General features: G+C 49.5%; 51 protein-coding genes, 5 tRNA genes and 2 riboswitches (1 of these 58 only partly in view). Of the genes, 14 read left to right on the top strand and 42 right to left on the bottom strand.

All coding sequences use genetic code 11. The annotated features are described in order from the left end of the window. Positions 1-12 precede the first annotated feature (12 nt). Positions 13-95, bottom strand: a riboswitch (cyclic di-GMP riboswitch). A gap of 208 nt (positions 96-303) precedes the next feature. Then, a complete protein-coding gene (locus tag ACTHRH_RS06850) occupies positions 304-486 on the top strand; it encodes a hypothetical protein (protein ID WP_144936295.1) in 183 nt (60 codons plus the stop codon). A gap of 77 nt (positions 487-563) precedes the next feature. On the opposite strand, the gene ACTHRH_RS06845 is transcribed toward ACTHRH_RS06850, so the two are convergent. From ACTHRH_RS06845 to ACTHRH_RS06815, 7 genes are all read right to left on the bottom strand, one after another. After that, positions 564-2,975 carry a putative bifunctional diguanylate cyclase/phosphodiesterase gene (locus ACTHRH_RS06845; protein ID WP_186328335.1) on the bottom strand — a complete coding sequence of 804 codons (2,412 nt, stop codon included), beginning with the start codon at positions 2,973-2,975 and terminating at the stop codon, positions 564-566. A 4-nt stretch (positions 2,976-2,979) separates the two neighbouring features. Continuing rightward, positions 2,980-4,173 (bottom strand): beta-ketoacyl-[acyl-carrier-protein] synthase family protein, encoded by a 1,194-nt coding sequence (locus ACTHRH_RS06840; RefSeq protein ID WP_186328334.1) that lies wholly within the window; start codon positions 4,171-4,173, stop codon positions 2,980-2,982. A gap of 476 nt (positions 4,174-4,649) precedes the next feature. Beyond that, positions 4,650-4,871: a hypothetical protein gene (locus ACTHRH_RS06835; RefSeq protein ID WP_144936288.1), complete on the bottom strand. Its 222-nt coding sequence runs from the start codon at positions 4,869-4,871 to the stop codon at positions 4,650-4,652. Between the two features lie 84 nt (positions 4,872-4,955). Further along, a riboswitch (cyclic di-GMP riboswitch) is annotated at positions 4,956-5,039 on the bottom strand. 409 nt (positions 5,040-5,448) lie between these two features. Then, the gene (locus tag ACTHRH_RS06830; RefSeq protein WP_440414731.1) at positions 5,449-5,952 is read right to left on the bottom strand and encodes a hypothetical protein; all 504 of its coding nucleotides are present in this window, start codon (positions 5,950-5,952) and stop codon (positions 5,449-5,451) included. A 313-nt stretch (positions 5,953-6,265) separates the two neighbouring features. After that, on the bottom strand, positions 6,266-7,564 hold the full coding sequence (locus ACTHRH_RS06825; protein WP_379286816.1) for an HAD-IIIC family phosphatase: 1,299 nt from the start codon (positions 7,562-7,564) through the stop codon (positions 6,266-6,268). Further along, positions 7,561-8,046: a GNAT family N-acetyltransferase gene (locus ACTHRH_RS06820; RefSeq protein ID WP_379286818.1), complete on the bottom strand. Its 486-nt coding sequence runs from the start codon at positions 8,044-8,046 to the stop codon at positions 7,561-7,563. Before ACTHRH_RS06820 ends, ACTHRH_RS06825 begins: the two co-directional genes overlap by 4 nt. 33 nt (positions 8,047-8,079) lie before the next feature. After that, positions 8,080-9,246 (bottom strand): bis-aminopropyl spermidine synthase family protein, encoded by a 1,167-nt coding sequence (locus ACTHRH_RS06815; protein WP_440414728.1) that lies wholly within the window; start codon positions 9,244-9,246, stop codon positions 8,080-8,082. Between the two features lie 1,173 nt (positions 9,247-10,419). Between ACTHRH_RS06815 and ACTHRH_RS06810 the strand changes: the two genes are divergently transcribed. Next, positions 10,420-11,976, top strand: coding sequence for a DUF4127 family protein (locus tag ACTHRH_RS06810; protein ID WP_379286822.1), 1,557 nt, complete (start codon positions 10,420-10,422; stop codon positions 11,974-11,976). Positions 11,977-12,445: 469 nt separating this feature from the next. Here ACTHRH_RS06810 and ACTHRH_RS06805 read toward each other — a convergent pair whose 3' ends face one another. Both ACTHRH_RS06805 and ACTHRH_RS06800 read right to left on the bottom strand, forming a co-directional pair. After that, the gene (locus ACTHRH_RS06805) at positions 12,446-13,012 is read right to left on the bottom strand and encodes a GNAT family N-acetyltransferase (protein ID WP_225312569.1); all 567 of its coding nucleotides are present in this window, start codon (positions 13,010-13,012) and stop codon (positions 12,446-12,448) included. An 11-nt stretch (positions 13,013-13,023) separates the two neighbouring features. Further along, on the bottom strand, positions 13,024-13,290 hold the full coding sequence (locus ACTHRH_RS06800; RefSeq protein ID WP_144938039.1) for a hypothetical protein: 267 nt from the start codon (positions 13,288-13,290) through the stop codon (positions 13,024-13,026). A 433-nt stretch (positions 13,291-13,723) separates the two neighbouring features. On the opposite strand from ACTHRH_RS06800, the gene ACTHRH_RS06795 reads away from it, so the two are divergent. The 4 genes from ACTHRH_RS06795 (at position 13,724) to ACTHRH_RS06780 (ending at position 18,766) form a co-directional block, all read left to right on the top strand. Beyond that, entirely contained in the window at positions 13,724-15,112 is a 1,389-nt protein-coding gene (locus ACTHRH_RS06795) for an ABC transporter substrate-binding protein (RefSeq protein WP_379286827.1), read from the top strand. A 124-nt stretch (positions 15,113-15,236) separates the two neighbouring features. Further along, positions 15,237-16,163 (top strand): carbohydrate ABC transporter permease, encoded by a 927-nt coding sequence (locus ACTHRH_RS06790; protein WP_144938035.1) that lies wholly within the window; start codon positions 15,237-15,239, stop codon positions 16,161-16,163. After that, complete coding sequence (locus tag ACTHRH_RS06785; RefSeq protein WP_144938033.1) at positions 16,163-17,002, top strand: carbohydrate ABC transporter permease; 840 nt, start codon at positions 16,163-16,165, stop codon at positions 17,000-17,002. Before ACTHRH_RS06790 ends, ACTHRH_RS06785 begins: the two co-directional genes overlap by 1 nt. 63 nt (positions 17,003-17,065) lie before the next feature. After that, positions 17,066-18,766: a DUF4855 domain-containing protein gene (locus tag ACTHRH_RS06780; protein ID WP_440414724.1), complete on the top strand. Its 1,701-nt coding sequence runs from the start codon at positions 17,066-17,068 to the stop codon at positions 18,764-18,766. Between the two features lie 76 nt (positions 18,767-18,842). On the opposite strand, the gene ACTHRH_RS06775 is transcribed toward ACTHRH_RS06780, so the two are convergent. The 10 genes from ACTHRH_RS06775 to ACTHRH_RS06730 all read right to left on the bottom strand — a co-directional run bounded on the left by ACTHRH_RS06775 (position 18,843) and on the right by ACTHRH_RS06730 (position 30,268). Continuing rightward, positions 18,843-19,415, bottom strand: coding sequence for a class I SAM-dependent methyltransferase (locus tag ACTHRH_RS06775; protein WP_440414722.1), 573 nt, complete (start codon positions 19,413-19,415; stop codon positions 18,843-18,845). Positions 19,416-19,431: 16 nt separating this feature from the next. After that, positions 19,432-20,670 carry a cytochrome P450 gene (locus ACTHRH_RS06770; protein WP_440414720.1) on the bottom strand — a complete coding sequence of 413 codons (1,239 nt, stop codon included), beginning with the start codon at positions 20,668-20,670 and terminating at the stop codon, positions 19,432-19,434. A gap of 191 nt (positions 20,671-20,861) precedes the next feature. After that, positions 20,862-21,638: a sugar phosphate isomerase/epimerase family protein gene (locus tag ACTHRH_RS06765; RefSeq protein ID WP_144938025.1), complete on the bottom strand. Its 777-nt coding sequence runs from the start codon at positions 21,636-21,638 to the stop codon at positions 20,862-20,864. 264 nt (positions 21,639-21,902) lie between these two features. After that, positions 21,903-23,006: an alcohol dehydrogenase catalytic domain-containing protein gene (locus ACTHRH_RS06760; protein WP_370451735.1), complete on the bottom strand. Its 1,104-nt coding sequence runs from the start codon at positions 23,004-23,006 to the stop codon at positions 21,903-21,905. A 159-nt stretch (positions 23,007-23,165) separates the two neighbouring features. Next, positions 23,166-23,927 carry a DeoR/GlpR family DNA-binding transcription regulator gene (locus tag ACTHRH_RS06755; protein WP_144938023.1) on the bottom strand — a complete coding sequence of 254 codons (762 nt, stop codon included), beginning with the start codon at positions 23,925-23,927 and terminating at the stop codon, positions 23,166-23,168. Positions 23,928-24,254: 327 nt separating this feature from the next. Then, positions 24,255-24,635, bottom strand: a complete 381-nt coding sequence (locus ACTHRH_RS06750) for a hypothetical protein (protein WP_440414718.1) — start codon at positions 24,633-24,635, stop codon at positions 24,255-24,257. A 482-nt stretch (positions 24,636-25,117) separates the two neighbouring features. Beyond that, positions 25,118-27,067, bottom strand: coding sequence for a heavy metal translocating P-type ATPase (locus ACTHRH_RS06745; RefSeq protein ID WP_440414769.1), 1,950 nt, complete (start codon positions 27,065-27,067; stop codon positions 25,118-25,120). A gap of 193 nt (positions 27,068-27,260) precedes the next feature. Then, positions 27,261-27,740, bottom strand: coding sequence for a hypothetical protein (locus ACTHRH_RS06740; RefSeq protein WP_150959470.1), 480 nt, complete (start codon positions 27,738-27,740; stop codon positions 27,261-27,263). 217 nt (positions 27,741-27,957) lie between these two features. Beyond that, the gene (locus ACTHRH_RS06735; protein ID WP_379290225.1) at positions 27,958-29,247 is read right to left on the bottom strand and encodes an MFS transporter; all 1,290 of its coding nucleotides are present in this window, start codon (positions 29,245-29,247) and stop codon (positions 27,958-27,960) included. Between the two features lie 307 nt (positions 29,248-29,554). Continuing rightward, positions 29,555-30,268 carry a stalk domain-containing protein gene (locus ACTHRH_RS06730; protein ID WP_440414715.1) on the bottom strand — a complete coding sequence of 238 codons (714 nt, stop codon included), beginning with the start codon at positions 30,266-30,268 and terminating at the stop codon, positions 29,555-29,557. Between the two features lie 352 nt (positions 30,269-30,620). Between ACTHRH_RS06730 and ACTHRH_RS06725 the strand changes: the two genes are divergently transcribed. Continuing rightward, on the top strand, positions 30,621-31,511 hold the full coding sequence (locus ACTHRH_RS06725; protein ID WP_144938006.1) for a cation diffusion facilitator family transporter: 891 nt from the start codon (positions 30,621-30,623) through the stop codon (positions 31,509-31,511). A gap of 107 nt (positions 31,512-31,618) precedes the next feature. On the opposite strand, the gene ACTHRH_RS06720 is transcribed toward ACTHRH_RS06725, so the two are convergent. From ACTHRH_RS06720 to ACTHRH_RS06700, 5 genes are all read right to left on the bottom strand, one after another. Then, the gene (locus ACTHRH_RS06720; protein WP_150959467.1) at positions 31,619-32,806 is read right to left on the bottom strand and encodes a response regulator; all 1,188 of its coding nucleotides are present in this window, start codon (positions 32,804-32,806) and stop codon (positions 31,619-31,621) included. Then, positions 32,781-34,697 (bottom strand): cache domain-containing sensor histidine kinase, encoded by a 1,917-nt coding sequence (locus ACTHRH_RS06715; RefSeq protein WP_144937999.1) that lies wholly within the window; start codon positions 34,695-34,697, stop codon positions 32,781-32,783. Before ACTHRH_RS06715 ends, ACTHRH_RS06720 begins: the two co-directional genes overlap by 26 nt. 183 nt (positions 34,698-34,880) lie before the next feature. Next, positions 34,881-35,762, bottom strand: coding sequence for a carbohydrate ABC transporter permease (locus ACTHRH_RS06710; RefSeq protein WP_144937996.1), 882 nt, complete (start codon positions 35,760-35,762; stop codon positions 34,881-34,883). Positions 35,763-35,776: 14 nt separating this feature from the next. After that, positions 35,777-36,667, bottom strand: a complete 891-nt coding sequence (locus ACTHRH_RS06705; RefSeq protein WP_144937993.1) for a carbohydrate ABC transporter permease — start codon at positions 36,665-36,667, stop codon at positions 35,777-35,779. 158 nt (positions 36,668-36,825) lie between these two features. Next, positions 36,826-38,175, bottom strand: a complete 1,350-nt coding sequence (locus ACTHRH_RS06700; RefSeq protein WP_225312565.1) for an extracellular solute-binding protein — start codon at positions 38,173-38,175, stop codon at positions 36,826-36,828. A 231-nt stretch (positions 38,176-38,406) separates the two neighbouring features. Between ACTHRH_RS06700 and ACTHRH_RS06695 the strand changes: the two genes are divergently transcribed. Then, complete coding sequence (locus ACTHRH_RS06695; RefSeq protein ID WP_186328373.1) at positions 38,407-38,568, top strand: hypothetical protein; 162 nt, start codon at positions 38,407-38,409, stop codon at positions 38,566-38,568. Between the two features lie 161 nt (positions 38,569-38,729). Beyond that, complete coding sequence (locus ACTHRH_RS06690) at positions 38,730-38,927, top strand: hypothetical protein (RefSeq protein WP_144937989.1); 198 nt, start codon at positions 38,730-38,732, stop codon at positions 38,925-38,927. Positions 38,928-39,043: 116 nt separating this feature from the next. Here the strand turns inward: ACTHRH_RS06690 and ACTHRH_RS06685 are convergent, their stop codons facing one another. The 7 genes from ACTHRH_RS06685 to ACTHRH_RS06655 form a co-directional block, all read right to left on the bottom strand. Next, a complete protein-coding gene (locus ACTHRH_RS06685; RefSeq protein WP_313960589.1) occupies positions 39,044-39,706 on the bottom strand; it encodes a helix-turn-helix transcriptional regulator in 663 nt (220 codons plus the stop codon). A gap of 187 nt (positions 39,707-39,893) precedes the next feature. Then, a complete protein-coding gene (locus tag ACTHRH_RS06680) occupies positions 39,894-40,355 on the bottom strand; it encodes a RidA family protein (protein WP_144937982.1) in 462 nt (153 codons plus the stop codon). A gap of 49 nt (positions 40,356-40,404) precedes the next feature. Next, positions 40,405-41,163, bottom strand: a complete 759-nt coding sequence (locus ACTHRH_RS06675; RefSeq protein WP_379290236.1) for an SDR family NAD(P)-dependent oxidoreductase — start codon at positions 41,161-41,163, stop codon at positions 40,405-40,407. Then, positions 41,160-42,077 (bottom strand): NAD-dependent epimerase/dehydratase family protein, encoded by a 918-nt coding sequence (locus ACTHRH_RS06670; RefSeq protein WP_440414709.1) that lies wholly within the window; start codon positions 42,075-42,077, stop codon positions 41,160-41,162. The genes ACTHRH_RS06675 and ACTHRH_RS06670 overlap by 4 nt, the downstream gene beginning before the upstream one ends. After that, positions 42,074-43,474: a dihydropyrimidinase gene (hydA, locus tag ACTHRH_RS06665; RefSeq protein WP_440414707.1), complete on the bottom strand. Its 1,401-nt coding sequence runs from the start codon at positions 43,472-43,474 to the stop codon at positions 42,074-42,076. Before hydA ends, ACTHRH_RS06670 begins: the two co-directional genes overlap by 4 nt. 2 nt (positions 43,475-43,476) lie before the next feature. Next, positions 43,477-44,718: a M20 family metallo-hydrolase gene (locus tag ACTHRH_RS06660; protein ID WP_440414705.1), complete on the bottom strand. Its 1,242-nt coding sequence runs from the start codon at positions 44,716-44,718 to the stop codon at positions 43,477-43,479. Positions 44,719-44,802: 84 nt separating this feature from the next. Next, entirely contained in the window at positions 44,803-46,266 is a 1,464-nt protein-coding gene (locus ACTHRH_RS06655) for an NCS1 family nucleobase:cation symporter-1 (RefSeq protein ID WP_440414703.1), read from the bottom strand. A 387-nt stretch (positions 46,267-46,653) separates the two neighbouring features. On the opposite strand from ACTHRH_RS06655, the gene ACTHRH_RS06650 reads away from it, so the two are divergent. The 3 genes from ACTHRH_RS06650 to ACTHRH_RS06640 all read left to right on the top strand — a co-directional run bounded on the left by ACTHRH_RS06650 (position 46,654) and on the right by ACTHRH_RS06640 (position 48,797). Next, complete coding sequence (locus ACTHRH_RS06650; protein ID WP_144937976.1) at positions 46,654-47,106, top strand: MarR family winged helix-turn-helix transcriptional regulator; 453 nt, start codon at positions 46,654-46,656, stop codon at positions 47,104-47,106. Positions 47,107-47,131: 25 nt separating this feature from the next. Continuing rightward, entirely contained in the window at positions 47,132-47,650 is a 519-nt protein-coding gene (locus ACTHRH_RS06645) for a GNAT family N-acetyltransferase (RefSeq protein WP_379290246.1), read from the top strand. A gap of 718 nt (positions 47,651-48,368) precedes the next feature. Next, entirely contained in the window at positions 48,369-48,797 is a 429-nt protein-coding gene (locus ACTHRH_RS06640; RefSeq protein WP_144937964.1) for a DUF6892 domain-containing protein, read from the top strand. Between the two features lie 482 nt (positions 48,798-49,279). On the opposite strand, the gene ACTHRH_RS06635 is transcribed toward ACTHRH_RS06640, so the two are convergent. From ACTHRH_RS06635 to ACTHRH_RS06610, 6 genes are all read right to left on the bottom strand, one after another. Continuing rightward, positions 49,280-49,362 (bottom strand) — tRNA-Leu (locus ACTHRH_RS06635). Between the two features lie 40 nt (positions 49,363-49,402). After that, positions 49,403-49,478, bottom strand: a tRNA-Lys gene (locus ACTHRH_RS06630). Between the two features lie 64 nt (positions 49,479-49,542). Continuing rightward, positions 49,543-49,617, bottom strand: a tRNA-Glu gene (locus ACTHRH_RS06625). Positions 49,618-49,779: 162 nt separating this feature from the next. Further along, positions 49,780-49,871, bottom strand: a tRNA-Ser gene (locus ACTHRH_RS06620). 1 nt (position 49,872) lies between these two features. Next, a tRNA-Asn gene (locus ACTHRH_RS06615) sits at positions 49,873-49,948 on the bottom strand. A gap of 110 nt (positions 49,949-50,058) precedes the next feature. Then, positions 50,059-50,535, bottom strand: coding sequence for a SprT family protein (locus ACTHRH_RS06610; protein WP_144938047.1), 477 nt, complete (start codon positions 50,533-50,535; stop codon positions 50,059-50,061). Between the two features lie 414 nt (positions 50,536-50,949). On the opposite strand from ACTHRH_RS06610, the gene ACTHRH_RS06605 reads away from it, so the two are divergent. After that, the gene (locus tag ACTHRH_RS06605) at positions 50,950-51,303 is read left to right on the top strand and encodes a hydrolase/acyltransferase (protein ID WP_440414767.1); all 354 of its coding nucleotides are present in this window, start codon (positions 50,950-50,952) and stop codon (positions 51,301-51,303) included. 113 nt (positions 51,304-51,416) lie between these two features. Beyond that, the gene (gene cmpA / locus ACTHRH_RS06600) at positions 51,417-51,545 is read left to right on the top strand and encodes a cortex morphogenetic protein CmpA (RefSeq protein ID WP_144937961.1); all 129 of its coding nucleotides are present in this window, start codon (positions 51,417-51,419) and stop codon (positions 51,543-51,545) included. A gap of 95 nt (positions 51,546-51,640) precedes the next feature. Here the strand turns inward: cmpA and ACTHRH_RS06595 are convergent, their stop codons facing one another. From ACTHRH_RS06595 to ACTHRH_RS06575, 5 genes are all read right to left on the bottom strand, one after another. Continuing rightward, complete coding sequence (locus ACTHRH_RS06595; protein WP_144937958.1) at positions 51,641-53,866, bottom strand: Tex family protein; 2,226 nt, start codon at positions 53,864-53,866, stop codon at positions 51,641-51,643. A gap of 655 nt (positions 53,867-54,521) precedes the next feature. After that, the gene (locus tag ACTHRH_RS06590; RefSeq protein WP_010276580.1) at positions 54,522-54,872 is read right to left on the bottom strand and encodes a type II toxin-antitoxin system PemK/MazF family toxin; all 351 of its coding nucleotides are present in this window, start codon (positions 54,870-54,872) and stop codon (positions 54,522-54,524) included. 3 nt (positions 54,873-54,875) lie between these two features. After that, positions 54,876-55,175, bottom strand: a complete 300-nt coding sequence (locus ACTHRH_RS06585; protein ID WP_144937955.1) for a CopG family ribbon-helix-helix protein — start codon at positions 55,173-55,175, stop codon at positions 54,876-54,878. 126 nt (positions 55,176-55,301) lie between these two features. Beyond that, the gene (gene alr, locus ACTHRH_RS06580) at positions 55,302-56,474 is read right to left on the bottom strand and encodes an alanine racemase (RefSeq protein WP_144937951.1); all 1,173 of its coding nucleotides are present in this window, start codon (positions 56,472-56,474) and stop codon (positions 55,302-55,304) included. A gap of 140 nt (positions 56,475-56,614) precedes the next feature. Continuing rightward, positions 56,615-57,671 carry the 3' portion of an outer membrane lipoprotein-sorting protein gene (locus ACTHRH_RS06575; protein ID WP_379290252.1) on the bottom strand. It continues 218 nt past the right edge of the window, so 1,057 of the gene's 1,275 nt are visible here — the last part of the coding sequence; its start codon lies beyond the right edge, outside the window; its stop codon occupies positions 56,615-56,617.

The following is a 57,671-nucleotide window of genomic DNA, read 5'->3' as shown; positions in this document are numbered from 1 at the left end:
TCATGATATATGACAAAAGATGGTCGGTTGCACTACTAGCTCCATCTATTCCAAGTGCCCAGATACAGAATAGACTTCAAAACTCCCAATCAGGTAAAGGATATTAAGTTATACATTATTTTAACAGTTGTCTCCATTATATAGCAAATCGGAAACAATTTTTGTCGAATTATGAGGAATTTAATTAAAAATTTTAACTTTTTTTGCGTGACATACTCTTCTATCAAGCTGTCATATACTTAGGATGGTCAAGGCATTATCATTACAGAGATGGAGCGGTGATCCAAAGTGAAGAGATATGTATTGCAAAAGCTAACAGTGGGCCATACCAACCGTGGAATGTGGATCACGATGATGGAAAGCAATCACAAAAAGGCGCTTCTCAACTTCCTGGGCTGGAATTACCGGGTTGTGGACCGAATCACCAGGGAGGAAGTGGCCAGCTCCGATACGTATCAGCATTCTTCCGACCAAGCAGTCATCTGATCCGGCTCCTTATATAGGACCAGACGACTGCATCTGCATTGCTTTCCTTATGGAAACTCGGCAAGGGGATGGCGCGCTCAGCGCCTTAACATCCCCTTCCGTTCCAGCTGGGCGGCCTGCAAAGGCCGGCTGATCAGAAATCCCTGGATTTCGTCACAGCCATTCCCCGCCAGCCAATTCAACTGCTCTTCGGTTTCCACACCTTCGGCTATTACCTTAAGGTTCAATTTATGGGCCATGGATATGATGCTGGTAATGATTTCAGCATTCTCAACACTTGTGTTCAGATCCCGGATGAACGACCGGTCAATCTTAAGCTTATGCACAGGCAGCTTATTAAGATAGCTGAGGGACGAATAGCCTGTCCCGAAATCATCAATGGAAAGCTGCACCCCGAGACTTCTCAGCTCCGCCAGTTTGCGCACGAAGTAGTCGGCACCCTGCACCGCCATATTTTCCGTTATTTCCAGCTCGAGGCACGCAGGATCCATACCTGTCTCCTCCAGCACCTCTTCAATCATCCCCATCAATCGTTCATCCCGGAATTGGCGGGGGGACAAATTAACGGATACCCGAACAGGCAGGTAACCGGCTTTCCGCCAGGCTACATTTTGCAAACAAGCCATTCGCAGCGCCCACTTCCCTAACGGAACAATCAGCCCGCTTTCCTCCGCGATCGGGATGAATTCAGAAGGAGAAATAATTCCTAATTCCCGATGATCCCACCGCAGAAGTGCTTCCACTCCCGTCAGTAAACCGGTGGCGACATTTACCTGCGGCTGATAGACCACCATACACGACTCGAATCCCCCTTTCTCCAATGCTTTATGCATTTCCTTCTCGAGCAGCACTCTCCTCATGTTCGTTTCGTTCATATCCGGCGTATAGAACTGATAATGATTTTTCCCCTTTTCCTTAGCGCGGTACATCGCGGTATCCGCATTTCGAATCAGCGTTTCGACATCATCCCCGTCCTCCGGGTATATGCTTATCCCTATGCTGGTTGAGACATAAAGCTCAAGACCGTCCAGCCAATAAGGCTTATCGAATACATTTAGAATGGCATTGGCAATTTGTATAGCATCCTCCCGGGTGGCATCCTTCAATATAATATTGAATTCATCCCCTCCACGCCGCGATACGGTATCCGATGGCCGCAGACACTTCTGCAGCCGTTCGGCTACAAGCTTAAGGAGCAGGTCCCCCGTAGTATGGTTGAACGTATCGTTGATCAGCTTGAACCGGTCCAGATCGAGGAACATCACCGCGAGCCGCCCCGGCTCCGAGGTGGTGATCGCTTCTGCCAACCGATTGTTATACAGCAGCCGGTTAGGCAGCCCGGTCAATGAATCATGATACGCCAGATTTATAATTTGCTCTTGGTATCTCTTGTAGTCTGTTATATCCGTTGCGATACAGAGAAGCTGCTTGCCCCCGCTGGTATGGATCGGCATCTTGGAGACCCGGACCCATTTCAAATGACCTTGCGCGTCTACAAACTTCTCCTCCAGGCCGACGGTTTCCTCCATTCCTTCCAGAAGCCGGCGGTCGCGATCCCAGATACCGAAAGAGGAAGAGCCGCTAATGGCGGACAACTCCCTCTCATTGCAGCCGATCAGTTCGTCCGGACTTTTGCCATACAAGCGGGCCATGGCCAGATTAGCCAGGGAGAAATTTCCCTGCGAATCCTTCGCATAAATATAGTTGGGATTCATATCGATCATCTTGCGCAGAAATTCCTTCTGCCCTAGTAATTCCGTATTCATATCCTGTATCGTATTTGCGTTCATCCGGTTATAGACGGCGAAGATCGTAATGGAGAATATCATCACCGCAATCCCGCTCGGATACAATCCCTTGTCCTCTGCCAGGTTAAAGACTCCTACTATTCCTGCCAGGAAGGAGACAACGCAGAAGACCAGGAAGAAAAAGCGCATATGACGATTGATTACGGAACGGCTGATAACGAGACAAAGGATCAAGCTGCACAAAAAGATTACAAGAACTACCGCGATCAGAAATTGGAACTCACCGTAGATCGGGTATAAATATTTGGCATTTTGCGGATGCTCCACATAATAAAGCTTCTCGATTCCCTTGGAACTCCAGCCCAGCAGATAGACAATAAAAGAAAACGCATAATAGATCAATATAAACCGGATGCTTACCAAATGTTCGACTAATCTGCCGAAACGGCGTTTGACAGTCTTGGGCCCTTCCAGATCATGATAAACAATGTGGGCTATATATAAGGAAGCCGGCCCCAGCATAATAAAACCAAAGCGAAAAAACCGGAACAACCTGTCGATTTGTTCCGGGGTCCACCATTCATATCCATATAGAATGGCCACATCCAACTGCCAGACGCTGATAAACAGCATAAAAATGAAGAACCCTCTGGCTAATCGGGTTTTCCTGAATGTAAATACTGTAGCCACACCGAGAAATAGCGGTACGACAGCAAAAGCGATCATTGTAATAAAAAGCATCCGCTTAATTCGCTCCTTGAGAATTAGACAGTAGAAGACATGTGTTGTTCCCGCCGTACCCATGAGTTGTTATCGCTACATGATTCACTGTTTCATACCGGACCGACTTCACGATGGGAAGGTCTTCGTAGCCATCCCCCTCTGTCTTGATCGTTGGCGGTATAAATCCGTACTCCATGGATAGAAGAGCCGATATGACTTGCAGGCTGCCGATCGAGGCGAAGGAGTGTCCGATATTTCCTTTAATAGAAGTAATCGGAACCGATGAGCCGAACAGAGCGCGATGCGTAATGGCCTCCACCTGGTCGTTAACTTTCATTCCCAGAGCTTGACTATTCACATAGGTCGGTTGAATACCTCCAACGGCTCCCTTCATCGCAGCGATCATATTCTGTCCTGTCGTATCCGACTCGAAGATGGATAGGCCATCATTGTTGCTATGAATTCCCGTCAGCACTCCGTATATTCGGGCTCCCCGCCTCTTGGCGCGGCTCTCCAGCTCCATAACCAGAACCGCCGCTGCTTCAGAGACGACAAAACCGTCGCTCCTCAGGGAGAAGGGCACTCCGGCACTGGAAATATCGGTCTCTCGTGACATAGCGCCTAATCTCATGAAACTGTATACGCTGCCAACCGTAATTGGCGCGTCCGATCCGCCGACAATGCAGATTTCGCACTGCCCGCTCTCCAGAAGCAGCTTCCCCATCATCATCGCATCGACTCCGGCGGTACAGCCAGTGCTCAGGGTGAAGGCTTGGCCCTTTATACCCAAGTGCTGGGAGATCGCAGCCGTAATGCTGTGCGGGTTGCCGGCTCCGGCGCCGGAGATCGGAAACTTCCGGTACTGCCGACTGCCGCTGATAAGCGCGTATTCCTCAATCTCCTTCAATCCCCCGACGGATGTTCCCATGATAATGCCCGCTTGCTGCTCGTCTCCCTTGAGTCCGGCCATTTCGGCAGCCTCCTCCGAGGCGGCAATGGCCATTCGGGCCACACGTGGATAATATCGATATTTGCGATCGGGAAGTGAAATCAGCTCATCATCAATTCTGCCGCAAATGATGTCAGATCCATTAGGTCCCAAGCCGGAAACGATCTGTTGTGTACAAACCCCGTTCTCTAATATATCCCTGAAATGAATTTTATTACCAATACCAGGAGCTTTTAATCCATAGCCCGTTATAACAACTCGATCCAATGCCATTAACCTCCGCGTTTAATTGAAGTGCTGCTGCGAATAAACTATTGATTATTAGGGCTTATATCCTGATATAAGAGCTGTACACCGGATTAGGCTCTTTCTCTATATACCGGAAACTTTGATTACGGAAGTAAACCTATTCAGTTAACACAATCATCGGATCAAAGCTTGCAGCGTCCATCTGGTCCGTATCGGAATCTTCCCTATTGCTCCCCGCCTGATGATTTCTGTCAGAGCATGTCAATCCGCCAGCCATTCATTGCTCGCAACCCGTTACATTGTTCCGGCGGAATTGGCTTCATAGTTCCTCCAGGCTATGTAAAGGTCTTCAAAGAAAGGAATATGGAAGCAGATCGTCAACCCCGAAGCCATACGGATTCGCATAACCGATGATGACCATCCTGATTTACTGCAGTTATTAGATAATATAGATGAAGCAGCTATTACATAATATAGAAGATATTCTACATAACTTATAATAATCCTTTTTTATCCTGCGAACATTTTGAAAAATCCAGTCGAAATTGATAGAACTCTCTAGGATATGCCCGGCTGTTAATTTTCACGGTATTGGCCGTCACCCACTCCACCTCGCCTCCGGAATCGATCAGATGATCCTTATCCCAGATAGAGACACGCTGTTTGGTTATGAGCGCCAGTACAAAATCACTATCGTTCTTAATGTACCGATTCAAAAAATCACCTTCCGAATAGTCATATTTTCAGCCTCACGGTTTTGATAGGGGCCAAAAAAAACACAAAACCACCTCTCAATTAAAATGAAAGATGGTCGGTTGCACTACTAGCTCCATCTATCCCAAGTGCCCACATAAGGAATAGACTTCAACGCTCCCCTATACAATTTTTCAGGTCGGTAATCCTTGATGATGTTAATATTTTTAATAATCTACCTCTATTATATAATGATTTCCAGTTTTGAAAACCCAAAATATTATTGCGCTTTCATAGGATTTGACAAAGTTTTTTTATCAGCGTCAAAAGTCTCTTGTTTTGGCGAAAAACGTAAATTAATCGCTTGGAAATTACGACTTAAGGCTGTCTGTTCCGGTGATGTCCGTTTAGTCCAAAAGTGGTCTTTAAGTTCTTCAGAACTAGAATTTGGCCGCTATTTATTTTGCTAAAATATGGCCTGTTTCCTATTTTTCGGATTCACTGCGGCTGCCCTTGCCCGAAAATATTAAAGCGGCTTACTCAGGGAAGCCGCATGAATAATGCATAGATGGCAAGCCACAACGGAACGGGCCGGGCGGCCTATATGCTTTCCGCGTTTTTCTTCTGGTCATACGAAAGCACATAGGGAAGGTGATAGACGTAAGTCCCATTCTCGGCGATCTTCAAATGAGCGAATCCCTGCTCTCTTAAAGACTCCAAATATTGCTTCGCTACTTCCAGCGAGAACTCGGATCCCAAGGCAATATCTGCAGGAGTGACGAGACCGTCCTGGGATACGGCAATGGCCAGCACGATTTTCTCCAATTGCTGATCCTTGGAGGGGTCATAATCCGGCTCCGGCAGGTCATATTTTGTTTTCTTCAGATGACCGAGAATATAGAGGGCAACGCCGAGCGGAAGAATCCCGAACAGAAGAATCATAATGAGAAATAACCCGATTTCATCCACTCCGTTCGTCAGCATAACAATAAAGCAAAGAATACTCCAAATAATCATTAATACAGCGGCAGTTTTTAATAGAGCCCGTTTTGTCTTGAACCACAATCTTCTGACCAACAGATTGCTGTCTCTGTCTTTCTTCATGACCGTAAACCTCACTCAGTTTTTATTAGCCACGCGAAACGCGGCAAATGGAAATATTTGGACCCGCCCCAAATTAGGCCAAAATTCCTTGTCTCCGTGAATGACCTACTCTCCTTTTCATTTAATCATGTTACGCCGCCAATTGAAACCATTTCTTTGTCTTTTTTCGATAAATAGACGGAGATACAGATGAAGCACCCCGGCATCCGAACTGAACGACCGCGTAAAATCTTTCCGCTCGGGCCGGACTTATAGTTTGCTTCCCGTAAAGGGAGGAAAGGGAATCAAAGGTGAAATCGCCGTTTTGAAGTCCCTAGTTGAGCTTCGCTTCAATAAAGCGGACCACGTTTCCGACAGTTGACAAGGACTCCAGCAGCAGATCGTCTTCATCGAAAACGACCCGGAATTCATTCTCCAGCTCCGCAATCAGTTGAACGGCCGTCACCGAATCCAGAATCCCGCGGCCGCCCAGCAGCACGGTCTCCGGTCCGACCTCCGGCCGCCCCCATAGCTTGGCTACCAAGCTGATCACTCTTCGCTCCACCTCATCGCCGTTCCTCTCTTCCACTGGTTCTGTCGCTTTGCGCGGGCTGTGAACATGGATCCAATCCGGCGTCAGATAAGAAACAGGCAGCGGCAATCCGTACACGGAAAAGTCATCCTTCCTCTCCTGGAGGGTGAATCCAAGCAGCTTCAGCAGCATTAAGGCCGGGCGGTTCCGGCTTTCCGATTTATACCCGCAGCGCACCTCCCGCAGCTCAGGATGATCGAGCTGAAGAAGTTCCAGCACGGTCCCCAGGAAGGCATTTCCAATCCCGCGCCCTTCTATCCGGCAGGAAATGCAGAACAAGCGAATTTCCGCCAGCCCCTCCTCCAGCAGATCCAGCATAGCTACCGCGACAATGCCGTGGTCACCGAATCGGTCCTTGAGCTCCGCCACATATAGCCTCTTATCTCCCATTTCCATATAATTACGCACAACGTCCTGCGAGACCCTTTCGAGCCCATTGTTCCATTGATTCGTTCGTGCGGCCAATTCATAGACCCTGGCCAAATCCTGCTGGCGGGCCGGGCGTACCATCAATTCCATGGAGCAGGAACGCAGGAACTCTTCCCGCATACCGGGAAACTGTCTCTCTGCGTCCTCCCGCTCAGCCCGGATCAGCATCAGCTCCCTTCGTCTCCCGGCTTCACCCGTTATGGCCGGAGCTTGAAACTCCGGAAAATCAGGAAGCTGCCCATAGACACCGGCTTCATACACGGCCAACCCCGGCAAGCAGGCCCGGGCTTCCTCCCGCTCGAAAGGATTATCATCGATGAAGGCGGCGGCATCCATCCCAATGTTCAACCGGCTCACGATTCGGCGTATTCCTTCCGCTTTGGGCGCCCATCCTATTTGCGGATAGATGAAATAATGGGCGAGCCCCAGCTCCTTCAGCTTCTCCATCGCGTCCTCATGATCATTGCGGCTGGCAATGCTGAGCAGCACGCCGCGCTCATCCAAGCTCCGGAGCACTTCAATGATCCCCGGCCGCAAGGTCACCCTGCGATCCTCGGACAGAGTTCCCTCCCATAACGTATCGTCCAAATCCCAGATCAGGCATTTGATCATTCCGACATCCCCCCATCCTCCGCAGGATTGGGCGGATTATCCATTACATATTCCATCGTCAGATGAGTAGGCTCGAACCCATAATTTTTGTACAGCACCCTCATCGGAAGATTGCTTACATGGACATGCCCGACAATACGCTTCGCCCCTTGCTCTCTGCAGAGCCGCATCCCTGCATCCAACAAAGCCTCGGCACAGGCGGATCCCCGGTAAGGCTCGGCAATATAGAAGCTTTTGAACATAATATATTTCTCCTTGGTGACGAAATTAACCTTGGGGGTCATCCAGAGCCAGCCGGCCGACTGTCCCTCCATCTCTGCCACCAGCATCCCCTGCTGTTCCTGGGGAATGGCCTTGGCCAGCTTGCGGCGGTGGAATTCCAGATCCGTTACCGCCTCACTGCCGAAGGAAATCACCGAAATCTCTTTCTCGTATTCTGCTATAATCTCTAGATCGCTCTCTTGTATGGTACGTATTTTCATATTCTGTTTTTCCTCCCCGGAGTATCCAATCCGTTATATTGACTTCTTTTCCTTAAGCTCGAACGTTGCATGGCTGCAGCGGGGGCAGCCTTTGTTTTTCAACTCTTCAATCGTCTTATAGCTCCCTTGAATCCCGACCAGGATCGGTTCCCCGCACTGCTTGCACCCGTAAGTGCGCATAGTCCTCCTGACCTCTCCGGTATAGATCGCATCCTCGAAACGACCGCTAATATCGGGGCGAGTATGCTCCGTTGACTTCAGAATGAACATTTGTCCGCGGTTTCCGATCATCTCGGCTCCCTCGTATTCATTAAAGGAGGGAATTGTTTCACTGACGGTCAAGCCCATCTGAATGAATTCACGCTGCATGGCCAGCATGAAGTCGGGTGACTTATGAGCGAAAGAGAAGAACACAGGCAGCCCCTTCCCCGGCTTCAATGCGCTAATTCCCCGCGAGAGAAAAAGAACCATTCCCTGCAAAGTATAAGACGGATCGGTGAAGAAGCAATCGTATTGCCCGTACAGCTTCTCCGGCAGAGGCTCGCGCAAATCAGCGTGATGACAGGTGATCGGCAGATTTTCCCTCTCTGCTATATCACTAATATAACTTAAAAATCGCTCGTCAATATCAACAACATCGATCATACCCTTCGGCCCGGAGGCTGACGGAAACAGTCTTTTGAGCAAAAAGCCAAGCGACACGCTGACAAGATCGTCATCGCCTACGCATAATATTTTTTTACCTATGAGAGTATGGTTTCTCAAGCATAGAACCGCCCGGCTCAAGCTGGTCTCCAAGGTGCATTTGGATTGATCGATCTGCACATTAACCTGCGGACGGCCATGGAAGCATTCCTGCAGCATCGCCAGAAGCTCGGCCAATTCCGATTTCCAATCGAATTCCTTCTCCATGAGCCTCAGATACAGCCGCTTATCGATTCCCTCGTACTTCCGTTCTCGCTCAATATAAGCTTGGCCTGCCGGAGTACAATGAACTCCGCGCTCCTGCTGCAAGGCTCCCGCACGGATCAATTCCTTCTTGATGGCGGCCGCAACGGGAAGCGGAAGCAAAGTTTTTCTCGCCAACTCCTTCGTAGAAATTCCCGGTCTTAAATAGCATTCCAGGAAAAGCTGCTCGATCACCCGGATTCCTTCCTGCAATTGTACATGGGCACTGGCTTCATTTATATAATCCTTCATGGTTATAACCTCTCTTACTTTCAAAATAGGTAGAACTACCTGCAAAGTGACATATGGCCTCCGAAGCGTATCCGTCCGCAACCTGAAAGGGCGGCGTCTAAATCTTCCTCTAACGCGGTCGCTCTTCTTGCTTACTTTGCGGGGAGCCTCGAACATTCCCCACAAAGTGACGCTCGGCCTTCGAAGCGTATCCGTCCGACACCCTGAAAGGGTCGGCTTCTAAACCTTCCTCTAAACGCGGTCGCTCTTCTTGCTTTGCTTCGATAATGGTTTATACATTGCTTTGAGGGGAGCCCCGAAACATAAAAAAACAGAGGATGAACATAAGCGTTCACCCTCTGCCCGAATCGGCTTATCGCGAAAGAAAAGGATGGAAATCCTTACACTTCTCCCGCAAAATAAGCAACAGTAAAGCCGTGCTCAAGAAGCACGGCTCTCCGTTATCCGTTAGGTATGGTAGATGACCGTTGTTCTTAACTAATGGGTCCTCCCACGAATCCATACGGAAATAAACCACCTCAAATGCGCGAATTTCACCCGTCAAACGAACAGACAGTAAAAAGACGTCGCACAGAAATATCAGAACGGAAAAGAACCAGCCTGTCTTGCCCTGATATTGTGGTATCCCTCATGGAAATGGAAGAGACCTTATGAAATTGATTAGTTAAGAACAACCGCCGACATCAAGACATCCCCTATATTTTGAAAGTTGCTCTAATTATAGTTCAAAGAAAGCGGGAAAGCAAGCGCTGTTAACGACCTCAGCGGCGGCCCTTTGTTCCGGACTGCCATTGTTTTTGCGCTGCACCTTCTGTCCGCCTGTTCTCATCTCCACCGCCATTTGAAGAAATATTCCACCGCAAATGTCAAAATCAAATAAAATTGTTCGGCTGTAACCGAGTCAATCATGCTATAATGTGGGCAAACGCTCATAGGATGACCCCACAAAGTGACGCATAGCTTTCGCAGCTTATTCCGTCTGCACTCCAACGGAGTCGGCGTCTATACCTTCCTCTAATCGCGGTCGTTCTTCATGATTTGCTTCGATAAAGGTTTATACAGTACTTTGCGGGGAGCCCCAAACATTCCCCACAAAGTGACGCGTGGCCTACGAAGCGTATTCCGGGTACTTTGCGGGGAGCCCCAGAACTTACAGCTTAAGGAGGATTTATTTTGAATCGTATTGTTTTACTGCCGCTGGATGAAAGACCGTGCAATGTAGATTATCCCGAGCAGCTTGCCCGTTTGGGCGGCCTGCCTCTTTCCGTACCGCCGTTTTCCATGTTGGGGGATAAGAAACGCCCGGCGGATTGTGATCAACTCGCCCAATGGCTGAAGCAAGAGGCCGAACAGGCAGACAGCCTTATCCTTTCGATCGATATGCTCGTGTATGGCGGCATCGTCCCCTCTCGGCTGCACCATTACAGCCCCGAGCAATGCCAAGAAAGAATCGATCTGCTTCGGGAATTAAAGCTGAGTCGTCCGAATTTGAAAATTTATGCCTTTAATTTGATCATGAGGACGCCGGCCGCGAGCAGCAACGATGAAGAGCCGGATTATTACGCGGAGTACGGAAGCTCCATCTTCCGCTATTCCTGGCTTAAGGACAAGCAGGAACGCGAGGAGCTCGATGCTGAAGAACAGCAGGAATGGGAAGAACTGCTACGCAAGATTCCGGAGGAAGTGCTGACAGAGCATCTGCATCGCAGGAGCGTTAATTCCTATGTCAATGAATATTCCATCCGGCTGGCCGAGGAAGGAATTATAGACTTCCTGATCATTCCTCTGGATGATAATGCCCATTATGGCTTCTCCGCTATGGAGCAGCGCAGGCTGCTTTTCCTGACTGAGGAATTGGGCCTCATGGACCGGGTATTCCTATATCCGGGAGCGGACGAAATCGGGTGTACGCTGGTCGCGAGAGTGTTCTGCGAAACTATGGACTACCATCCGGAAATCTTCGTCCGGTACTCGTCTACCCAAGGACCTTTCGTGATTCCCCGGTATGAGGACCGCAGCCTGAATGAAAGCATCAAATCGCATATTACTGCAGGGGGAGCCTTCATGGCGGACTCATCGCATGAGGCGGATTTAGTGCTGATGGTCCATTCGCCGCCGGTCGGACAGAAGGATGCCGCCGAATCGTCGAGAGCTTTCCGCGACCGGCACCGCTCCTACTTCTCGGAGGTTCATTTCAATGAATTCATTCAAGCGATGCGCAACTACACATCCAAAGGCAAGACAGTAGCGCTCGCGGACGTGGCCAATTCCAACGGCAGCGACCACACCTTCATGAAAATGGTGTCCCGCTCCGGACTTCTGCCGAAGCTGGCAGGTTATTCGGCCTGGAATACGTCCGGGAATACTTTGGGAACGGTAATTGCCCACGGAATTATCGAGTCTTACTACCGCCGTCCCGGACTGCGGCAAGATGAGGACCGCCTGCATCTTAGCCGGGAATTCTATCTGCTTCGCCTGATAGAGGACTGGGGATATCAGGCGCTTGTCCGCTCCGACATTACGAAGAATGTTCTGCCCGGTCTCGGGGCCAATTACTTCGATGTCGCTCACGTATACGATACAGTGACCGCAACTGTTTGGCAGAAGCTCACCGAATTTGTAGAAACCTACCTGCAGGATCTGCAGCCGGAACGAATTCATCTGGAGCAGGTGGAAATGCCTTGGAAGCGAATGTTCGAGGTCGGATTGAAGGTCAAGCTGGACCGATAGCCGGTCCCGGGGGCAGGGGGGATTAGCCGTTAGCGCCCGTCCCGCCGTTATCAAGCAGCAACGCGCGCTGGAAACAGCGCGCGTTGTTCTGTTTTTTCCCTCTTCTATCGGATACTCGCCTTACTCGGATTGTCCATTAGGTGATAAAAGCTTTTCCTTGGGCAAGGACAGACAGAAGTGCATGTCTTTTTGCAAAAATTCGGTAAATCCCGAAGAAGACGTGCAAATCTGCTGGTCTTTCCGGCCAAAATGCGTAAAATCAGCAAAACATCCAAATTTACCTGCACTTTTGCTCGTCATTTGCCGGTTTCAGCCAACCACCTTCCAAAGACCTGCACTTTTGCTCGTCTTTTGCGGTTTTAGCCAACCCACCCGACAATGACCTGCACTTTTGCGGGTCTTTTGCCGGTTGCAGCTAACCGTCTTTCTCGCTATAACGCTTTCACGGCCTGGCAGCCGATCCGGTCCGTTAAAGTAATTTTCGCTGCAGCAATTCCTCCATCATGGCCCAGCCTTCCCTGCAGGACTCCTCGACAACCCAAGGCTCGAAACCGAATTGAAGATACATCTGAATCGCTTTCCAGCTTGTCGTTTGCGTGGTCAAATATGCTCTGTCATGGAAATCGGCCAGACGTTTCATCGCATGGGAAAGCAGAGGCTTGGCTAACCCCCGGCCCTGATGCTCCGGTACGATGGCGACCCAGTGTATTCTCCCATACGGTTCTCCCCGTAACGTGTTGTACCATGCCGTTGTTGTTCCGACGGCGGTTCCCGGCCCGTCTTCCAGAATGAAGCACCGAAGCTGCATTTCATCGAGATGCTTCCCGAACTCGCGGTTAAAATGAAGCTCCGCCTGCTCTTGGCTCGGAAACTCTCCGGCCCGCCACTCAATGGCTGCCCATAGATGCTCATCTCCCGGCCGGAAGGAACGAATCCGGTAAGGGGCCGGCAGAGCAACATCCGGAATGCCCTGCAAATGAGGCCTGATCATGGTCAGAGGGATTTCAGCTACTTGCGGGTTCCCTTTGATATGCATAGAACCCTCCATTAACGGTTAAATATCGATAACAAAATCAGAATAACAACGATCACGACTCCGATCAGCAGCGGAGTGCTTCGTTTCACCTTGCCTTCCAGCCTAGCCGAGTGGATCACGATCTGGCTGTGCCTGCCTTCCGCCTTAAGCTTCTCCAGCACCTTCTGCTTGGCATCTTCCTCGTCCTTGGCCCGAACGGATACGATGTTTTGCTTTCTCTGCTTCTCTTCGTCAAACAAGGTTTCGGTTGATGTATATTTCACTGAATAAATATTCATTCTGCCAGCCCTTCTTTCTATATATAGATATTAATATGTATGAGATAATCGGAGTATTTCAAGAAAGCGCTCGCGTTCAAGAAAATCTCTCCATCGCAAAATATATCATTTATTATAGCAAATATTGGCACACTCTCCTAACCTTCACTGACTTTTTGAAGATCCGGCAGCAAGCTTTTTTCAGTAAAATTCTCTTTCTAAGAACAAGGTGAAAAAAACCGTTATTTTTTAAAATAATAGCGGAATTTAATTCCATTCTGTGCTATATTTTTAGTAGCACCGAATTTATCTGATTTTTTTGAAAAACGATGTAAGCGGATTCAGTCTTGTCCGTAAAAAAGGGGGAGGGTGTTACTCAACAGCAAGATTCGGGACAAAGCGGCAAAAAGATAAAAAATTATGTCAGTGACTTTAAGAAGGAGGAGTTCGGTCTATGAAAGCGAGATTCAAAAAAATTACCTCTCCTGTTCTGATTAGTTTATTAATCGGTTCTTTGGCAGCCGGTTGCAGCTCCGGCTCCGGCTCCGGTTCCGGCTCAACCCCTTCCGGCAACGCCGGAGCCACGCCCGGAACATCGCCGCAAACGCAGCCATCCCAGAAGCCGGCGGATAAACCGAAGGATGCGGTGGAGATTACGTTCTGGCATGTCTGGTCCGAGAAAGACTCCGGACCAATCGAAGCGACGGTGGAAGCATTCAACAAGAGTCAAGACCGAATCAAGGTGAAGGTGCTCGGTAATCAGGACGCCACGAAACAATTGACAGCGATTTCAGGGGGCAATCCGCCTGATGTGGCCCTGACCTTCTGGAACAACATCGGCCCTTGGGCCGATGCCGGAGCCGTATTGGATCTGGACAGCTATTTCTCCAAGGACAATTTCGATATCGGCTCGGTCGTCCCTGCCGCTATGGAACGAATGAAGGTAGGCGACAAATACTACGGCGTTCCTTTTACCATGAGCATGGCCAACACCCTTATGTATAACAAGCAAGCCTTCCAGGAAGCCGGCCTTACCGAACCGCCGGAGACCTTGGACCAGCTTCTCGATTACGCCCAGAAGCTGACCAAGAAAGACGGATCGGGCAATCTGACCAACATCGGCTTTCTGCCGGACTATCCGTGGATCGATAACGTTTTCTGGCCCGTTATCTTCGGCGGCTCCTGGGTGGACGATAGCGGCAAGGTAACCCCGAACCGCAAGGAGAACGTTGCCTCCATCGAGTATCAGCGCAAATTCTACGAGCTGTACGGCAACGATGCCGTCGGCAAATTCAAGTCCGGGCTCGGCCAAAGAGGCACGCCGCAGGATCCGATGCTGACCGGTCAAATCGCCATGATCATCGGGTGGGAATATAACTTCACCGAGGAAAGAACCGCTGACGGCCCTATCGGCATCGCCCCATTCCCTTACCCGGCGGATCGCCCCGACCTGAAGGGATCGGGTATGGTTTCCCCGCGCGGGGTCTTCATTCCGAAGAAAGCGAAGCACCCCGACGAAGCATGGGAATTCTTGAAATATTTAATGAGCGTCGATACGCAAGTGGCATTCGCCCAGGAGTCCAAAGTCATTCCGACCGTCAAGAAAGCACTGGATGACGAAAGGCTGACGAAGAACGAAGAGCTGAGAACGATGTGGGATTTCTACGAGCGGGCCAAGAGCGAGAATTTGCAGGGCTTCCCCAACAACGTGTATATCAATCAATATTTACAGGCGTTGAGCGAAGAAACGGAGAAAGCTCTGAAAGGCCAATCTTCCGCCCAGGAAGCTATGGATAAAGTGGCGGAGAAGATCCAGCCGCTGGCGGACAAAGCGAATAAATAATCCGGGAGGCAGCAGGCGGACGCCGGGAAGCAGCATGGATGATGCTCCGCGTTCTTCGGCCGTCCGTCCGCCGCCGTTCAAGCCCTATCTATGATTCAGCCATTGAAGGAGGCCGGAAGAACTGATGACCAATCGAACGAGAACGGCCGGGCAACGGAACAGGGCGTTCAAAGCTTTCCTAATCGGCCTGTTGTTCACCAGTCCCTGGTGGATTGGCTTCGTTGTTTTCAAGCTGTATCCGATCCTGATGTCGTTCTATTACAGCGTCACGGAATACAATTTATTCTCCCCGCCCGATGTCGTCGGAGCGGAGAACTACGTTAATCTTTTTGCCGATGATAAATTTTATCTGTCTTTATTCAATACGGGCTACCTGATCGTCTTCGGCCTGATTCCCCACCTGGCCTTCGCGTTAGCCATGGCCATGCTGTTGAATACGAAGGTAAAGGGGCAGGCTCTGTACCGCACGATTTATTTCCTGCCCACTCTCGTTCCGGCGGTTGCCAGCTCCTTGCTGTGGATGTGGCTGCTCAATGCGCAATACGGCCTTGTCAACGATCTGCTCGGGAGCATCGGCATTAACGGGCCGAACTGGCTGGTCGATCCCGCATGGACCAAGCCCGCCATCATCCTGATGGGATTCTGGGCGACGGGAACGAATACGGTGCTGTATTTGGCCGCCCTGCAGGACGTTCCGCAATCGTTCTATGAAGCTGCGGAGATCGATGGAGCCGGACGATGGAGCAAGTTCTGGAACATTACGCTTCCCTCCATCTCTCCGGTCACATTGTTCCTGCTGATTATGGGGCTGATCGGCTACTTCCAGTTTTTCACCGAAGGGATGATCTTCGCGGAAGCGTCCCAGTCGGTCGGAGGACCGGAGAATTCCTTGCTGTTCTACGCCATTTATTTGTACCAGACCGCTTTCTCGTTCCTGAATATGGGATATGCATCCGCCATGGCCTGGATTCTGTTTCTATTCGTTATGGGGCTTACCCTGCTTGTGTTCAAGACTTCGGCACGCTGGGTTTATTACGGGGGTGAGAAATAATGGCCCGACCATCCGCTGCACGTTCCATCCGCACAAGCCTGGTGCCGCATCTTGGGCTTGCTCTCGTCGGCTTGCTGTTCCTGCTTCCTTTCGTCTGGCTCGTCTTAACCTCGGTTAAGTCGGAGGAAGAAATCTTCTCGCTGCCTGTCGTATGGTGGCCGAGTACATTCGAATGGCTCAATTATTCCAATGCTGTGCAGGCCATTCCTTTTCTTCGCTATACGTTGAATACGCTGTTTTTGTGCGCCCTGGCGGTGATCGGCCAGCTTATTTCCGCACCGCTGGCCGCTTACGGATTCTCCAGGCTTCAATTCCGCGGCCGCAATCTGATGTTCTTCATCATGATGGGCTCCATGATGCTGCCTTACCAGGTGACGATGATCCCGGTTTATGTGCTGTTCAACAAGCTGAACATGGTCGATACATACTGGCCGATCATTCTTCAGAACCTGTTCGGGATCCCCTTCTACATCTTTCTGATGCGGCAGTTTTTCCTGACCATTCCGTATGAATTAACGGAGTCGGCCAAGATCGACGGGGCCTCGGAATTTCGGATTTATTGGCAAATCATTATGCCGTTGGCCAAGCCGGCGCTGTATTCGGTGGCGCTGTTTGCTTTCTTGAATGAATGGAAGGACTTCCTCGGTCCGCTCATCTATCTGAATGATCCCGACAAGTGGACCTTGTCAGTCGGCCTGCGGGCCTTTATCGGAGAACATAAGGTCTCCTGGGGATTGTTGATGGCCTCGGCTACGATGTTCACGGTTCCGATTGTCGTCCTGTACTTCTTCGTGCAGAAGAAATTCATCCAAGGCATTTCCCTGACAGGCCTCAAGTAGAAGCAGGCTGAAGGGGCAGCTCATAGCTATTAAACTTCATGGGTACAAAGGAGGATAAAAATTATGAAATTACGCAAATGGTTTTCATTATGCCTAGCAGCGATGCTGGCCATCTCTCTCGTCCCTGCGGCCGGTTTCGCCCAACCGGCTCACTCCGAACCGGACGGCGGTTTGGTCAATTTGGCGCTGGGCAAGAGCTATACGCTGGAAACCCCTTATCCGCGGGATTCACACTTCAGTACGGTGGAGGCCGCTCATCCGGATGATACAGGCCGGCAATTAACCGATGGGGAATACGGCGATACGACCTTCTCGAACATGGCATATGTCGGCAGCATCTGGCAGGGAAGCCGGATCGTCACCATCGATCTGGAGCAAGTATCTACGATTCAGGAAATTTCCGTGAATGTGCTGCAAGATTTGCCGGTCGGCATCTTCTTTCCCAAGCAGGTCCAATTCTCCATCTCTCATAACGGGAAGGTCTGGGAGAAGCTGGACACGGTGAACAACGAAATCTCCACTACGGAGAAGGGCCCGCTCACCCAAAAGCTCACTCTGCAAGGAATTAACAAGGTAGCCCGTTATGTTAAAGCAGAGATTGCTGTCGACTCCTGGGTATTCATGGATGAAATCGAAGTCTGGGGAACGCCGGGCCGGTCTGGACGCCCGCTAACCCCTTCACCGCAGGGGCCGAAAGACAAAATTAAGTATCCCGGACCTGGCTCGGAGCAAGCCGGAGGCATTCGCAGCGAAGTGCTGATCTACACCGGAGAATGGCAATATGAGCCCGCAGACTGGATTTCGTTTACTAAAGAGGACTTCAAGCCCTATGTCTCTTATGTGGATACCGATATGAACAGGGTCGATTACATGTTCGACGGCTATTTGTTCCTCCCCTACGCGCCGCTGCTGGATGGCGCCAACTTCGGGCCAACTACTGGAAAGCCGACCAACAAAGCCCACTTCGAGTCGTTCCTGGATCGTCTGTTCCGCGACGATTATGAGCTGGGGGCGTTGAACCAGGCTGTCCAGGAAGCCAAAGCGGAATTGGGGAATCCTGCTTATAAGGCTAAAGTAGCGATAGCCATTCCATATCCGCGTACCGATCAGAACGATTTTGGCGATGTGGATGGGGACGGCATCAGTGAAAACATGAAGGTAAGCGAGGTCGGGGAAGACCAAGCGTTGGCCAACCGGGAGAAGGTCGTCCGCTGGTTCGTGGACGAAGTTTATGATCGCTGGCAGCAGGCCGGATATACCGAGCTGGAGCTGGTCTCCTTCTATTGGTACAACGAATTCGTTGCCTACCAGCTTGCGGAGAAAGACGGGGAGCTGATCCGCCGCACAGGCGATTACGTCCGTTCCAAAGGAGCGAGGCTGCAGTGGATTCCTTATTACTTCGGCCGAGGCTGGGACGAATGGAAGGACATTGGCTTCGATTCCGCCCTGATGCAGCCGAATTATACGTTCCATAACACAACGGCAGATCGTGTCGATGCCGTTGCTCAAGCCGCCCGCGCTCACGGCATGGGTGTCGAGATCGAGATGAGCGACGCCGTACTGACCAATCCTGAGATTCGTGACAAGTATTACACATATCTGGATAAAGGCGTGGAATACGGCTATATGAAGGGATCTTATAACGCTTACTACCAGCAAGTGAAAACGTTGCTGAAAGCGGCGCAGTCCGACGATCCCGACGCACGCGAAGTGTATGATCTCACCTATCAGTTTATCAAAGGCACTTACAAGGCCCGTAAATAGGCGAGGACTAGGGTCCATCAAATAAGGGACTGCCGCTGAGGGCAGTCCCTTGCAATTTCAAGATTAAGAATTCAAGCTAAATCTTGCGGGCAATCATCAGGTACAAGGCATCGGAAGGATCCTGTCTCGAGACCAATTCGAAGCCGGCCTCCTTCAATGACTCCTCCATCTGCTCCGAAGGAATGCGATGGCTCGGCGGCGGACCCGATTCCGTCACCTTGTGCTCCCATTCCAGGCAGAGCAGATGCCCGCCCTTCTTCAGCACCCGTCCGATTTCGGCCAGCCCCTGCGTATACGGCTCCGCTTCATGAAGCACTATGGAAGCAATGACATGATCCACACTCCCATCAGGCATCGGAATGGCCTCAAGCGGCCCCTCCTTGCTCTCGATGTTGGACAGCCCCTGCTCCTCCACCCGGCTTCTGAGCAGCTCCAGCATTCTTGGCTCCACATCAAGAGCATACACGGTTCCGCCGGTCATCTGTGCCGCGGGAATCGTGAAATAACCGGTGCCGGCCCCTACGTCGAGGATGACGTCGCTTCCTTCTATCGGAAGCAGCTTCAGCACTTGCTCGGGAGGGATCGTCCTCCGGCGCTCCGGGTTATCCAATCTCTCCAAATTGTCCGGGTTAAAACGGCGTTCGTGCATGTTTTCTCCTCCTCCATTAAGGGATCAGTCTGACCTTCAACGATTGCAGAGAACGGAAGACGACCGATTCCTTCCATGTAATTTCCGGCTCGGCTAATGCCAGATTCGGGAATCGGCGCAGCAGAGAACCGATAGCCACCTGACCTTCCATCCGGGCCAAGGCGGCCCCAAGACAGTAATGAATGCCCGCGGCGAAAGCCAGATGAGGATTGGGCTGCCGTGTTATATCGAAACGGTCGGGCTCGGCAAATACAGCCGGATCCCGATTGGCCGCACCTAACGAAACCAGAACCTCCTGGCCTCTCGTTATCGTCCGGCCGCCGATGATAACATCGGTCTGCGCCAAACGGGAGGTCATCTGCACCGGGCTTTCATAGCGCAATATTTCCTCCACCGCCCCGGGGATAAGCTCGGGCTTCTCCAGAAGCAAAGCGTGCTGCTCCGGGTGAGTCAGTAAAGTATATACTCCATTCGCAATCAGATTGACCGTCGTCTCATGACCGGCGACCAGTAGAAGGACGCACGAAGCGATCAACTCTTCCTCCGTCAGCTTCTGCTCATTCTCTTCCGCGCGGATGAGCGCACTGATCAAGTCATTCTGCGGGCTGCGTCTGCGCTCGGCTACAATGCCCCGCAGATACTCCGTTAATTCCTGAACGACCTGACTGCCTTCAACGAACAATGAACGTGACGCATTGAAATCGATCAGGCAGGCCACAAGGTTCGACCAATCTTTGAACTTCTGCCGGTCGCCGGCGGGAACCCCCAGCATTTCGGCAATAACGATGACCGGCAGCGGGAAAGCAAAATCCGCGACCAGCTCCGCCTCCTCACGCGTGGCAATCTCCTCCAGCAATTCATCGGTAATCGCCTGGATTCTCGGAACCAAAAGTTCGATCATTCTCGGTGTGAAGGCCTTGCTGACAAGGCCGCGCAGCCGCGTATGGTCCGGGGGATCCCGGAAAAGCATAAACCGATTGAGAAGCTCCACGGCCGGCCGGATATCCGCTTCAATCTCCGGGGGAGGCCCCGAATGATCCATTCTTTTGCCGAATCGGGCATCCTTCAGCACATGGGCCACATCTTCATAACGGGTTACCAGCCAAGAGCTCGAACCCGGCACCGCATGGACGGGATCGCGTTCACGCAAAGCGCGGTACAGGACATGCGGATTAGCATAGAATCCGGGAGTACCAGGTTGAAAGCTGACCTCTCCTTCAAACTCTTGAACGGAATTACTGCTTGCCTCGGTCATAGCGCCACCTCACTAATGAAATAATGATGCAGAAAATCGTCCGTCTGACATTCATTGGGATTGTTTCCTACATCATATCAAAAAGAGGCGACCGGTAGATAGGGCGGTCATTTAATAATTTGGGAAACTTTGTAAGTTCATTTTGTTCGTTAAGGAACAATATCAGTCTTTTTCAGATGGGTTCCCGGAAATTACAGCTTTTTCTCTATCGCTTCGGCATCCTTTAGCATCGTTTCCAATGGAGTATCCCACTGATATTCCAGAATGGCGCGATAGCCGTGATTCAATTCCCGCAGAGCTTCCCAAATCGGTTCCCAATCGATTGTTCCTTCTCCTACCGGCTGATGCAAATCATCATACCCATCATTGTCATGAAGGTGGAGGGCGCTAAGCCGGGTTCCCAATTGACGGATCAACTGCGGGATGTCCCATCCGTTAATATGGGCATGTCCTACGTCGACCAGCGCGGTAATTTCCGGAATTTCCTCGAACAAGCGGACGAACTCTTCCTGGTCGAACAGTGCGTGCTCGCGGAAGCCGACGTTCTCCACGGCCAGCTCGATGCCGAGCTTTCGGGCTTCTTCCCCCAGTTTCCTAAGACTGTCCTTGGAGCATTCCTGGGATTCCTTGCGAAGAAATAACGGGGTCACGGGAAAACTCGGATGGATTACCATCTGTTCGGCCCCTATCTTGGCAGACCAAGCGAGGCATTCCCTATAGACGTCCAAAGAATAATTTCTCAGGAGATCGAAACGGGGAGTCGCCAGATTCAGCTCCCAGATCGGAGAATGAACGCTAATCGGACCCGGATGATCGGCAAATCGTGAAAATTCATGATGCCAGTTGACAGGCTCTCTCCAATTGGGGCCATCCATCGGAATCTCCACTCCGCCCTTCCACCGCTCGAACAACTCCGCACTGTCTTCAATCCGGTTCATGTACGGTAATAAATTTAAAAAGATAGCCATTCGCGAACTTCCTCCCTCATTTTTGTAAGCGCCAACATAGAATTTGCGTATTATTTCCAGTATATCATTCTAGTCTTGATGTTCCCATCAGGAAGAGCCGACAGGCTCCAAAAAACGCGTTTTTTCGGAATGCCGCCGGCTTCTTCTTGAACAAATTCGTCCCTGCAAAATCAGGTTCGACTATAATTCCACTGTAATCTGGTGTACAATAGCCTTGTATCTATTTTTTTCTCTTTTTATGGTGCTGGTCCGTTTCCATAGGTGCTACCATTGGAACGCCAGTACCGTTTTTTTCCACCCGCGATGCTCTGCAGCATCGTTCATGGCCTCTATATAATCTTCCAGTTTGCTTATTCTGGTCCATTCTTCCGGCAATATTTGCCGTAAAGTTTGCTGGTAGGAAGGATCCTTCATTGCCTCCAGCACCTGATAATAGTCGGGGGCATAGCTGCGGCTGCTGCCTATCAGAGTCAAGCCTTTCTCCAGCACATCCCTCGTGTTGATAGGGACGCGTTCCTCCGTAACTCCCATCAGAATCAGAATTCCGCCCGGATTAAGAATATCTATCGCCTGATTAACGGCGCTTTCACTGAATCTTCCGCCCGTACATTCCACCGCAATGTCCACCGTTTCCGCCGCAGCGAAATCATACTCTTGAACCATGGCGCAATCGGCAAAATGAAACTTATCGATTTTGTTCGGATCTGCCCCAAAGACCTTAAGCCGATCTTTATCCAGTCCAAACAAATGATGAATCATCGATGCCGTCAAGTATCCGACGGGACCGTCTCCAAATACGGCTGCGCGTGCCCGGCCCCATCTGTCCCGTACCCGTTGGAGGGCTTGGTAAGATACGGAGCACAGCTCCGACAATACGGCAATTTCGTCCGGCAGGTCCGCTGGAATCGGTATGGCGCAGGAAGCTGGAATGACTAGGCGGTTTTGGGCTATCCCGTCTATACCGCTCCCCAGAAAATAACCCCGAGAGCAGTAATTTCCTCCCGGCCCATCCTTGCACACCGGACAGCATTCTTCAGGAGTTATGCCGTCCTGCATATACCCCGGTATGTTAGGGACGATGACAACCCGTTCTCCTGTTTGTAATTCCGGGTCTGTGCTGTGCACCACCCGCCCCACTCCTTCATGAAGAAGAGCCATGGGCAGCTTCTTCGCCAGCGCTTCGGGACGTCTCTGTCCGGTATAGTAGCGTAAGTCGGCGTGACAAATGCTGGCCAAGGTCGGCTCAATGACTACATGTCCTTCGGGAATTGGCGTTTCCAGGAAGGTTTCCTCCATATGTCCGGGCCGAATCAATCTGTATGCGCGCGAGCAAACCTCATCCTTGTTTTCGGTTATCAAAACTATCACCTCCTTTCGAGGCAGAGGCGACCCGCCACATTCCAGAGCGGAAACGAATGCGTTCGGTTCAAGCCATAACATTGGCATGCCGGATATTTCCCCTATGGACTATCAACCAGCCGTCATTCGAAAGCTTTTGCCTAAGCAAACTAGCGATGCTTCAACCATTTAAACCGCAATCACATGGACGCCGATATCCTTGAACAGCTTGATATAAGATTCTGAAGCTTCCTCTCCCGTTATAAATGTATGGATGGATTGAATGGGAGCCACTGTATGCAGTGATACTTTGCCGATCTTCGTATCATCCGCCACAACAATAATCTCTTGCGCGGCGGCAATCATTCCCTGCTTCGTCGGAACGAGCTGGGCCTCGGGATGAGTGAGCCCGTGCTTGGGATGAATCGCAGGAGTACCGATGAAAGCCTTCTGCACATGCAGTCCCTCCAGCACCCGATCCGTGAACATGCCGTTAAGCATAAAGCTGGATGGGTATAGCTCCCCCCCGGTCACAATTACCTTGATACCGGGCGCATCACGCAGCTCGGCTGCGACATTCATATCGTTGGTGACTACGGTAATGTTGGACCGGTCTTTAATATTCTGGGCAATATGGATGGTGGTCGTACCCGAATCCAATATAATGTGATCTCCGTCCTCGATCAGTTCAGCCGCTTTCTGCCCGATGCGCATCTTCTGCTCCAGCTGATCGGAGGCCCGCTCGGAGAAGGAGGGCTCTTTATTGGCTCCCCTGTCCACAATGACTCCACCGTGAGTCCGCCGCAGCAGACCTTCTTGCTCGATTTCAGCCAGGTCCCGGCGGATCGTCGCCTCATGGACCTGAAATTCTTTGGCAAGCGTTGATACCGTCGCCACTCTCTTCTGCTTGACATACTCCACTATTCGAAGCTTTCGTTCTGCCGCCAGCATCCTGATCCCCCCTTGATAAAATAATTCACTCATTTATTTATGTTCATTTGAATTAAATTTGTGCTTATATCCACTCGATAATAGATTATTCCAGTTCTATCCCTTTTGTCAACAGTATTCTTAACGATCCACAATATAAAATCGATATTCTTCCTATTCTTTTTCTTGTCAAAAATAGAGAGTGCTTTTCTATATAGGAGGAAAAATAAGTCCGCTAAAGCGCATACATGAACAAAAGAGCAAATTTGTGCACAGCGATTGCCAATTGTTGGCGTTCTGGGATTCTGGCGCTTTTGGCGTTTCTGGCGCTTCTGGCGCTTCTTGTGCTCATTTTAGGAGTTGTAGCCATAAGCGGAAAGTCTCCGGCACTCCACTTGAAAATCGTTTGATGAAGGAATCTCCGAGGTTCTGCTCTTCTATTTCATAAAGAAAAGCAAAAGTGCAGGTCTTTCGGGGAAAAATCTGCGCGATGCCGGATTCTAGAGCGATTGTGCAGGTCTTTTGGACGGTTTTTGCGAAAATCCCACCGTTTGGCCAAAAAGACATGCACTTTTGAGCGTCTTTCGCTCCATTTCGGAAAAAGGACGAGATTCTACTGCATTTTTGCTCGTCTTTAGGGCCATGCGCCTGTTTCCGCCCATACAGCGGCTGCATGGCCGAGAAAGCGAAGTCAGCCCCGGAACGAACGGGCCCGCGCTCTTGGATCAATAAAAAAAGCTCCTAACGGAGCCATCTCGAAGATGAATAACCCGGTATTAGAGGAAGCTTTTTATGCCAATTAGAAAGTTTGTTCCATTTTAATGCTTTAATGAACTTAAACTTTCTAATGTGGTAAAAAAGCTCCTAACGGAGCCTATCAATACCCTACAAAGTGACGTGTGACCTTCGAAGCGTATTTCGGGTACTTTGCGGGGAACCCGGAACTGAAGATGTATAACCCGGTATAACGGAAGCTTTTTATGCCCCATAGGAAACTTTATCCTACATCGCATTAAATTTAAATGATTCCTATATGGTAACAAAAAAAGGGCGATCTCTCGCCCCTTTTTGAATGGTCCCCCAATCGCTAATATCCCGATTAGGACCGTTAAAATGTAATCTTGCCACGCAGCGCAGCAAAATAGTCGCATCAACACACGGCATCTTCAGCCAGACATCAATCAACCCGCTCAAACCAACCCGGGCAAATATTAGCGAAGCAGTCGCAGGCCATTGAGAATGACCAGAATGGTGCTGCCTTCATGGCCGACGACGCCAAGAGGAAGCGCGATCCCTTGCGCGAAGTTCGAAAGAATCAACAGAGCAATGACGGAAATGGCAAAGACGATGTTCTGTTTAACGATTCTCCGTGTCCGGCGGCCAAGCTCGACCGCCATCGAAATTTTGTCGATGTCGTCATTCATCAGAACCAGATCGGCGGTTTCAAGCGCAGCATCGCTCCCGGCCGCTCCCATAGCAATCCCTACGGTTGCCGTAGCCAACGCCGGAGCATCGTTAACCCCGTCTCCGACCATCGTCACTTTGCCGTATTTCTCCTTCAGTTCCTTGATTCGTGTCACTTTATCTTCCGGCAGCAATTCCGCAAAGACGAGATCGATCCCCGCTTCATCGGCGATCGCTTGAGCCGTTCTCCGCTGATCTCCTGTCAGCATGGCCACCGTAATGCCCAGCTTCCGCAGGCGGGCGATCGCCTGCTTGGCTTGCGGACGGATCCGGTCCTGAAGAGCCAATACCCCTGCTACTCCTTGTGAGTTCTGGACAATGGTGACCGTCTTGCCTTCATTCGCCCATTTCTCTACGATGGCTTCAATTTCTTCATTCATCCATTCTTTATCGGTGAAGGACGGCTTGCCGATTTTCCAGGTATCCCCGCGGTAATCCGCCTGAACTCCCCAGCCGGTCAGAGCCTTGAGCCCCGAAGCCCGCCCGATGCTCAATTGCTTCTCCTTTGCCTTGTCAACAATGGCTTTCGCCAGAGGATGCTCGGACAAGCTTTCGATGGAAGCTGCGATTTCAAACAACTCCTCCTCACTCATCCCTTGATAGGCCACCCAATCCGTAACCGCCGGCTGCCCGTAGGTGAGCGTCCCCGTCTTATCGAAGGCTACGACACTTGTTTGGGCAATGTTCTCTAAATGAGCTCCTCCCTTGAACAGAACGCCCTTCCGCGCACTATTGGATACGGCTGACAGCACGGCCGGCATAATCGACGCGACCAAAGCGCAAGGGGAAGCAACGACCAGAAACACCATCGCCTTATAGAAAGTAGCCTCCCAATTCCAGCCAAGCAGGAATGGCGGTATGGCAATTAACAATAGCGTAACTAATATAATGACCCTGGCATAAATCCGCTCGAACCGTTCTATGAAAAGCTGGGAGGCCGGTTTTTCGCTTTGTGCTTCCTGCACCAGCTTAATGATTTTGGCGAATAAGGTAGACTCGCTCGGCTTGGAAACTTCAACGAACAGCGCTCCATGGCCATTCAGCGTACCTGCGAACACTTCATCCCCGGGCTCTTTATCGATCGGGATCGACTCCCCGGTAATCGAAGCCTGATCCACGGCAGAGCTCCCTTCGCGAATCAGCCCGTCGGCGGGAATTCTCTCCCCCGGTTTAACCAGAACCAGATCGCCCACCGCCAATTGCTCGATCGGCACCTCTGTTTCCTTGCCATCCTTATAGAGAAGAGCCGTTTCCGGCTTTAAGTCCATGAGAGAAGAAATATCTTTGCTGCTCTTCTGCATTGTATAAGTTTCCAAGGCGCCGCTTAAGGAAAAAATAAAGATCAGCACGGCCCCTTCCGTCCAGTAGCCTATAATGGCCGCCCCGATGGCGGCAAGGATCATTAACAGATTGACGTCGAGATCCCTCTCGGCAATCAGGGTATGAAGACCTTCCTTCGCTTTGACAAATCCTCCTACAACGAATGCCAGCAGATACAAGCCAATAGAGACGGGCTCCGACACATACCCCATTCCCCAGGCTGCTGCGATCAGAATTCCGCTCGCCAGGGCCGCTATGCCTTCTCCATATTTACTCATCCAATCATTTCCTCTACCTTCATAGTCATCCTTACTATTGCAGCCTTTAGATTCACGGATCGATTCTTTTGCCGTTTGCAGAGAAGTACTCATGATCATAGCCCTCCTTATCTCAATGAGAATGATTACCATTTTTAACCCCCTAAAAACGACACATGCCGCTCCTTATACGGGAGCAGCATGCTACAAAACAAATTCAGGGCGTTATAAAATTAAATTGATTACTTGTTTATAATCATTATAATTTATTTTGGAGGACTTGTAAATTATAGTTTGTTCTAAATCAAAATAATTATTCGCGTCCGAAAGTCCGCTCCAACTGGCGAACCAGCTCGGCGGAAGCCTTCATAAGCTGCTCTACTCCCACAGTCATCTCCTGGATATGGTCCAAATGATCATGGATGAGATGATACAGGTCATTGGGTGTTGACGCCCTCTGGGGTAGTTCGGTGTCTCTGATTCTCCGGTATGTCTGCTCGTTCCAATCTCCCCCGGTTTTGGCCGGCGCAACCGCCCTGTCATAGGAATAGACGTCCCTTTCTTTCCTGGCCCTCCGAATAACCCCGGATTTTGCCGTCCTGCCTTCTTGCCTTCCGGCTTTCCGGTTTCCCTTATCTCTTATCTCCTCTGATGGAATGAGCCATTCCTCATTCAGCTCGACAGGGGCCCTCTTAGCTCTGTTCCGGGCATTCTTCTTCCAATTAACCAGATCAATAGCTTCCAAGGTGCGAAGAGATTCGTTAACCCTTAAGCCAAGCTTTCTGCGAAACATCGTTCTTCCCTCCCGCCAAATCATCGCTTTTGATGTATTAGATGAGAAGAGCGGGGTTGTCTGCGGATAGCATCCGCCTAAATTGCCGGATCGGCCGATAAAATAGGCGCCGGCTTTTCCGTTGGACGTCATGTCTGTCCTTGGAAAGATAACAAAGAGGGTGTCCCTAGTCATCCATCCGATAACCTGGAGTACACCCTCTTAAGCTAATACCTTGTTAAGGCTCCATCATTTCGCCCATTGGCTTCACGGCGGAAGCCTCCGAATCGGAACCATTTCCGGCCGTCCCCGGCTTGTATGAAGAGCCTAGAAGCGGAGAAATGACGATGACCCCTATCACGAACAAAACCGCGGCGACTGTGAACATCCCTACGAGCGTGACTAACGGCTTAAGCACCCCGGACACCATCATCGTTACGACCATGGATCCCATGAAGAGAGGATTCAATATTCCATTCACCCGGCCTACGAAAGAGGATTCGGTGCTTTGCAGAATGAGCGTGCTGATTCCTATCTGAATCGCGGGCATGACCAGGCCACTGAGCAGCTGCCCGCCGAGTGTCAGCCATAGGTTGGTTGAGAAACCGACGATCAGCATTCCGACGGCACTGACCACCATACCGAAAGCCAGCAATCGCTGAGGGGCGATCTTGCGTGCAAATACCATAGCCAGACCGCCTCCAACAATCATCCCGATTCCGTTCGCCATCATGAGCCACTGCAGGTTTTCCTTATCTAACCCCAGTCTCTCGGTTACCAGAAAGACGGCCAGCGGCTGGATTAATCCGATAGCCAGACCGGCCAGCATGAAACAGCCTCCCAGCAGCGTCAGGGAGCGGCTTTGGAGCACATACCGGAAGCCCTGGGCCATTTCCTCACGAACTGTGGTCGAAATCTCTTTCTTTTCCTCCTGCCTATCCGCCGGGAGCAAGGTGAGAGCTGCCGCAGATAAGAGGAAGGCGACACCCATGATTAGAATGGCGACGTTGATTCCATACGATTGATAGACAAACGTCCCGAGAACAGGCCCCAGAATCATAAAAAGGGCGAACATCGTCTGATACAATGACATCCCCATTTGCATCAATTCCTCCGGGACATGGAGCTTGAACAGCTTCATTCCGGAAGGCTGGGAAAACTGGGACAATATAGCCGAGATCAACGTGGCAAAAAAGACAGCGTGCCAAGTTGCAAACATTAACGTGAGCAGCACGACGAAGACCGACACTGCACTGAGCAAATCGCACCAGATCATCGTCCGCTTGGGACGCCATCGGTCGGCGAAAGTCCCGCCGATAAACGAAAAAACGAAAATAGGCACAAATTCGGCCACATAAATCATGGATATCGCGAACGGATCCTCGTTGGTCATCTCCATGACAAAAAGCAATATCGCGTAATTACGAACCCATATTCCAATCTGAAGGAGCAATCCGGACAACAGGATGGCCTGAACAAACCGGTTGCGGAATAACCCCATTGGAGAAGGGTGGGATACGGTGGACATGTATTTATTCGCTCCTTCTATTCGGAAATCAAATTAACCCTTTTTACATTACATGGATTTTCCGTCCTACGCAATCGTTTTTTTCGTTATATTTAATCTTTCCCCCTAGAAAATATTGAAAACTATTCTTCCTATTCTTCCAATGCTTCCATAAAAAATTTTTAGATTGAACCATCCATTCCAAATGCAGCGCATTATCAGGATGGCTCAAGTCGCGAAAACAAAAAAACCTCTTCATCCTGACGGATTTCGAGGTTCTTCTTATGGAAATACTTCAACATCCCTTGGAGAACGGCATCCCCGACATCTATTTCAATTCAAATTCCACGCTCGTTTCGTCTCCCACCCTGTCGGATTGGTTATTATAAGGCTCTGAAATATAATAGGTCAGATTGGTAACCTCCTCCAGGTTGCTCTCTACCCGAAACACAATATTGCCCTTCTTCAGAACCTCTCCCCTAAACTCCCCTCCTACAGGATCGGAATAGTAGATACCGGTCTCAATCTGCTCCTTCGTATTGAGCACCAGCTTTCCTTGATGGGGACTCCAGTTCACTGTCTCACCGGATGTATTCTCAACCTCTACTTTAAAGACCACGGCATTAACCGGTTTGGAATATGGAGTGCTTCGGTAAGCCGGGTCCAACGTTATTTGCGTAATGGTCATTTTCATCGGTCCGCTCACGATGGTTTCATTGACATTGAAGCTCTTCAAAGCGCTAGGGGAGCTGCCTTCATTCAGAAGGACTTTGTTAGCCTCTCCGTCCCAAGCCACGGACAGCCCTAACGATTCGGCGACGGATCGAACGGGGAGATAAGTATTGCCGTCATAAGTGATCGGGTAGAGAGTTCCCCCCTGCTCATCTTTAAATTGCAGGGAACGGCCATTTAATTCTATCTGGATGCCTTTATTCAATGAGGCTTTAACCTCTTCCAGGCTGGTGGCGGCCCATGCGCCTATAGACATAGAAGCTGCGACAACAAGTGACATCATTGCGGTAAACATGAGCTTTCTTCTCACTGTTAACACTCCTCGCCATGGGAAAATGTTCCTAATTATTGTATCATAATCGGCGGCACGTTCAAACTCATCCTATTCAGCCGCTATTATCGCAAACTTCCATGCAATCTTACTTAAACAACAGAGAGAACGCCGAAACAGCGTCCTCTCTTATTCATATATTTTGACTATACGATCTAAAAGTCTTATTATCCCGGACCTATAAGAACGGCCTGATTTGTTAGCTGCGTTCAACAATTTATAGTTGATCCTATTTATTGGATACCCCCCAACACTGTTTCTATAGACCCACCCGAACTTCATCGGATAAGATATTAAGAGAAGATCGTTAACGAAACGAATGAATAAAGGAATGATTGATTTGAAAGCAACCAGAGCCGCCAGCTTGTCCATAATCAGTAATTTTTTTGTCGTCACGCTCAAGCTGATCGTCGGTGTGTTAACGGGATCCGTGGCTGTCATTTCCGAAGCCATCCATTCCTCGCTGGATTTGATGGCGTCGGTTATCGCCTTTTTCTCCGTTCGCATTTCCTCCAAGCCTCCGGATAAGGATCATCCTTACGGACATGGCAAATTTGAGAATGTTTCGGGAACGATCGAAACGCTGCTCATCTTCGTGGCAGGAATCTGGATTATTTATGAATCCGTACAGAAGCTGCTGCACCCCGAGCCGATTCGTCTGCCCATTCTAGGTGTTACCGCTATGCTGATAGGTGCAGGAATAAACTTGATTGTGGGGCGCATCGTCAAGAACGTAGGGGAGAAAACGCAATCCGTAGCCATGCGTTCCAATGCCCTGCATCTCCTGACCGATGTTTACTCTTCCTTAGGGGTAGCTCTCAGCTTGCTGCTGGTCAGCCTGACCGATTTCTATCTGCTCGATCCGCTGATCGGGATAGCGATAGCCGTTTATATTATGAAAGAAGCTTTCTCGCTGGGGAAGGAATCCTTCCTGCCGTTGTTGGATACGCGTCTGTCCAAGGAGGAAGAGAAGCTCGTGCGAGAAATTATTGATTCTTACAAAGAGGAATTCATCGAGTACCACGCGCTGAGAACGAGAAGGTCCGGTCCCGAGGAGCATATCGATTTCCATCTCGTCGTGCCTTCCGATACAGATATTGTGACGGCCCACGATCTCTGCGACCGGATAGAGAGCGATCTGCAGAAGGTTCTACATGCTCCTAAAGTGTTTATTCACCTAGAGCCGGAGCATGAGCGGCTGACTCATCGTCCGGCTAGGTGAGGACAAGAATGCTGGAAGCAAAACGGTTACACCGCAACTGAAACTCGCAGGTTTTCTCCTATATACGGACTAGATCTCGTCACGTTTCAGCGATACTACCGTGTTCGCTAGAATATCCCCTTTCCATTCCCGCTAATGCAGGCTTGACGGTATTCCGACGGACTGGCCCCATACTTCTTGCGAAACAAGGTCGCAAAATAGCGGACATCCTGATACCCGATCCGCTCTGCGATATCCGCAAGCCTCAATCGAGGGTTCAGCAGGAGCTGTCTGGCCTGCTCCATACGTAATTGAATGACATACTCCTTATAATTTTGTCCTGTTTTCTGCTTGAACAACTGGCTGAAGTAGACCGGATTAAGGTAAACGATGGAGGCTACCTTCTCCAGCGACAGATCCTCCTGATAATGAGAACGGATATAATGAAGCGCCACCTCCACGGCACGTTCCCCGCCTTCTGCGTAATGCTCATAACCTTGAATTGTGGAAAACTGTCTCATCCGCCGGACTTTTTCCGCCACTTTAGTAAAATGGTCTACTCGCTCCGAATGCATCATTTGGAAAGGAAGGCGGAGATACTGTTTCAGATGGGCTCGCAGTTCGTTCAATAACCCGCCGAGCCTGCTCTCTTCTTCCAACGTAATCAACCCCAGCAAGCTCTTATTGTCCAGCAGTGTTACGAACCCGCGCCCGTATCTATCAATCAGCTCGCTCAGCACATTTTCGACGATGAAATTTTCCAATTGGACATTCCTGTCGCTTTCCATCTTGACCAGAATGAGGTGGAAGAATGGATGGTTTTCCATAAACCGTCCCAAATCAAACCGGCCGGTATCCAACCCCAGAGCCACCCTCTGAAAAATAGCCTCCCGTAAATATTTGCGGCCGCTCTTCCACCATTCCGCATCCTCGGCCAGCTCCGTTTCCCGCGCAATTTCCTCTTTTAACCTGCCTATCCTTTCGATCAGCGCCTCTTTGCCTATCGGCTTAAGCAAGTAATCCTTGGCTCCGAGCCGGACGGCTTCCTGCGCGTAGGCAAACTCGGAGTATGCCGAAATCACGATCCACTTAATATGCGGATGGCGCTTCCTTGACACTTTCATCAACTCCAGACCGGTCATCCCCGGCATCAAGATGTCGGTGAGTACAATGTGGATATAATGATTGCGCAGCAAAGCGGTTGCCTCCTCCGGGTTGGCGGCGAGGAACGTGCTGCAGTGGGGAAAGTGATTTCGCAGCGTTCTCCGAATACCTTCGCGAATGACATGTTCATCGTCGACAATCAACAAGTTCATGATCATCATCCTCCTCTATGGCAGGCAACGGCATCACGACAATGACTGTCGTCCCAGACCCGATGATGCTGTTTATTCTGAGACCGTAGGCTTCCCCGAACATCAGCGCAATTCTGCGGTGAACATTGGGCAGCCCGATTCCTTTCCGCGAGCCTTTGCCCTCTTCTGCAGTCGGGGTGGCCTCGGCTTTCCACTGATCCGCGCCCTCCGCCGTAGTTTTCGAACCGATAAGCTCTACTTCCCGCCTGTCCTCGGATATTCTGGAACCGATGCCATATAGCGACGCACGCAGAGCATGGAGAGCCGTTTCCTCTATGCCGATGCCATTATCTTCGATTACAACAAGAAGCTCGCGCTCTGTTGTTTGGGTATAAACACGAAGCTTCCCCGGCCGATCCACCGGCTCCAGTCCGGATTTCACGGCATTTTCAATAATCGGTTGAATGGTCATCTTCGGCAGCGGGACATCCAGCCACCGGCGGTCTACATCGATCTCGGCATGGACTCTTCCTTCCAATCTGCTTTCGATGATGGTCATATAATGGCGCATCTGATCCAGCTCCTGACGCAAGGTCGTCCGCGAGGCCTCCTGCCAGTCACTGCTGTACCGGAACATATGGGAAAGCGCAAGAATGACCCGCCCCAGCCGGTCATTCTCCCGTTCATCCAGCATCCAATAAATCATATCGAGCGTGTTGTATAGAAAATGCGGATTAACCTGAGATTGCAGCGCTTGCAGCTCGGCATTCTTCTCACTGATGGAAGCTAGCGTAATCCGCTCAATCAATTCGTCCATCCGTCGAACCATTCGATTGAACGAGGAGACCAGACTGTTGATTTCCTCAAAGGAACGAACATTGACCGCGCCTCTGAAATTCCCCCTCTCCACCTGCCGCATTTGACGAATCAACAGCTTGAGAGGAGAGGAAATATTCCGCGAAATCAAAGTAGCAAGCGCAATGGACAGAAGGACAAGCAGCACACTGACGATAATCAGATACTTTCTTGTCTTGATGATCTCCGCATGAATATCCGCCTCCGGAGTCAGTCCGAACACAGTCCATTCCGCGTGGTCAACCTGGGCGGCGGCAACTAATTCCCCTTCACGGTTCTCGACAACGGCACCATGACTCGTCGGACGCGGCAATCCGCTGGAGGTGGGAGCCTGCACGCGGTTCCATTCCGTGGAAGCCACCACCTTGTCTTCCTTATCCACAATGTAGACCCGGCTGTTCGGACTAATAGTGACATTGGAGAGCGCTTCGAGGATCGGCCTCGGATCCGTTTCGATGAGGAGAACTCCGATCGTCTGATAGGTCGACAGATCGTACAGCTTCCGGCCGAATGCAAAAACAGCCCCATCCCCCGAAGAGTCAAATACCGGGCCTTCGTATAATCCCATCCAGACGGCCTCCCCGGAGGATTGCTCCAGCTTCTTGAACCAATCCGTCTCCACATATTCGACATCATCCGTCGCCCCAGGAAAACGATTTTCATAAGTATAAATTTTGCCTTTATCCGTAATGATATGAATTCCTATAATGTCCTTGCGAGAGTAGAACACTGCACCCATAATGTTTTGGATCATCCGTTCCACATTAACGCCGGCCACCGGATCCTTTTCCTTCTCCCTCTCCTGCAGAAGGCGAAGCAGTTCATAGTTGCTATTCAACGATTTCGTCACACTGATGTATCCCTCAAGAAGCAGATCAAACAGGCCGGCCGTCTGAGAAATATTTTTCTCCGCCATATCGCTTATTTTCTCATGAATTAAGTCCGTAGTGCTGCGATAATAAAGATAACTGCCGAGCATGAGAAGAACCATCATGGAAGAGAGAAACAGCAGAAACAACCGACCGCGAATGGAATGGATTCCGCGCCCACGCGCCATCTTCAAGCCCTCTCCTTTAATAACCCGACCTGCTCCCATCTTATCACCCAACCGTCAAGGAGTCTGTCGAACGGAGGAAGCACTCTTCCAGTCCGAGAAAGTTCCACTTCCGGTCGCCGGTCGCCTTCATAACGGTGATGCTCCGGTACTTCGGGACATTTGGAACGGACTCCTTGGCAAGCGCTAGCCTTTGACGGCGCCCGCCACCATTCCTTTAGTAATTTTGTCCGCAAGCAGAAAATAGATCAGGATCACCGGCAGGGCCCCAAGAACTAGAAAAGCGCCGATAGCTCCATAATTGACCGAATATTGGCTGACGAAGCTGTTTACACCGAACGGCAATGTCTTCAATTTCTCCGAGGAGATAAAGGTTGCGGCCATAATATATTCATTCCAAATATTAATAAAGGAAAGAATACAGACCGTCATCATAGGAGGAACGGATATCGGTAAAGTGATGCTGCGAAAAATGCGAAACACCCCGGCACCATCCACAACGGCCGACTCTTCCAGTTCCATGGGGACAGACTTCATAAAGCTGCTCAGAATAAATACCGAAATCGGGGTCTGAAAAGCGACATACGGCAAAATCAGGGATAAATGCGTATTCAATATCCCCATAGTTTTAAAAAGGATCATAAGCGGCAGTAAAGTCGCCTGCATCGGGATCATCATCCCAACCAGAAACAATAGAAGGACGGCTTGCCCGTACCGCCACTTAAATCGGGCAATGGCAAACGCGACCAGCGAGCTAAACAGCAGCACAATCAGCATCGTCACGGAGGTAACGATCAGACTGTTGAGCAAATATTTGAAGTAATGGCCCGATTCCACCGCATTCACATAATTGATCCACTGCGGGGAAGCCGGCAAGGAGAAGAAGCTTCCGGACAAGATCTCTTCGTTGGTTTTGAACGAATAAATAAACAACCATAGAAGCGGATACAATTGCGTAACAAACAGCACGGACAAGAGAACGAGAACAGCAGCCTTCGGCAGTGACACCCGCTTCTTCCCCGAAGGTCTAACCGGTTGTGAAGAAAGAGCAGGAACGGTGGCGCTCATGAACAGCCTCCTCTCTAGGTATATTTTTTCTCCAGCCGGTTGAAGGCCATATTAATAATCATCGTAGCCAGCAGGCAGAGGACGACCAGGAACGCGGCAATCGCGCTGCCGTACCCGTATTTCATCGATAAAAAAGACATGTTATACATATAGGTGGAAATCACTTCGGTAGCATGCGCCGGTCCTCCTCCGGTCATCACCATGACCATGTCGAACGCTTGCAGCGATCCGATAAAGGCCAGCACGACGGATATTTTAAAAATAGGAATGTTCATGGGCAAAGTGATATGCCAATCGGCTTTCAGTCCATCTGCGCCATCGATTTTGGCCGCTTCATAAATGTCGGAAGGAATATTCTGAATCCCGGTAAATTGGATCAGGACATGGTATCCCAAATATTGCCATAGGGCGACAAAATATAGCGAATACATAGCGATGGCGGGGTCCGTCAGCCAGGAACGGGTCCAACCGCTTAACTGAAGCCAATCCAGCACCTGATTCAGCATTCCTCCCATGGAAGCGGGGTTGTAGATCGTTTTCCATAACTGGCCCACCACAACGACCGACAAGATTACCGGCAAAAAGTAGCTGGATACGAGGAAATTCGGCTTTCGGACAAAACGGTTCAGCAAAATGGCCACAAATAATGCGAATGGAATTTCGGCCATGGAGAAGAACGCAAACATTAACGTTCTGCGCACGGACGGCCAGAACACCGGATCGTGGAAGAGCAGCCTCTCAAAATTGTTCAGTCCGACGAAGGTCGATTCTCCTATTCCGTTCCAATCGAGTAGTCCGCTGTAGAAGGAGACCAGAATCGGCACGAATACGACTCCGACATAAAGCAGCACGCTCGGCAGTATGAAGGCCGCTATTTTCCACGCAGAGACTCTTAGCACATTCAACGTAATTCTCCTCCTGTCCATGATTGGGGCAAAGGATTGAAAGCGGGCCCCAACCCTTATGCTGCCTCGATGTGAAATAACCCCTCATGCGCAGCTTACGAGTTTTATTATTATGAAAAAGGAATTTATTCCCCTTCCGTACCGAGGTACCCGCTTGTTTATTGGTTGCTTTCAAATGCAGTTTGATGCTCCTTCGCAACCTCCGCCGCATCCTTCTTCTGAACAAAAAGATTCTGGATGCTGGTTAGATGGGCTTGTGCCGTCCCGGGATTCATCGTATTGTCGAAAGCCAGATCGCCGCCCTTCACATCCTTGAAGAAGGAGAGGATTTCCATCGCCATTTCCGAGTAACCGGCTTCCTTGTAATCGCCGTCCACTTTCTGTCCAATCCCGACCGCACCTTTCGCTTTGAAGGACTCTATCGGAAAATTCAGCATAAAGTAGTTTAGAAAATCCTTCGTCTCCTCCAAATGCTTGCTATTGGCGGATATGGCAAAAGCACTGCCCGGGGCCAGCATAAATTCGTCCGGATCTCCGTTTCCATTAATCGTAGGGAATTTGAAGACGCCGACTTTCCCGTTAACCGAGGAGGTTTCGATCCCGCCGGTGGCCCAACTGCCCATGTAATACATCGCGGCTTTGCCGGTTTTGAACAGATTCTCTCCCGCATTGTAGTCGAAGGACGTTACCCCTTCCTGGAAAGCCCCCGCTTGAACAAGCTCCTGGAAGCTGTCGACCGCCTCGATAAAGGCCGGGTCCTCGAACGTTTTCCTGCCGTCCAGTACATCCTGCAGGAAGCCGGGCCCGTCGTTTGTACGAAGAAGCATATTCATGAACAGGAAGGAGCCGGTCCAGGTATCCTTCTCTCCGATGACCATCGGCTGTATGCCTTTTGCCTTGAGTGTGGTAACGACCTCGAGCATTTCTTCGAAGGTGGTCGGCACTTGAACGCCGCCCTGCTCGAACAGTTCCTTGTTATAATAGACCACGCCGATATTATTGCCGTCGGGCAGCGCATATAAGTTATTGTCGAAGGTGTACCAGTCCAGAAGGCCATCCTGGAACGTTTCCTTCAGACCGTTCTTCTCCACCATATCATTTAATGGCGCAAATAATCCCGCATCAACGAACGGTTTCATTTGAGCTGCCGGATTGACAACCGTAATGTCGGGCACCTCCTTGGAAGCAGCCTGGGTCTTCAGCTTAAGCTTCTGCTGATCGGTATTCAACGAATCGAGCTCGATCTTCACGTTAGGATGATCGGCCTCATACTGCGCAACGATCTTCTTCATAATGCCATGCTTCGGGTCAGTCGGATCGGGGAAAATATTCTGAAAGGTGATCTGGATTTTCTCTTTCGGGTCGTTCTTGCTGCCTTCATTGGAATTGGCCGGCGGATTCGATCCCTGACCGTTATCGGAACCCTGGTTCCCCGAATTGCCGCCACAGGCGCCCAAAGACAACGCCAGCACTCCGATCAACGCAATTTTTCCAAGTTTAATGCCCACTTAGCACATCCCCCTTAATTTAATGGTACCTCCATTATCGCTTTGGGTTGGCAGCCCTTACAACAGATGAACTTCAGGATTGAGGTTTGCTTTCTTAAGAAGAAAGTGCCGAGGGGAGTAGTCGAAATCCGGAAAATTACGTCCTCTCGAAGCAGCGATCCATACGATGGGATGATTTTTCTAAAACCTGCCATACTAAGCTTAACATTATCTTAAAGGAGCCCCGATGGAATGAAAAATAAGAAGAAGCGCAATGAGGAAACCGGGCCGACTCTTGCACCTGGCATGAATATGCATGATGAAATGGAAGAAGAGGCAAGCGAACGGGAAATAGAACAAGGCGAATCGACTTCCGTTACCCGCCTGTATCTGGATCGAACCCCCGAGGATTAACAATTCCTGGACCAACTCAAACAGATAAGCCAGGCATTAAAGAGGCTCCCCGAAAAGTTATGGGGAGCCTTAGATGTTTTGGAACCTGATGGATGGCGGAACGTAATGTAAACTATAGCATTCTTCAATAAATAATGACGAAAATGACTGGAGGGGTACTTATGAGATATAAAGTCAACAATACGCCTATCCTCTGTCCCTGCTGCCGGAACGATACCTTCGACAAAGATTATCGGCAGCTAAACTCGAGGGGGGCCACCTTCTTCGGAATCGATTGGGCTAACCGAAATGCGGCTATTCTCGTCTGCACAAGATGCTCATATATTTCTTGGTTTATGTCTGATCCTTCCAGAGACTGAACCGTGTGTGATGACATTTCCCAAATGTAATTCTATACAGATTGGAACCGCAGCGTCAGCATCGAATGATCCGGCGTTGCGGTTTTTGCTGTCCTGCTTATCCTTCATTCTAACCGTCAGAACAACTTTGTCGGATTAGACTTTCTTTGCTGTTCTCCCCGGATGGTATCCAAATAGTTATAGAGCGTAAACTTGGATATATCTAAAAACTGGCATACTTTATCGCCGGACTTCTTGATCAGGAAGGCTCCCTTCTGATCGAGGAATTCCACAGCCCTCTGCTTATCTTCCTTGGTCATGTGCGAAACGGCTTTGCCAATTTCATTCTGGCATTCCTGCAGCAGAAAATCGAGAAGCTCATTTACATCATTAACAAACGTTTCTTTCACTTCATTTTCGAAGCTGTGCATCGTAATGGACTTAATCGTTTGCTCAGCCATCAGAAACTCGGAGATGTCCAAATTAATACATAGGGCTCCGATCGTTTCATTTTCCTTGTTTTTCAAATAGATAGAGGTAGATCTTAAAATCCTCCCGTCCTTCGTCTGCGTAATATAATTGTATTTGTCCCCATCCTCCACCGTTCCACGCAGCACTTCAAGTCCGAGGTTGCTCCCGCAATCACCGACCTTTCTCCCGGTAACATGCCCGTTTTCAATAACTGCGATCGTGCTTTCATATCCGTCCGTCAAGTCGTGAAAAACAACCTCGCACTTTTCCCCGAAATGTTTGGTGATGGCTTTGGCAATCGAGGAAAATAACTCTATTTCATTTTTCATGCTTTCCAATTTCATCCGTCCCATACAAAAAATTTTTTATTCTTAATTATTTTTTATTCTAACACAAGATTAGCCGGCAGTCATTCATCCCTCTTCATAAAAAAAGCCGGTAACTACCCGATCGTCTAGTCCAAGACACGATCATCTGCAGTTCCGGCTTCGTTCCAATTTAATACCGAAAACGTTCCTATTCGCTAATTTCCACTATCATTTCGATCTCTACAGGCGCCCCTCCAGGCAAGGAGGAGACCCCGATCGCAGCTCTAGCATGTTTGGGAGCCTCGTCAAAAAGCCTGTTCAACAATTCGGACGACGCATTGATCACTTCCGGGTGTTTCGTGAAATCCGGAGAAGACGCCACATAGCCGTTCAATTTCACAACCCGTTTGACTTTCGCCAGATCTCCCGTCGCCTGCTTCAGTGCGGCCAATAAATTTAATGTACAGACGACCGCCGATTCCTTGGCTTGTTCAATGCTCACATCTGCGCCGACAATTCCTTTGTAAGCCATCGAACCATCAACCGAAGGCGTCTGGCCCGACAAGAAAATTAAATTCCCCACCGTCGAGAAAGCGGCGAACGGAGCATCTTTCGCCTTCTTTACTGGCAGCTGCAGCCCCATGTCGATAAGCTTTTGTTCAATATTCATAGTTCTTAGTCTCCTTTAGATAATTGATTTCTTCATTATAACTCTCTGTTTACAGCATGACATCGCCGCTATTGGGCCCAAGTGTTTGACCGGTATAAATATTTCCATCCGGATCGGAAGCGAGGAAGATAGCTGTAGGAACAACTTCCTCCACTTGCCCGAATCGCGGCAGGGCAAGTTCGGATTTTTTCTGCCGTTTCCACTCCTCATCTACTGTGGCCATCAACTGGGTCTCAATTGGACCGGGCGCGATGCAGTTGGCCGTTATTCCATACGAACCGAGCTCCAGAGCGATCGACTTCGTAAAGGCGATGACCCCCGCCTTAGCAGCGGCGTAGTGAGCATGCTTCACCCCGCCTTTCTGACCTAATTGGGAGGCTATGTTAATGATTCTCCCTGATTTTTGTCGGATCATATAAGGCACGGTATATCTTGTTGTCAGGAACACGCTTCTTAAATTCACATCGATCATTCTATCCCAAGTTTCAACGGACATGTCTTGAATAAGGCTGGTAGTCGAGATTCCCGCATTGTTTAACAAAATATCTATCCGGCCAAATTCATCCATCGTAGCCCGGACCAACCGTTCCGCTACCTCTTCTTGCGAAATATCTCCTTCCGTAAGAATGACCTTGACTCCATAGCTCTGCAGTTCTTGCGCGAATTTCTCCATTTCAGCCCGGTCCTGGCCGTAGTAATTAAGCGACAGATTGGCGCCCTCTCTCGCGAAACCTTCAGGAAATCCCCTGCCCATTCCCAATCCCGGTCCGGCCCCGGTAATGATTGCCGTTTTATTCTTCAATCTCATGCTTGATCCTCCTGCTCCCGTTGTTTTTCCAGCCATGATGCATACTGCCTTATACCGGCTTCGATATCAATATCCGGCTTCCAATTGAAATCCTCTCTCGCTCTATCTATCTTGAGTGCACTCAGGCTGTCGTAACCTAAATCTCCGGGGCCGACCTGTAGAATACAGTCCGGATATAGAGATTTCACGATGCCGACTATGGTCGAAAAGCGGATCTCTTTCCCTGCCCCTATGTTATATTCCGTGTACTTCCAGTTATCTGTCAACAAAGCGCAACCGATCGCTCTAACCATATCCTCAATATATATAAAGTCCAGCCTTTGGTCGGACCCATTATTCCAAATTGTAGGTATCCCATGTATAGCGTTATACAATAAAGTTCTAATTGGACAGTCCATCTGCCGTCCAGGTCCATAGACAAAGGATGCCCGCAATGAAACGGAAGGTATGCCATAATTTCGTACGATCTCTTCGCAAGCGACCTTGGAAGCCCCGTATGGGTGTTCACCGTGAAGCCTTTCCTCTTCACCGACTAGTTCCGCGCTAGTATTGCCGTATACACCAGCGGAGCTCATATGAACGAATTTTTCGACATGGTTCAGCCGTGCAGCCTCCAAGACGGTTAATGTTCCTGTCACGTTCACACGGTATATTTTATACGGATTGTCCGGGTACAGCTTCGGATGTGAAATGCCTGCATTATGGAAAACCTTAGTTACCCGAAACTCCTTCATGATTTGACATAACGTGCCGAGCTCCGTTACATCTCCCTCTACATAGTGACAGCCGTCCAACCGCTGGCTCGGACCCGGTATGGAAGGGCTGTAGCTGACGACACGGTGCCCCATGCCGCACAGATAACTAACGATATGTGTACCGATGAATCCGGATCCGCCCACCACTAGTATAGTCATTTTATCATTCCCCGTTTCAAGGCATCCGATGGGCTGATTTTCTGACGATGCAGATACTGTCCGCGGCCCGGCTTCCCAACGAACAAGCCGTTACTGACCAGCTCTTCCCCCCGGGAGAATACTCGCTCTATGGCCCCTTGCAATTCCATTCCTTCGTAAACGTTATAGTCCGTTCCTTGCTGCTGCGTTCTATGAGATATTACCTTGGACCGGGCCGGATCTACAATGGTAATATCTGCATCGCTTCCTACGGCAATCGTGCCTTTCTTGGGATACAGCCCAAAAATACGGGCGGGATTAGTACTGGTGATTTCGACAAATTTCGATAAGGACACCCTCTGTTCGTAAACACCATAATGATATAAGAGTGGAAACGTAGTTTCAATTCCCGGGAGGCCGTTCGGAATTTGTGCGAAATTATTTCTGCCTCGCGTCTTGCCTCCTTCGAATGGAATGGAGGCATGATCCGATCCTATCGTGTGGATGTTCCCGGAGGCGATTCCTTCCCATAATTTGTCCTGATTCCATTTCTCCCGCAATGGAGGGGAGCATACGTATTTGCCCCCTTCGAAATCGAGCAGCTCCAGATAGGATTGATCAAGCACCAAATAATGCGGACAGGTTTCGGCGTAGACATGCCCGCCGCGTTCAACCGCTTGCCCGACTTCATTCATGGCATCGGCGCAGCTGACATGTACGATATATACCGGAGCCTTGGCAGTTTCCGCTATGCGCAAGGCCCGATTGACAGCTTCCGCTTCCAACGTTTCCGGACGGGTCAACGCATGATAGATCGGAGCCAACCGGCCTTGAGCGACCGCCTCTTCGACCAATTCGTCAATCACATCCCCGTTCTCGGCGTGAACACAGGTCAATATTCCGGATTCCCCCGCTTTTTTCATTAATCGATACATCTGCAGGTCATTCACCATATTGGTTTCCTTGTAAGCCATAAATAACTTGATGGACGTGACGCCTTCCTTGTCCGCCAATAGAGGAAGCTCCTCTAATACCCGCTCGTTGCATTCATTAATGATGCTGTGAAACCCGTAATCGATGCAGGATGGCATTGCCTTCTCCTTCCATACCCGCAAAGTTTCCAACAGGGACTGGCCTCGGACCGGATCGACATAATTAATGATAGTTGTAATTCCACCCATAGCGGCCGCGCGCGTCCCCGATTCGAAATCATCGACGGTATCCGGTATGCCCAGATGCGTATGAACATCAATCCCTCCGGGCAGAACATATCGGCCTTCCGCTTCAATGATCCGGTCGCCATCCTCTATCTTCAAATTTTTACCCAGTCCGGTGATAATCCCGTCCTCCATTAACACATCGGCCTGATACAGGTCTCTTGATGTGACGATCGTTCCGTTACGTATAATAGTTCTCAAGATTAGACCTCCTCGGCATTCAAATAATGAAGAGCTACCCGCGACAAAAGCTCCGTTCCCAGGGTAATGTCTTCCATAGAAGCATATTCTCTCGGATTATGACTTCCGCCGGTAGAACGGACGAATATCATCCCCATGTCCGCAAGCTCGGCCATTAATTGCGCGTCATGTCCTGCTCCGCTCGGCATTTCCAGATAACTCAAGCTCATTCTCTCGCTTTCCCGCTTCATGACCTCGATGATCTCTTGGCTGCACAGTGCCGGATTTGCTTTCAGTTTAGTATCGAAACTAACCGTCAGACCCCTCCTTCCCGCAACCGATTCGGCGTGATTCCGAATGCGCTGCAGGATGCTTTCGCGTCTCTCTACATCGAGATCCCGCACATCCGTCGTCATCACCACCCGGCCGGGGACGATGTTTACTTGACCGGGAAACACTTCCATCGTTCCTACCGTCCCTACCGCTGGCGAACCGTAGGATAGACAAATCTCCTCGATCCCGGTCGCTATTTCACAGGCCCCCAGCAGGGCGTCATGCCGCATGCCCATCGGTGTGGCTCCGACGTGATTCGGCTTCCCCTCGACGATGATTTCCGTTAAGGACAAACCTGTAATCCCGGTCACTATTCCAACGGGAATTCCCTTCTGTTCCAGAACCGGCCCTTGCTCGATGTGCATTTCGAGATAGAGCGCCATCCCACCCTTACGCCGGATCGCTTTCGTAAATAATTCATCGGGATTAAGACCGAAGTCCGCTAACGCCTGGCGTCGTGAAATTCCGTTAGCGTCGCGAATTTCCAAATCGGCCGGGGTTATTTTTCCGGTCATCGCTCTGCTTCCAAATATGCCGCCGGATTGAAACCGCGAACCTTCTTCTTCACAGAATGCGATAACTTCCACGGGCCGTGTGATGCTGATATTCTCTTCGGCAATATGTTGGACGACCTCAATTCCACCAATGACGCCGATGGTCCCGTCGAACTTGCCTCCGTTGCCTACCGAATCGATATGAGACCCCATAACGACCGGCCGGGCTTGCGGATCCGTTCCTTCCTTACGCCCGATCAGATTGCCGGCGGCATCCACCCGCACCGACATTCCGGCCTGTTCCATCCATGAACGGACCAACTGATGGGCCTTTCTGTCTTCATCGGTTAAGGCAAGCCGTGTTACTCCGCCCTCTTCGGTCATTCCGATTCGGGCCAGGCTGTTGATTCTGTCTTCAAGACGCTGTGAACTTATCATAGTATGGTTTCCTCCCTTGTTTACTCATGATGCTATTCCTAACGGACCTTCGCGGTTAGCGCGGAGACCGGCCACTTTTTAATATCAAGAAGCGGCATCGATGCGCTCGGCTTGATCCGGGCTTTTGGCAATGGATGATCTCATAAGCACGTAATAAATGACCCCGCCGAATCCGACACCCAAGAACCAATTGTAGCTGTACAGATAATCCAAGGACGGAAAAATAAGTCCCAGGAACGCAACCAACACACCGATGGCCATGGCGATGAGTGCGCGGATATTCCATCCCTGACGATAAGCATATAGGCCATCTCTCACATAAAAGGCGTCAACATTGTAATTCTGCCTGCGAATAAGGTAGAAATCTACGAGCATGATTCCCGTGACCGGCCCCATTGTGGCTCCGATCGCCCCCATCACTTCACCGATCGAGTCGAAGCTGTCGTACCACAGCCATGGCGCGGACAGCGCACCGATGATAATCGCAATCAAACAGGATCTCCGGAAGTTAAGTTTGGCCGGGTACAGATTTGTCATATCGTAGCCAACCGATACACCGTTGGTTGCAACGTTAACAGAAGCGGTAGAGATCAGAACCGAGAACGCCCCCAGAAGCACAATGAAAGGATGATCGAACTTGAGAAGAAGATCTATCGGATTCGTTATGGCCTCCCCGTAAGCGATTACAGTTCCTGACGCAACCAGTATGCTCATAAGTGAGAAGATCAGAAACATCAATGGCAGCCCAATCCCCTGACCGATAATGTGATCCTTCTGGCTGCGCGAAAACCGGGTCAAATCCGAAATGTTCAGAACCAGTGTCGCTACGGTACCAAGCAGTGCGGATATAGATAAAAAGAACGTTCCCCAGAATTCTCCCCCCGAAATAGTGGCAGGTGCAGAAACAAGGGGCTTAATCCCATGTGCCGCATCAACAGCCCATATGACGAGACCGACAGCAAGAATCATGATCAGGGGACCGGCCCACAGCTCGAACTTGCGAACTCTTTCCATGCCATGGTTGATAACGTAAGCGTGAAGAAGCCAGCAGATGACAAATGCTATAAAGTTGTTCAGGTCCATACCTACAATCTGATAGTCACCCAGTGACTTCCAGCCCGGAAACGCTACGCTTAATACGGCTCCGACGGCCTTACTTCCGATATACATATGGACGCCGAACCAGAATATGGCCAGCAATGCGCGGAGAAATACCGGAACCTGCGCTCCTTTATAACCGAAAGCGGAGCGAATAAGCACGGGGAATGGCAATCCGAACTTGGCTCCCGGAACGCTGTTTAGTAGAATTGCGATAAATGCTACGCCGTAAGCGATTGCAACAACGGCGAAAGACTGCCAGAAGCTGAACCCTATCTTGACGAGGTTAGCCGCAACCTCCCAAGCCACAATGTTATGAACAATTCCCATCCAGACCGCGGAGTAGCTCCACCAGTTCCAGTTACGCTTCGATGGCGGTGTCGGGGCCAGGTCTTCATTGACTAATGTAGGATCCCACCGATTTCCTGCCTGCTTGTTCACTTCGTTCATAATTTCCGTTTCACTCCCTTGATGTGTTAAAAGTTTTGGAGATAAGCAAGCAGGATGGCTTGCTTGATTCCAGCCCGGGTAAAGCTGCAGCAAGTTGACTTTATATATAACCATTACCCGGTCGCTTTACAGAACTATCGATTAGATTTTATTCGTCACCTCCCATAAAAATTTTTAGATAGCATTAAAATTATTTTTAATAATAAATTGGATTCTTTACGATGTCAATCCTAAATTATTAATCCGCTATCGGCTTACGACGAGTTGTCCATCAACGGAGCTTGACATCATCATCGTTTTTTGTTGCAAATGCAACAAATTTCAGGTAAATTCAATGTACGCATTTTTATTGCATTTGCAACAATAACGCAGACTAAGGAGTTAATTATGAAGGATATTCTCCGTGAAATAGGAATGATTGCAAGGGCACTAGATTCTATAAGCAATATAGAATTTAAAGAGTGTGACCTTACAAGAGGGCAGTATTTGTACCTGGTCCGAATATGTGAACAATCGGGAATCATTCAAGAAAAGTTAGCCGAGATGATAAAGGTAGATCGAACAACAGCAGCCCGTGCTATAAAAAAACTTGAAATTAACGGCTTTATTGAAAAGAAAGAAGATACACATAACAAAAAAATTAAAAAACTTTTTCCAACAGAGAAAGGGAAAAATGTTTACCCTTTTATAAAAAGAGAGAATGATTATTCCAACACCGTTGCATTACAGGGATTTTCCGAAAGAGAAGCAGAAACCATTCTCCGTCTTCTTCAAAGAGTAAGAAAAAATATAGGAAAAGACTGGGAATTTGTTAAAAAGGGAAACAAGAGAAATTATTGATTATACAAAGGGGCGAAATATTTAAATGACCATAACTATAAAAAAGTGTACCCTCGAAGATTTACGCAAGCTTCAAGAAATTAGCTATGAAACATTTAACGAAGCCTTTAAGCACCAGAACTCACCCGAAAATATGAAGGCCTATTTGGAAAGGGCATTTAACTTAAAGCAATTAGAAAAGGAATTATCCAATCGTTTTTCGCAATTCTTTTTTATTTATTCGAATAATGAAGTCGCTGGATATTTAAAGGTCAACACGGATGATGCTCAATCTGAAAAAATGGGTGATGAAACCCTTGAAATCGAGAGAATTTATGTAAAGAAGAAATTTCAAAAACTCGGGCTTGGTCAATATTTGCTTAATAAAGCTATGGAAATTGCGGCGAAACATAATAAAAAGACAATCTGGCTAGGCGTATGGGAAAGAAATGAAAATGCTATTGCTTTTTATAAGAAAATGGGGTTTGTTCAAACCGGAGCCCACTCTTTTTATATGGGGGATGAAGAACAACTGGATTTTATAATGACCAAAACACTCATATAAAGTGAATTGAAAGGTATAGTTCGATTAAGGCGGGGTTTTTGTTTATACTTTTCTCGCTATTAATCTTTGGATAAGGCAGTAGAACAAGCAGATTAATTGTTACCGGCATAGAATAATATTATCTTTTTGGAAGGGAGAAGAAGCCTATGCGTTGTCCTCAATGTCCGACAAGGACAGTAGTCGATCCACCTGTAAGAGTATTTGAAAATGTGTTTCACCCTCAGATCGTACAAGTCATTCAGCCAGTCGAGATTATAAGAAAACATCATTGTGTACCTATCCCCCACCGTATCGTTAAGCCAATATTTAGGGACGAATTTTGCACAGTATCCAGTCGTAGGTCGAAGAGAAAAAGATGATCAAAAAGAACTGCCCCGCTCAGCCAGACGGCCCAGCGGGGCTTTTTTTGCCAAATGTGACCGATTGGGGATTGTGGAGAAATTCCCCTCAGATTAAGTAGGCTACCACAGTTCTACCACGAATTGGATGCATCTGCTAAAATAATAAATAATCTGGAAGCTGTTTATGATCGGTTGCCCAATATAAGAGTGCTAAGCCTGAATGACGAAGGAATTAGATTTGAAGCCGATGTATTCGAACAGGGAATTAGGATGTGGTTACTAAGTCAAGGCACGCAGATTGAGGTGTTGATTATGCTCAAATGCTGAAAGAACGAAAAACTATGTTAGCAAGTGTGAAATAAGAATGGAGATGGAAAATGGGAAAGCATGTTGATCTTACGGGTATGTTTCAAGATTTTAATTTTAAATTGGTGGTCATTGATGCGTTGCTTGATCTAGATCCGAAATTTAGACAGGAGCTTGAACAATTAAAGGAGATATATACAGAAAAGTATGAATGGTATGCGGATGATTCTGGCCCTATCGACGAACTGTTACAGTACTTCTCAGCCCTGGAACTTGAAAAGGAGGATTTGGATAAAGTCACGGAGCTGTGTTTGGATGGAGGAAATGAAATATACCATCTCATTCAGCCTGATTGGGATGGTGAGGATGATTTTTTTGATATTACACATGTCGGTGGCTTTGAGCACTTAATCAACCTGAAATCTATTACATATATCAGCATGTGTGACGTTGAAATTTTAAATCCAATGAAAGAAAAAGGCATCGCCATTTTCATTTAGACCCCTATGCCGCTGACCGCGGCACCATCAGATGATGAAAATGGATGGATTTTCAAGGTAGAATAGAGTTGAATGGCTTCAATAGTGTGAAATTTGAAAACTTAATGGATTTCATACAGTTAGATTTCTATATTCGGAAGAAATATGGAAAATAACTGGAAAATCTACAGTTAGTTTGCGCCAAAACAGCCGTTTCGCCCAAAGTTGCCCATTTTAACTGTAGTTTATCCAGTTAGTTTGATCATTTTCGCCCATTCGCTTGAATCTACCTGTACAAAATACAGTTAGATGTGCCGCTCCTCTTGCAACGATGCCTGCAGACGGTAAAATAGACGGATTTTCAAGGTAGTTGGAAAAAGCCTATATAAGCGGGTTTGAAATGGCACCAAGTAGAGACTGACATATTTGATACAAAAAAATTTATATATAGAAAAAACAAAAAGCCCTTATACATTAAGGGCTTTCGATGCTTTTACTTTCTATGCGGTCGAGAGGACTCGAACCTCCACGGGCGTACGCCCACTACCCCCTCAAGATAGCGTGTCTGCCATTCCACCACGACCGCGTATGTGATTATATTACCACGAATTGCCAATGAGAAGCAATGGTGAGCCATGGAGGACTCGAACCTCCGACACCCTGATTAAAAGTCAGGTGCTCTACCGACTGAGCTAATGGCTCTCATGCAGTTCTATGTCCGTTAGCCCAGTGCAGTTGCAAATCAGTGACAAACGGAAAAGATAAATGGTGACCCGTACGGGATTCGAACCCGTGTTACCGCCGTGAAAGGGCGGTGTCTTAACCACTTGACCAACGGGCCAAAGCTTGATTACTTTAAGGGCGCTCCTTAAAGCGACAAGAGTTATTATAACGGATATTCATACCTTTGACAAGCTTTTTTTCATATAATTTATTTTGGATTTTAATGCCATCATCAACTAAACAAAAAAGACCGCATACCGCGGTCCCAGTCGCTTATGTATGGCGGAGAGAGAGGGATTCGAACCCTCGCACCGCTTACGCAGTCTAACCCCTTAGCAGAGGGTCCCCTTATAGCCACTTGGGTATCTCTCCATGGCTCCCCGAACAGGACTCGAACCTGTGACAACTCGGTTAACAGCCGAGTGCTCTACCAACTGAGCTATCAGGGAATGTAAAGCGACATCTTTAAATTTATCATGAAGTTTCCATTTAGTCAAGTCCTTCGAGAAGGACTACCGTTAGAAAAAATCCTGCCGAAACCCGCCCTTTCTGTATATAATCACCTTAATTCCTCGTTCTTATCCAAAGCAAGCAGCCGCAGCTTCCCCCTGCATTTCCCGCAAACATATTTACGAGGGTCTACCTTGCGTTTGCGCAAATATTCCATTTGGCAGGAGCCGCATACCAGCCGATAACGGTAGGGCTCCTTGCTTTGTCTGCCGGGCAAAGCCTGACAGAAGCGGGTTCCCCCCACCTCTTTCAACAAGGTTTTGAAATCAGCGTCACGGTGCTTGTATCCTTTGCGCTGCAAATGCAAATGATAATGGCAAAGCTCGTGCTTAATAATTTTCTCCACTTCGTCTGCCCCGAACGTCTCATAATGCTTGCGGCTTATTTCAATATGGTGGGTCTTCATGAAATATCTTCCTCCCGTAGAGCGAAGTCGAGAATTGAAGGTGGCCCGGTGAAGAAATGGCCTTCCAAATGATCTCAACGAGATTTGTTCGACCCACTGCTGTAATTCCTCGTTGCTCATAACCTCTCGCTCCTTCTCGTGCATAACATGGATCCAGCGCCGCTGCCGGACCTCCCCCTTCACGCATCTAATAAGAAATCCTTACGCTCAGCTCACCAATTGACCGGCGGGGGAATACCATTGATCGGCGTTCAGCCCCGACAGCGATAGGTTATAAATCAGTGGCCCGGATTTCGCCGATATTCTCTTGAATTTGTACCGCATCTTAAGTACACTGTCAAGTAGAAACTTGTGTAATTGAGGATGCGGAAAACGGCGCTTAACTGCTTAACTTTTTCAACATTGGAAACTATTTTGCACGAAACAAAAAGAACTTATCTTTATTTATTCGACACGAAAGACGTAAAGGCGGAGACGTTATGGTTTAACCGTCCTTCACGCGCAAGCGAAGAGAAAGAGAGGATAACGGACCGTATGGCCAAAATGCGATTTGGAATACTCAAGCTGGGGGAGCATCTGGAGTTTGTGGAGATGCCGTCCACTCATATGTACCAATTGACTGCGTTGAACCGAAGACTTCACAAGGAACTGGACAAGCTGACGGCAGGCAATGTTCCACGGCTTCCCTATCTGATTGCGGAATGTGATGATTTGGAATTGGTAGACGAGCAATACCCGGTCACCGGAGGATTGGAATATGTCAACCGGCTGGAGAGTGCTTTTGCCGCTATTGAAGAAAACTCCTACCCGCTCATTTCGCTGCTTACGGAAATTCGTGCGCTGCAGGCCCAACTGGAGCAGTGGTATGAGGAAGAGGCCGATCAATAGGCGGAAACAGGTCGCACAACAGCCCGTTCAATACTTCGTGGACCTGCACAAAATCGCCGATTTGCCCATATGGTAAATTAAGCAGGCGATTTCAGCAGGAAGGGGCGGGATGCATGCCGCAATGGCTATGCCTTCAACTGATGAGGGCTTTCCACAACAAAAACCGCAGGCAAGTCAAGTTGCTTAATGATTGCTGGTTCTTCTATCGGACCAAGCAAAATGAAGTGAAGGAGCAATCCTGAAGGGTAATCCCAATATGACATTTTTCGAATGGGGATCCATTCGAATCTAAAACAAGGAGCAGTCCGTTAATCGATTTCCGGACTGCTCCTTGATTTTATTTATCCTGCCGATGCGGATTTTTCATCGTCAGACTGACTCGGCCCTTTTTGACATCCACACTAAGGACCCAAACCGTAACCGTATCTCCTACGGAGACAACGTCCATAGGATGCTTGACATACCGGTCGCTTAGCTGGGAGATGTGAACGAGACCGTCATTCTTGACCCCGATGTCGATAAAGGCTCCGAAGTCAATCACGTTCCGGACGGTTCCCTGCAATTCCATGCCGGGAACCAAATCCTCAAGCTGAAGCACATCCGTCCTGAAGATTGGCGGCGGAAGCTCTTCCCTCGGATCCCTGCCCGGTCTCTGCAGACTGTCCAGAATGTCCCGGAGAGTAGGCCCCCCAACTCCCAGCTTGGGAGCGATTTGATCGGGATCTAGGCCCGCCAGCTTGTCCTTCAGCTCCTGCTGACCCAGGGCGTTCAGCTCCAGGCCCAATTCACGGAACAACTGATCCACCACTCCATAGGATTCCGGGTGAATAGGAGTTTGGTCAAGCGGATTCTCCCCATCGCTTATCCGCATAAAGCCGACACACTGCTCATACGTTTTGGCACCCAGCCTGGGAACCTTCTGCAGCTGCTTCCGGTTCGTAAACTTGCCGTTCTCCTCCCGGAATTTGACGATATTTTTGGCAATGGTACCGTTGACCCCGGCCACATAAGACAACAGCGACGGAGAAGCCGTATTCAAATCCACACCGACATGGTTAACTGCGGATTCCACCACAGCCGACAGGCTTTCCTCCAGCCTTTTCTGCGTGACGTCATGCTGGTATTGACCCACTCCGATCGACTTGGGATCGATCTTGACCAGCTCCGCCAGAGGGTCCTGCATGCGGCGCGCAATGGAAATGGCGCTTCTCTCGGCAACGTCCAGTTCCGGGAACTCGGTTTGCGCCAGCTTGGAGGCGGAGTAGACACTCGCTCCGGCCTCGCTCACGATAATATACTGAAGCTGCCCCTTGCCGGCAGATTGGATAAAATCGGCAACAAACTGCTCGGTTTCCCGGGAAGCCGTCCCGTTGCCGATCACGATCAGCTCCACTTTATGCTTGTCTACCAGCTGTTGGAAGATGGAGCGGGCCTCCGCCACTTTATTGTGCGGAGGGGTAGGATAAGTCACCGCGATATCCAACACCTTGCCGGTTTCATCGACTACCGCGAGCTTACAGCCTGTCCGGTATGCCGGGTCAACACCGAGAACCACCTTCCCCTTCACCGGAGGCTGCAGCAGCAAGTTCCGCAGATTTTCGGCAAATATTTGGATCGCGTGTTCCTCCGCCATCTCCGTCAGCTGATTGCGAATTTCCCTTTCCACCGCGGGGGCGATCAGCCGCTTATAGGCGTCCTCTACAATAGCAGTCAACGTATCGGCAACAATTGAACCCCAATGCTTAATATACTGTCTGGACATGTATTGATGGATTTTCTCCGCCGCGACGTCAATGGATACCTTCAACACCTCTTCACGCTCTCCCCGATTAATCGCCAAGACGCGATGAGGAGGGAGCTTGCGTACCGGCTCCTGGTAATCGTAATACATTTCATAGACCGATTCCTGTTCCGGATCCTTGGCTTTGGTTATGACCGTTCCTTCCTCCCAGACGAACTTCCTGACCCAAGCCCGTATTTTCGGATCATCAGCCATTCTCTCGGCGATAATGTCCATAGCACCCTGCAGAGCTTCCTCCGCGGTATGGACTTCTTTATCAGGTTGGATATATTTACCTGCCTCTGCCATCAGATCGCCCTGCTTAGGCTGCTGCAATATCCATTCCGCTAGAGGCTCGAGCCCTCTTTCCTTGGCGATGCTCGCTCTCGTCTTCCTCTTCTGGCGGTAAGGGCGGTATAAATCCTCGACTTCCTGCAGCTTGACGGATTTCTCGATGTCGGCCCTGAGCTCCGGAGTCAGCTTGCCCTGCTCGTCAATCAGGCGGATCACTTCCAGCTTGCGATCCTCGAGACTTCTTAAATACTGAAGCCGTTCTTCTATATTGCGAAGAGTGTTCTCATCCATCTCCCCGGTCATTTCTTTACGATAACGAGCGATAAAAGGAATCGTGTTCCCTTCATCCATCAGCTCCACCGTTGTCCTGACCTTGCCCGGAGGAAGCTGCAGTTCGCTGGCGATCTGCTTGAGAATCCGTTCCCGCGTCGCTGCCTTCTGTTCCTCCGTCACCTCGACAGCGACGGTTTGTTCTTCAACATTTGCCATCCGTAGCATCCATCCTTTGTCTATTAGTTGTCCAACAGGGGAAATGACCAAAATGCAGGTGTAAGTAACCGAGAGTGATTACAGCTTTCGTGGCCGTTAATTATGGAAAAAGGCAAGGCTAATGGTAAGATAAGCAGCATTGAATGAACAAAATGACAACAAGAGGCTGTCTATCAATGGCGTATAACTAAGATCATGTGAGAAACCTGCACGGTTTGGTTATAACGGACCCTAGAGACCTTAATCGCTCCAGAAGGGCCTTTCGGTAACTTTAACGGACTGAGACGACCTTATTCCCAAGAAACATACGCGAAGGCAGGAGAAATCTATGAAATAAGCGCATCTGTGTCCGTCTAAAAAAACCGCCTAATTTGACAAAATAGGGTCTCTCAGGTCCGTTACATTTTCGCAGTAATCCATTACCAGTTTCATTGATGCTGCACGAACTTTGCTATTACTATTACTATTACTATTACTAGTACTAGTACTATTACAATTAACCAGTTGTACGCCCTTTTCCACATTAAATCGACAGCCTCGACAAGGTGTTTAGTCCATAGAATATTCCCCAGTTTTTCCGAGCAATCCCCAATCGCATAAAAAAAGGGGGATATTAGCTCCCCCGCTCCGCTGCTCGTACACCTGGTTGTTTAATTTAAAAGTCAATCAGTCCGACGCTAATTTGCAAGGCATCGTCTACCTTGCGCATCGTTTCATCGTCCAGATGAGTGATTTTATCAGTCAGCCTCTGCTTGTCGATGGTACGGATCTGCTCCAGCAGGATGACCGAATCGCGGTCAAAGCCATGTGTCTTGGCATCTATCTCGACATGAGTGGGCAGCTTCGCCTTCTGAATTTGGGCCGTTATGGCCGCTATAATGACAGTCGGACTGAACCGGTTGCCTATATCATTCTGAATGACAAGAACCGGACGAACTCCTCCTTGCTCCGATCCCACGACCGGAGAGAGTTCAGCAAAAAAAACATCGCCACGCTTAACTATCAACATCTACACCCCGCTAACTAAGCGGTCTAATGTGCTTCCCGCATCTTCCTCTGCTTGAAAGGACTCGGAAGCAATGTTGAGATTGATTTTGGCCATTTCCATATAGCCGCGCTGCATAGATTCGCGCAGGTGCCTTTTTTTGCGCTCCATTAGATAAAGCTTCATCGCTTGCCGAATCAGCTCGCTTCGATTAGATTTTTCCAGTTCCACAATCCCGTCCACTTCCCGCAAAAGCTGGTCAGGCAAACTGATCATGATCCTTTTCGTGTTCGCACTGGACAAAGAACTCGCACCCCCAAACATTACTCAACCAATATTACCATTATAGCGGATTTCAAGCAATTTAATACAAGAAAAAATATATGCGCAAGATATATCAATTATGTTATACAAATGATAAAGATCGTGGCGAGTTATTCCATAGTCCTGTCAATAATGCCGCAGCAGATTCAAAGTGTTCTGAACCTTGCCGTGGCTAACGTATACTTTGGGAACCCGGTGCGAGATCATGCAGACGATCTCATAGGGAATCGTGCCGAGCGTTGCTGCAATTTCCTCTACGGGAATAATTGCATCTTGCTGCCTTCCAAAAAGCACCACTTCATCACCACAAGCCGCTTCGGGAAGATCCGTCACATTAATCATGCATTGGTCCATACATATCGTACCGACGACGGGAACACTCTGTCCCTTCACCAGCACCCGCGCCCGGCCCGTCAACATTCGGGAGTAACCGTCGGCATAACCGACCGGCAAGGTAGCTATCCTCTCCCCGTCCTGTCGGGTTCTATACACCACACCGTAACTGATCCCTTCATTAGCCGGCATCGATTTAACCATGACAATCTTCGTCTTGAAGCTCATAACCGGCTCCAGCAGAATCTTCTTCTGATTAACTTGAGCCGAAGGGTAAATCCCGTACATCGCAATCCCCAGTCTCACCATATTATAGGTAAGCTCCGGCAGATCGATGGCCGCAGCGCTGTTCCCGGCGTGCAAATAGGGAAATCTGATACCGCGCTTGGCAAAGTATTGAACGATTCTGTCAAACCGGCTGTACTGCATCCTCGTGTACGTCTTATCTTCCTCATCTGCGCTGGCATAATGAGTAAACAAGCCCTCCACGATCACTCCCGGAGTTCGGAGCGCCCGTTCGATGAACGCTATCGCTTGTTCCTCCTGATGCAGGCCCAGCCTCCCCATACCGCTGTCAATCTTGATGTGAATCTTGGCCGGATGCTTCTCGCCGGCCAGTTCGGCCACCGCCTGCAAATTCTCTTCATTGTACACGTTCAGCGTAATTCCGTTCTCCAGAGCAAGGGGAATCCCCTGCGCAGGAGTGTGACCCAGTATCAGGATCGGGTCTTCAATCCCTGCTTTTCTCAATTCCAACGCTTCATCCAGGAATGCCACCGCCAAATATTTAACACCGCAAGCCGATGCTTCCTTGGCTATTTCAACGGCTCCGTGGCCGTAAGCATCCGCTTTGATCACCGCCATCATTTGTATAGACGGGTCCAACAGGCTGCGGAAGGCATTCAGGTTGTGACGAAGCGCGTCCAATGAAATCTCTATCCATGTCGGACGATAAAACGAATCCAAGCCTTCCACCTACTTTTACAGCGTAAGGGGATACTTAAGAAGCCTAAACTTCTCTAGTAACCCCTCGGTACCGGCGTTTCTGGTGCTAATAGCTTTAATGTTAAACGCTTCTGGGTATGCTGTCAATGAATCGTCGGGCTCTATTTTGCCGACTGATCCTGGACGGATTGGGCAATGGCAACCATTTCCTCAGCAGGAAGATCGCCGGAGGATAAACGGAACTCTACGCCATCGTATGTCCATATCAGCGTTTTCTTGTCCTCTCCCGTCATCACCGCAAAGGTATAGCCCAGGTCCACCAAGGTTGCGGGCAGGACGGAGACGGAGCGGTCCACCGGCTTGGATTGCAGCAAAGTATAATGATAAGTGCCGGAATATCTTTGCAGCAGTCCCTTGCCGTCTCCAAGCTTCACCTCGGTTACCTCCGATTGGGTAACTCCCTCCGGCATGTAGGCGGGATCAATAAATACCAGTGGTTGCTGCTTATCTCCGTCCGTCTGCCCGGCTTCAGCCGAGGCCTGCCCCTTGGCTCCGTCCGACTGCTCGCCTTCTGCAGAGACCTGCCCCTTGCCTCCATCCGTCTGCTCGCCTTCAGCAGAGGCCCGCTGCTTGCCTCCATCCGTCTGCTCGCCTTCTGCCGAAGCCTGTTGCTTATCTCCATCCGTCTGCTCACCTTCTGCCGAAGCCTGCTGCTTACCTCCATCTGTCTGCTCACCTTCTGCTGCGGGCGATTGTCCCTCTTTCGGAAGCATCGTCGGAGCAGTCGGCAGCATCGATGCCGTCATATTTCTCTGCATATCGAAGGAGTCTTTATCGAATTGTTTATTAAACTCGAAATGGCTGAACTCCATTGACACCATGACGTTATTGCCGGCATCGGTCACCTGCACGTTCTGCGGCTGAAGCGTCTTCTTGTCGAGCCATATCTTCTGCCTCACCAGGGACGCATTCTGGTAGTTGGCCAGTACATCAAAGACATATGCATTCTCTTCGGCCGTAAACTGACGATCCTTATCTGTCAGGATGCTGTCCGCAATCGACTGGAACAGATAAGCCTGCCCTTGATTGTCCGGCCAATTGCTCTGGAAGCGGAAGCTTTTATTCAAATGAGGAGTCAGCACATACACCCCTTCATCATTTCGCAAAACAATTTGGGTAATATCCTTCTTGTCGTTAGTTAAAGAAATTCGGTAATAG

This window comes from Paenibacillus sp. SAFN-117 (assembly GCF_051966115.1).
Classification (GTDB): domain Bacteria; phylum Bacillota; class Bacilli; order Paenibacillales; family NBRC-103111; genus Paenibacillus_L; species Paenibacillus_L residui.
Note: the sequence above shows the minus strand (reverse complement) of the source record. Positions and strands in the feature narration are given on the sequence as shown.

Bases quoted from the DNA above. Each gene is read 5' to 3' on its own strand.
- ACTHRH_RS06740 (WP_150959470.1), bottom strand. From the start codon at position 27,740: ATGTTTCGCAGAAAGCTTGGCTTAAGGGTTAACGAATCTCTTCGCACC.
- ACTHRH_RS06845 (WP_186328335.1), bottom strand. From the start codon at position 2,975: ATGCTTTTTATTACAATGATCGCTTTTGCTGTCGTACCGCTATTTCTC.
- ACTHRH_RS06640 (WP_144937964.1), top strand. From the start codon at position 48,369: ATGGGAAAGCATGTTGATCTTACGGGTATGTTTCAAGATTTTAATTTT.
- ACTHRH_RS06775 (WP_440414722.1), bottom strand. From the start codon at position 19,415: ATGCACGAACGCCGTTTTAACCCGGACAATTTGGAGAGATTGGATAAC.
- ACTHRH_RS06675 (WP_379290236.1), bottom strand. From the start codon at position 41,163: ATGAGATTGAAGAATAAAACGGCAATCATTACCGGGGCCGGACCGGGA.
- ACTHRH_RS06720 (WP_150959467.1), bottom strand. From the start codon at position 32,806: ATGAACTTGTTGATTGTCGACGATGAACATGTCATTCGCGAAGGTATT.
- ACTHRH_RS06765 (WP_144938025.1), bottom strand. From the start codon at position 21,638: ATGGCTATCTTTTTAAATTTATTACCGTACATGAACCGGATTGAAGAC.
- ACTHRH_RS06710 (WP_144937996.1), bottom strand. From the start codon at position 35,762: ATGAGCGCCACCGTTCCTGCTCTTTCTTCACAACCGGTTAGACCTTCG.
- ACTHRH_RS06650 (WP_144937976.1), top strand. From the start codon at position 46,654: ATGAAGGATATTCTCCGTGAAATAGGAATGATTGCAAGGGCACTAGAT.
- ACTHRH_RS06820 (WP_379286818.1), bottom strand. From the start codon at position 8,046: ATGAAAATACGTACCATACAAGAGAGCGATCTAGAGATTATAGCAGAA.
- ACTHRH_RS06735 (WP_379290225.1), bottom strand. From the start codon at position 29,247: ATGTCCACCGTATCCCACCCTTCTCCAATGGGGTTATTCCGCAACCGG.
- ACTHRH_RS06680 (WP_144937982.1), bottom strand. From the start codon at position 40,355: ATGAATATTGAACAAAAGCTTATCGACATGGGGCTGCAGCTGCCAGTA.
- ACTHRH_RS06790 (WP_144938035.1), top strand. From the start codon at position 15,237: ATGACCAATCGAACGAGAACGGCCGGGCAACGGAACAGGGCGTTCAAA.
- ACTHRH_RS06780 (WP_440414724.1), top strand. From the start codon at position 17,066: ATGAAATTACGCAAATGGTTTTCATTATGCCTAGCAGCGATGCTGGCC.
- ACTHRH_RS06610 (WP_144938047.1), bottom strand. From the start codon at position 50,535: ATGAGCAACGAGGAATTACAGCAGTGGGTCGAACAAATCTCGTTGAGA.
- ACTHRH_RS06585 (WP_144937955.1), bottom strand. From the start codon at position 55,175: ATGTTTGGGGGTGCGAGTTCTTTGTCCAGTGCGAACACGAAAAGGATC.
- ACTHRH_RS06785 (WP_144938033.1), top strand. From the start codon at position 16,163: ATGGCCCGACCATCCGCTGCACGTTCCATCCGCACAAGCCTGGTGCCG.
- ACTHRH_RS06755 (WP_144938023.1), bottom strand. From the start codon at position 23,927: ATGCTGGCGGCAGAACGAAAGCTTCGAATAGTGGAGTATGTCAAGCAG.
- ACTHRH_RS06815 (WP_440414728.1), bottom strand. From the start codon at position 9,246: ATGAAGGATTATATAAATGAAGCCAGTGCCCATGTACAATTGCAGGAA.
- ACTHRH_RS06745 (WP_440414769.1), bottom strand. From the start codon at position 27,067: ATGATCATGAGTACTTCTCTGCAAACGGCAAAAGAATCGATCCGTGAA.
- ACTHRH_RS06770 (WP_440414720.1), bottom strand. From the start codon at position 20,670: ATGACCGAGGCAAGCAGTAATTCCGTTCAAGAGTTTGAAGGAGAGGTC.
- ACTHRH_RS06725 (WP_144938006.1), top strand. From the start codon at position 30,621: ATGATTGATTTGAAAGCAACCAGAGCCGCCAGCTTGTCCATAATCAGT.
- ACTHRH_RS06605 (WP_440414767.1), top strand. From the start codon at position 50,950: ATGGCCAAAATGCGATTTGGAATACTCAAGCTGGGGGAGCATCTGGAG.
- ACTHRH_RS06595 (WP_144937958.1), bottom strand. From the start codon at position 53,866: ATGGCAAATGTTGAAGAACAAACCGTCGCTGTCGAGGTGACGGAGGAA.
- ACTHRH_RS06715 (WP_144937999.1), bottom strand. From the start codon at position 34,697: ATGGCGCGTGGGCGCGGAATCCATTCCATTCGCGGTCGGTTGTTTCTG.
- ACTHRH_RS06645 (WP_379290246.1), top strand. From the start codon at position 47,132: ATGACCATAACTATAAAAAAGTGTACCCTCGAAGATTTACGCAAGCTT.
- ACTHRH_RS06690 (WP_144937989.1), top strand. From the start codon at position 38,730: ATGAGATATAAAGTCAACAATACGCCTATCCTCTGTCCCTGCTGCCGG.
- ACTHRH_RS06670 (WP_440414709.1), bottom strand. From the start codon at position 42,077: ATGACTATACTAGTGGTGGGCGGATCCGGATTCATCGGTACACATATC.
- ACTHRH_RS06805 (WP_225312569.1), bottom strand. From the start codon at position 13,012: ATGCATATCAAAGGGAACCCGCAAGTAGCTGAAATCCCTCTGACCATG.
- ACTHRH_RS06655 (WP_440414703.1), bottom strand. From the start codon at position 46,266: ATGAACGAAGTGAACAAGCAGGCAGGAAATCGGTGGGATCCTACATTA.
- ACTHRH_RS06825 (WP_379286816.1), bottom strand. From the start codon at position 7,564: ATGATCAAATGCCTGATCTGGGATTTGGACGATACGTTATGGGAGGGA.
- ACTHRH_RS06685 (WP_313960589.1), bottom strand. From the start codon at position 39,706: ATGAAAAATGAAATAGAGTTATTTTCCTCGATTGCCAAAGCCATCACC.
- ACTHRH_RS06800 (WP_144938039.1), bottom strand. From the start codon at position 13,290: ATGAATATTTATTCAGTGAAATATACATCAACCGAAACCTTGTTTGAC.
- ACTHRH_RS06795 (WP_379286827.1), top strand. From the start codon at position 13,724: ATGAAAGCGAGATTCAAAAAAATTACCTCTCCTGTTCTGATTAGTTTA.
- ACTHRH_RS06695 (WP_186328373.1), top strand. From the start codon at position 38,407: ATGAAAAATAAGAAGAAGCGCAATGAGGAAACCGGGCCGACTCTTGCA.
- ACTHRH_RS06830 (WP_440414731.1), bottom strand. From the start codon at position 5,952: ATGAAGAAAGACAGAGACAGCAATCTGTTGGTCAGAAGATTGTGGTTC.
- cmpA (WP_144937961.1), top strand. From the start codon at position 51,417: ATGCCGCAATGGCTATGCCTTCAACTGATGAGGGCTTTCCACAACAAA.
- ACTHRH_RS06660 (WP_440414705.1), bottom strand. From the start codon at position 44,718: ATGATAAGTTCACAGCGTCTTGAAGACAGAATCAACAGCCTGGCCCGA.